General features: G+C 68.4%; 57 protein-coding genes (1 of these 57 only partly in view). 22 read left to right on the plus strand and 35 right to left on the minus strand.

Translation table 11 applies throughout. The annotated features are described in order from the left end of the window. Positions 1 to 100 precede the first annotated feature (100 nt). Positions 101 to 1576 carry an acetyl-CoA acetyltransferase gene (locus tag BST17_RS22440; protein ID WP_083061114.1) on the plus strand — a complete coding sequence of 492 codons (1476 nt, stop codon included), beginning with the start codon at positions 101 to 103 and terminating at the stop codon, positions 1574 to 1576. Position 1577: 1 nt separating this feature from the next. On the opposite strand, the gene BST17_RS22445 is transcribed toward BST17_RS22440, so the two are convergent. The 8 genes from BST17_RS22445 to BST17_RS22480 form a co-directional block, all read right to left on the minus strand. Then, positions 1578 to 2567, minus strand: coding sequence for a malate dehydrogenase (locus BST17_RS22445; RefSeq protein WP_083061115.1), 990 nt, complete (start codon positions 2565 to 2567; stop codon positions 1578 to 1580). Between the two features lie 19 nt (positions 2568 to 2586). Next, positions 2587 to 3819 carry an NAD(P)/FAD-dependent oxidoreductase gene (locus BST17_RS22450; protein ID WP_083061116.1) on the minus strand — a complete coding sequence of 411 codons (1233 nt, stop codon included), beginning with the start codon at positions 3817 to 3819 and terminating at the stop codon, positions 2587 to 2589. Next, positions 3816 to 4472, minus strand: a complete 657-nt coding sequence (locus BST17_RS22455; protein ID WP_083061117.1) for a DNA glycosylase family protein — start codon at positions 4470 to 4472, stop codon at positions 3816 to 3818. Before BST17_RS22455 ends, BST17_RS22450 begins: the two co-directional genes overlap by 4 nt. A 41-nt stretch (positions 4473 to 4513) precedes the next feature. Next, positions 4514 to 4837: a TfoX/Sxy family protein gene (locus tag BST17_RS22460; RefSeq protein ID WP_083061118.1), complete on the minus strand. Its 324-nt coding sequence runs from the start codon at positions 4835 to 4837 to the stop codon at positions 4514 to 4516. Between the two features lies 1 nt (position 4838). Continuing rightward, complete coding sequence (locus BST17_RS22465; RefSeq protein WP_083061119.1) at positions 4839 to 5075, minus strand: nitroreductase/quinone reductase family protein; 237 nt, start codon at positions 5073 to 5075, stop codon at positions 4839 to 4841. A 9-nt stretch (positions 5076 to 5084) separates the two neighbouring features. Beyond that, the gene (locus BST17_RS22470) at positions 5085 to 5552 is read right to left on the minus strand and encodes an OsmC family protein (RefSeq protein WP_083061175.1); all 468 of its coding nucleotides are present in this window, start codon (positions 5550 to 5552) and stop codon (positions 5085 to 5087) included. Positions 5553 to 5672: 120 nt separating this feature from the next. After that, entirely contained in the window at positions 5673 to 7994 is a 2322-nt protein-coding gene (gene lon, locus BST17_RS22475; protein ID WP_083061120.1) for an endopeptidase La, read from the minus strand. A 129-nt stretch (positions 7995 to 8123) separates the two neighbouring features. Beyond that, positions 8124 to 8564, minus strand: coding sequence for a MarR family winged helix-turn-helix transcriptional regulator (locus BST17_RS22480; protein ID WP_234807777.1), 441 nt, complete (start codon positions 8562 to 8564; stop codon positions 8124 to 8126). A gap of 148 nt (positions 8565 to 8712) precedes the next feature. Here BST17_RS22480 and BST17_RS22485 point away from each other — a divergent pair, with 148 nt between their 5' ends. From BST17_RS22485 to BST17_RS22500, 4 genes are all read left to right on the plus strand, one after another. Next, positions 8713 to 9738 carry a substrate-binding domain-containing protein gene (locus tag BST17_RS22485; protein WP_083061177.1) on the plus strand — a complete coding sequence of 342 codons (1026 nt, stop codon included), beginning with the start codon at positions 8713 to 8715 and terminating at the stop codon, positions 9736 to 9738. 98 nt (positions 9739 to 9836) lie between these two features. Next, positions 9837 to 10466, plus strand: a complete 630-nt coding sequence (locus tag BST17_RS22490) for an AmiS/UreI family transporter (RefSeq protein ID WP_083061121.1) — start codon at positions 9837 to 9839, stop codon at positions 10464 to 10466. 47 nt (positions 10467 to 10513) lie between these two features. Next, positions 10514 to 11551 carry an aliphatic amidase gene (locus tag BST17_RS22495; protein ID WP_083061122.1) on the plus strand — a complete coding sequence of 346 codons (1038 nt, stop codon included), beginning with the start codon at positions 10514 to 10516 and terminating at the stop codon, positions 11549 to 11551. Positions 11552 to 11560: 9 nt separating this feature from the next. Then, positions 11561 to 12634 carry an AAA family ATPase gene (locus tag BST17_RS22500; RefSeq protein ID WP_083061123.1) on the plus strand — a complete coding sequence of 358 codons (1074 nt, stop codon included), beginning with the start codon at positions 11561 to 11563 and terminating at the stop codon, positions 12632 to 12634. A gap of 207 nt (positions 12635 to 12841) precedes the next feature. On the opposite strand, the gene BST17_RS22505 is transcribed toward BST17_RS22500, so the two are convergent. Next, on the minus strand, positions 12842 to 13282 hold the full coding sequence (locus tag BST17_RS22505; protein ID WP_083061124.1) for a hypothetical protein: 441 nt from the start codon (positions 13280 to 13282) through the stop codon (positions 12842 to 12844). Positions 13283 to 13463: 181 nt separating this feature from the next. Further along, the gene (locus BST17_RS22510) at positions 13464 to 14459 is read right to left on the minus strand and encodes an esterase family protein (RefSeq protein WP_083061125.1); all 996 of its coding nucleotides are present in this window, start codon (positions 14457 to 14459) and stop codon (positions 13464 to 13466) included. 240 nt (positions 14460 to 14699) lie between these two features. Here BST17_RS22510 and BST17_RS22515 point away from each other — a divergent pair, with 240 nt between their 5' ends. Beyond that, positions 14700 to 16022, plus strand: a complete 1323-nt coding sequence (locus BST17_RS22515; protein ID WP_083061178.1) for an NAD(P)/FAD-dependent oxidoreductase — start codon at positions 14700 to 14702, stop codon at positions 16020 to 16022. Here the strand turns inward: BST17_RS22515 and BST17_RS22520 are convergent. The 10 genes from BST17_RS22520 to BST17_RS22565 all read right to left on the minus strand — a co-directional run bounded on the left by BST17_RS22520 (position 16013) and on the right by BST17_RS22565 (position 25986). Beyond that, entirely contained in the window at positions 16013 to 17293 is a 1281-nt protein-coding gene (locus BST17_RS22520; RefSeq protein ID WP_083061126.1) for an alpha-amylase family glycosyl hydrolase, read from the minus strand. The two genes, BST17_RS22515 and BST17_RS22520, sit on opposite strands and share 10 nt — an antisense overlap. Beyond that, entirely contained in the window at positions 17290 to 17769 is a 480-nt protein-coding gene (locus BST17_RS22525; RefSeq protein WP_083061127.1) for a nucleoside deaminase, read from the minus strand. Before BST17_RS22525 ends, BST17_RS22520 begins: the two co-directional genes overlap by 4 nt. 29 nt (positions 17770 to 17798) lie before the next feature. Continuing rightward, complete coding sequence (locus BST17_RS22530; protein WP_083061128.1) at positions 17799 to 18014, minus strand: hypothetical protein; 216 nt, start codon at positions 18012 to 18014, stop codon at positions 17799 to 17801. A 131-nt stretch (positions 18015 to 18145) separates the two neighbouring features. After that, complete coding sequence (locus BST17_RS22535) at positions 18146 to 19822, minus strand: tetratricopeptide repeat protein (RefSeq protein WP_083061129.1); 1677 nt, start codon at positions 19820 to 19822, stop codon at positions 18146 to 18148. Then, positions 19819 to 20862 carry a hypothetical protein gene (locus tag BST17_RS22540; protein ID WP_234807778.1) on the minus strand — a complete coding sequence of 348 codons (1044 nt, stop codon included), beginning with the start codon at positions 20860 to 20862 and terminating at the stop codon, positions 19819 to 19821. The genes BST17_RS22535 and BST17_RS22540 overlap by 4 nt, the downstream gene beginning before the upstream one ends. Next, positions 20862 to 21443, minus strand: a complete 582-nt coding sequence (locus BST17_RS22545) for a TetR/AcrR family transcriptional regulator (protein WP_083061130.1) — start codon at positions 21441 to 21443, stop codon at positions 20862 to 20864. The genes BST17_RS22540 and BST17_RS22545 overlap by 1 nt, the downstream gene beginning before the upstream one ends. Positions 21444 to 21556: 113 nt before the next feature. Continuing rightward, positions 21557 to 23152 (minus strand): SulP family inorganic anion transporter, encoded by a 1596-nt coding sequence (locus BST17_RS22550; RefSeq protein WP_083061131.1) that lies wholly within the window; start codon positions 23150 to 23152, stop codon positions 21557 to 21559. 12 nt (positions 23153 to 23164) lie between these two features. Then, a complete protein-coding gene (locus BST17_RS22555) occupies positions 23165 to 23857 on the minus strand; it encodes a cysteine hydrolase family protein (protein ID WP_083061132.1) in 693 nt (230 codons plus the stop codon). Then, positions 23854 to 25260: an allophanate hydrolase gene (locus BST17_RS22560; protein ID WP_083061133.1), complete on the minus strand. Its 1407-nt coding sequence runs from the start codon at positions 25258 to 25260 to the stop codon at positions 23854 to 23856. Before BST17_RS22560 ends, BST17_RS22555 begins: the two co-directional genes overlap by 4 nt. A gap of 57 nt (positions 25261 to 25317) precedes the next feature. Next, positions 25318 to 25986, minus strand: a complete 669-nt coding sequence (locus BST17_RS22565; protein ID WP_407937763.1) for a GntR family transcriptional regulator — start codon at positions 25984 to 25986, stop codon at positions 25318 to 25320. A gap of 130 nt (positions 25987 to 26116) precedes the next feature. Here BST17_RS22565 and BST17_RS22570 point away from each other — a divergent pair, with 130 nt between their 5' ends. Then, positions 26117 to 26740: a PaaI family thioesterase gene (locus BST17_RS22570; protein WP_083061135.1), complete on the plus strand. Its 624-nt coding sequence runs from the start codon at positions 26117 to 26119 to the stop codon at positions 26738 to 26740. Here BST17_RS22570 and BST17_RS22575 read toward each other — a convergent pair whose 3' ends face one another. Then, entirely contained in the window at positions 26741 to 28747 is a 2007-nt protein-coding gene (locus BST17_RS22575) for an FUSC family protein (RefSeq protein ID WP_083061136.1), read from the minus strand. It abuts the gene before it with no gap. Positions 28748 to 28849: 102 nt separating this feature from the next. On the opposite strand from BST17_RS22575, the gene BST17_RS22580 reads away from it, so the two are divergent. Together BST17_RS22580 and BST17_RS22585 are read left to right on the plus strand one after the other, a co-directional pair. Continuing rightward, entirely contained in the window at positions 28850 to 29560 is a 711-nt protein-coding gene (locus tag BST17_RS22580) for an EthD domain-containing protein (RefSeq protein WP_083061137.1), read from the plus strand. After that, positions 29557 to 30312 (plus strand): enoyl-CoA hydratase/isomerase family protein, encoded by a 756-nt coding sequence (locus BST17_RS22585; protein WP_083061138.1) that lies wholly within the window; start codon positions 29557 to 29559, stop codon positions 30310 to 30312. The genes BST17_RS22580 and BST17_RS22585 overlap by 4 nt, the downstream gene beginning before the upstream one ends. On the opposite strand, the gene BST17_RS22590 is transcribed toward BST17_RS22585, so the two are convergent. Both BST17_RS22590 and BST17_RS29040 read right to left on the minus strand, forming a co-directional pair. Further along, a complete protein-coding gene (locus BST17_RS22590) occupies positions 30313 to 30504 on the minus strand; it encodes a (2Fe-2S)-binding protein (RefSeq protein WP_083061139.1) in 192 nt (63 codons plus the stop codon). A gap of 4 nt (positions 30505 to 30508) precedes the next feature. Continuing rightward, positions 30509 to 30703, minus strand: a complete 195-nt coding sequence (locus tag BST17_RS29040) for a hypothetical protein (RefSeq protein ID WP_133053571.1) — start codon at positions 30701 to 30703, stop codon at positions 30509 to 30511. Positions 30704 to 30974: 271 nt separating this feature from the next. Between BST17_RS29040 and bfr the strand changes: the two genes are divergently transcribed. From bfr to BST17_RS22610, 4 genes are all read left to right on the plus strand, one after another. Further along, positions 30975 to 31466: a bacterioferritin gene (gene bfr / locus BST17_RS22595; RefSeq protein ID WP_083061140.1), complete on the plus strand. Its 492-nt coding sequence runs from the start codon at positions 30975 to 30977 to the stop codon at positions 31464 to 31466. Positions 31467 to 31551: 85 nt separating this feature from the next. Then, positions 31552 to 33612, plus strand: coding sequence for an MDR family MFS transporter (locus BST17_RS22600; RefSeq protein WP_083061141.1), 2061 nt, complete (start codon positions 31552 to 31554; stop codon positions 33610 to 33612). Positions 33613 to 33653: 41 nt separating this feature from the next. Continuing rightward, the gene (locus BST17_RS22605) at positions 33654 to 34136 is read left to right on the plus strand and encodes a carboxymuconolactone decarboxylase family protein (RefSeq protein ID WP_083061142.1); all 483 of its coding nucleotides are present in this window, start codon (positions 33654 to 33656) and stop codon (positions 34134 to 34136) included. A gap of 47 nt (positions 34137 to 34183) precedes the next feature. Continuing rightward, positions 34184 to 34567, plus strand: a complete 384-nt coding sequence (locus tag BST17_RS22610; protein ID WP_207573700.1) for a hypothetical protein — start codon at positions 34184 to 34186, stop codon at positions 34565 to 34567. Here the strand turns inward: BST17_RS22610 and BST17_RS22615 are convergent. From BST17_RS22615 to BST17_RS22625, 3 genes are read right to left on the minus strand one after another with little or no spacing between them, the layout of a single operon-like run. Beyond that, positions 34556 to 35887 (minus strand): cytochrome P450, encoded by a 1332-nt coding sequence (locus tag BST17_RS22615; protein WP_234807779.1) that lies wholly within the window; start codon positions 35885 to 35887, stop codon positions 34556 to 34558. The two genes, BST17_RS22610 and BST17_RS22615, sit on opposite strands and share 12 nt — an antisense overlap. Before the next feature lie 30 nt (positions 35888 to 35917). Further along, entirely contained in the window at positions 35918 to 36334 is a 417-nt protein-coding gene (locus BST17_RS22620) for a nuclear transport factor 2 family protein (RefSeq protein WP_083061180.1), read from the minus strand. Between the two features lie 46 nt (positions 36335 to 36380). Beyond that, positions 36381 to 38168, minus strand: coding sequence for an N-acyl-D-amino-acid deacylase family protein (locus BST17_RS22625; RefSeq protein ID WP_083061144.1), 1788 nt, complete (start codon positions 38166 to 38168; stop codon positions 36381 to 36383). A 92-nt stretch (positions 38169 to 38260) separates the two neighbouring features. Between BST17_RS22625 and BST17_RS22630 the strand changes: the two genes are divergently transcribed. Continuing rightward, positions 38261 to 39157 (plus strand): dienelactone hydrolase family protein, encoded by an 897-nt coding sequence (locus BST17_RS22630; RefSeq protein WP_083061145.1) that lies wholly within the window; start codon positions 38261 to 38263, stop codon positions 39155 to 39157. Between the two features lie 6 nt (positions 39158 to 39163). Here BST17_RS22630 and BST17_RS22635 read toward each other — a convergent pair whose 3' ends face one another. Then, positions 39164 to 40087, minus strand: coding sequence for an SDR family oxidoreductase (locus tag BST17_RS22635; RefSeq protein ID WP_083061146.1), 924 nt, complete (start codon positions 40085 to 40087; stop codon positions 39164 to 39166). 137 nt (positions 40088 to 40224) lie between these two features. Here BST17_RS22635 and BST17_RS22640 point away from each other — a divergent pair, with 137 nt between their 5' ends. Next, complete coding sequence (locus tag BST17_RS22640) at positions 40225 to 41331, plus strand: glycosyltransferase (protein WP_083061147.1); 1107 nt, start codon at positions 40225 to 40227, stop codon at positions 41329 to 41331. Between the two features lie 43 nt (positions 41332 to 41374). After that, positions 41375 to 41767 carry a hypothetical protein gene (locus BST17_RS22645; RefSeq protein ID WP_133053572.1) on the plus strand — a complete coding sequence of 131 codons (393 nt, stop codon included), beginning with the start codon at positions 41375 to 41377 and terminating at the stop codon, positions 41765 to 41767. Here the strand turns inward: BST17_RS22645 and BST17_RS22650 are convergent. After that, positions 41757 to 42317: a winged helix-turn-helix domain-containing protein gene (locus BST17_RS22650; protein WP_234807780.1), complete on the minus strand. Its 561-nt coding sequence runs from the start codon at positions 42315 to 42317 to the stop codon at positions 41757 to 41759. The genes BST17_RS22645 and BST17_RS22650 overlap by 11 nt on opposite strands. 40 nt (positions 42318 to 42357) lie before the next feature. Next, entirely contained in the window at positions 42358 to 43113 is a 756-nt protein-coding gene (locus BST17_RS22655; protein ID WP_083061149.1) for a MetQ/NlpA family ABC transporter substrate-binding protein, read from the minus strand. A gap of 168 nt (positions 43114 to 43281) precedes the next feature. On the opposite strand from BST17_RS22655, the gene BST17_RS22660 reads away from it, so the two are divergent. Further along, positions 43282 to 44724, plus strand: a complete 1443-nt coding sequence (locus BST17_RS22660; RefSeq protein WP_083061182.1) for an APC family permease — start codon at positions 43282 to 43284, stop codon at positions 44722 to 44724. Next, positions 44721 to 46058 (plus strand): glutamine synthetase family protein, encoded by a 1338-nt coding sequence (locus BST17_RS22665; RefSeq protein WP_234807781.1) that lies wholly within the window; start codon positions 44721 to 44723, stop codon positions 46056 to 46058. The genes BST17_RS22660 and BST17_RS22665 overlap by 4 nt, the downstream gene beginning before the upstream one ends. Here BST17_RS22665 and BST17_RS22670 read toward each other — a convergent pair. After that, positions 46018 to 46689, minus strand: coding sequence for a TetR/AcrR family transcriptional regulator (locus BST17_RS22670; protein WP_234807782.1), 672 nt, complete (start codon positions 46687 to 46689; stop codon positions 46018 to 46020). The two genes, BST17_RS22665 and BST17_RS22670, sit on opposite strands and share 41 nt — an antisense overlap. A 61-nt stretch (positions 46690 to 46750) precedes the next feature. On the opposite strand from BST17_RS22670, the gene BST17_RS22675 reads away from it, so the two are divergent. Continuing rightward, positions 46751 to 48046, plus strand: a complete 1296-nt coding sequence (locus tag BST17_RS22675) for an FAD-dependent oxidoreductase (protein WP_083061152.1) — start codon at positions 46751 to 46753, stop codon at positions 48044 to 48046. A gap of 1 nt (position 48047) precedes the next feature. Here BST17_RS22675 and BST17_RS22680 read toward each other — a convergent pair whose 3' ends face one another. Beyond that, complete coding sequence (locus BST17_RS22680) at positions 48048 to 49328, minus strand: cytochrome P450 (RefSeq protein ID WP_083061153.1); 1281 nt, start codon at positions 49326 to 49328, stop codon at positions 48048 to 48050. A 67-nt stretch (positions 49329 to 49395) separates the two neighbouring features. Beyond that, positions 49396 to 49833 (minus strand): acyl-CoA thioesterase, encoded by a 438-nt coding sequence (locus BST17_RS22685; protein ID WP_083061154.1) that lies wholly within the window; start codon positions 49831 to 49833, stop codon positions 49396 to 49398. A gap of 41 nt (positions 49834 to 49874) precedes the next feature. On the opposite strand from BST17_RS22685, the gene BST17_RS22690 reads away from it, so the two are divergent. After that, entirely contained in the window at positions 49875 to 50858 is a 984-nt protein-coding gene (locus BST17_RS22690) for a threonine ammonia-lyase (protein ID WP_083061155.1), read from the plus strand. On the opposite strand, the gene BST17_RS22695 is transcribed toward BST17_RS22690, so the two are convergent. Both BST17_RS22695 and BST17_RS22700 read right to left on the minus strand, forming a co-directional pair. Continuing rightward, a complete protein-coding gene (locus BST17_RS22695; RefSeq protein ID WP_083061156.1) occupies positions 50826 to 51047 on the minus strand; it encodes a hypothetical protein in 222 nt (73 codons plus the stop codon). The genes BST17_RS22690 and BST17_RS22695 overlap by 33 nt on opposite strands. Before the next feature lie 244 nt (positions 51048 to 51291). Then, positions 51292 to 52770, minus strand: coding sequence for a peptide MFS transporter (locus BST17_RS22700; RefSeq protein ID WP_083061157.1), 1479 nt, complete (start codon positions 52768 to 52770; stop codon positions 51292 to 51294). Between the two features lie 278 nt (positions 52771 to 53048). On the opposite strand from BST17_RS22700, the gene BST17_RS22705 reads away from it, so the two are divergent. Both BST17_RS22705 and BST17_RS22710 read left to right on the plus strand, forming a co-directional pair. Beyond that, positions 53049 to 54314 carry a DUF7159 family protein gene (locus BST17_RS22705; RefSeq protein ID WP_456238129.1) on the plus strand — a complete coding sequence of 422 codons (1266 nt, stop codon included), beginning with the start codon at positions 53049 to 53051 and terminating at the stop codon, positions 54312 to 54314. 137 nt (positions 54315 to 54451) lie between these two features. After that, complete coding sequence (locus BST17_RS22710; protein WP_083061159.1) at positions 54452 to 55177, plus strand: L,D-transpeptidase; 726 nt, start codon at positions 54452 to 54454, stop codon at positions 55175 to 55177. Between the two features lie 5 nt (positions 55178 to 55182). Here BST17_RS22710 and BST17_RS22715 read toward each other — a convergent pair whose 3' ends face one another. Beyond that, on the minus strand, positions 55183 to 55536 hold the 3' portion of the coding sequence (locus BST17_RS22715) for a sterol desaturase family protein (RefSeq protein ID WP_109750255.1). 294 nt of this gene lie beyond the right edge of the window; 354 of the gene's 648 nt are visible here — the last part of the coding sequence; the start codon falls outside the window, past its right edge; its stop codon occupies positions 55183 to 55185.

The following is a 55536-nucleotide window of genomic DNA, read 5'->3' on the forward strand; positions in this document are numbered from 1 at the left end:
CCGCCTGATACCACCCACCCCCAACGGCGAGCGTGCGTGTCTGCGCCCGACACGCCGCGCCCGCACCCAAGTTTCCGCACGCTCGTGGAGAGGAGCCACAGTGACCATCGACCCCAGGACCCCGGTGCTCGTCGGGTTCGGCCAGACCAATCAGCGCGAGGAGAGCGCCACGACCGAGCCCGTCGACCTGATGGAGGCGGCCGCCCGCGCCGCCGCCGACCCACGGGTGCTGGCAGCGGTCGACTCGGTGCGGATCGTGAACCTGCTGTCCTGGCGCTACCGCGACCCCGGCCTGCTGCTGGCGCAGCGCATCGGTGCCGACTCCGCGTCCACCCGCTACACCCCGATCGGCGGCAACGTGCCGCAGTCGCTGGTGAACCAGGCCTGCCTCGACATCCAGCAGGGTCGCAATGATGTGGTGCTGATCAGCGGCGGCGAAACCTGGCGCAGCAGAACGCGTCTGCGAGCCCGCGGGGAGAAGCTCGTCGGCACCAAGCAGGACGAGTCGGTGCCGCTGGCGCCGGGCTCGGATGACGAGTTCGCGCTCGCCGGCCCCGGTGAACTACGCATCCAGCTGGACCGGCCGGCGTTCGTGTACCCGATGTTCGAGCAGGCGTTGCGCATCTCCTCGGGTGCCACGCCGGCCGAGCATCAGCGGCGCATCGGTGAACTGTGGTCGCGATTCAGCGCGGTCGCCGCGGGGAATCCACACGCCTGGAATCAGGAGCCGGTGTCCGCCGACGAGATAGCGAACCCGGGGCCCAAGAACCGGATGATCAGCTCGCCCTACACCAAGCTGATGAATTCCAACAACATGGTCGATCAGGGTGCCGCACTGATCCTGATGTCCGCGGAGAAGGCAACCTACCTCCAGATCCCGACGGACCGTTGGATTTTCCCGTACGCCGGGTCCGACGCGCACGACACCTACGAGATCAGCCACCGCGCCGAGTTCCACGGCTCACCCGCCATCCGGATCGGCGGGCAACGCGCGCTGGAACTGTCCGGCACGGCGATCGAGGACATCGCGCTGGTCGACGTCTACTCCTGCTTCCCGTCGGCGGTGCAGGTCGCGGCCAACGAACTCGGCCTGGCTCTCGATGACCCGCAAAGGCCGCTGACGGTCACCGGTGGTCTGACATTCGCCGGCGGACCGTGGAACAACTACGTGACGCACTCGATCGCCACGATGGCCGAACGGTTGCTCGCCCAACCCGGCAGCCGCGGACTGATCACCGCCAACGGCGGATATCTCACCAAGCACAGCTTCGGGGTTTACGGAACCGAGCCGCCGGGCCACGAATTCCGCTGGGAGGACGTGCAGTCACGGGTCGATGCCGAACCCACCCGGGCCGCCGACGTCGAATGGGCCGGTGTGGGCACGGTGGAAACCTGGACGACGCCGTTCGATCGGGACGGTGCGCCGGAGAAGGCGTTCCTGGCGGTGCGCACCGCACAGGACACCCGCACCCTGGCCGTGCTCACCGACCGCTCCGAGGCACAGGCCAGCGTGGACGAGGACATCGCCGGCGCAAAGGTCACCGTGCGCGCCGACGGTACCGCCACGCTGGGCTGACCTACAGCAGCCCCAGTGCTGCCACGGCATCGCGTTCCTCGCGCAGTTCGGCCACCGAGGCGTCGATCCGGGCACGGGAGAAGGCGTTGATGTCCAGACCTTCGACGATCTCCCAGCGCCCGCCCACCGACCGGCACGGGAAGGAAGACACCAGGCCCTCGTCGACGCCGTAGGTGCCCGGTGAGGGGAGCGCCACCGAGGTCCAGTCGCCCTCCGGCGTGCCGTGCACCCAGTCGTCGATGTGATCGATGGCCCCGTTGGCCGCCGAGGCCGCCGAACTCGCGCCGCGGGCCTCGATGATCGCGGTGCCCCGGCGGGCCACCGTCGGTATGAAATCGTCGGCGAGCCAACGGGTGTCGGCGGCATAGTCGGCCCCGGAACGCCCGCCGACGACGGCGTGGAAGATATCGGGGTACTGGGTGGGGGAGTGATTGCCCCAGATCGTCATCCGGCTGATCTGGGTGACCGGCACCCGGGCGTGCCGGGCCAGCGCGGCGACAGCACGGTTGTGGTCGAGGCGCGTGAGCGCCGTGAACCGTTCGGACGGAATGTCGGGGGCGTGTGCCGATGCCACCAGTGCATTGGTGTTGGCCGGGTTTCCGACGACGAGCACGCGCACGTCGTGCGAGGCGCCGGCGTTGAGCGCCGCGCCCGCGGTGGCGAAGATCTGCGCGTTCGCGCCGAGCAGGTCGGCGCGCTCCATCCCCCTGGTCCGTGGCCGGGCGCCGATGAGCAGCGCGACGTTCGCTCCGTCGAAGGCCCGCACCGGGTCGTCGTGGATCTCGGTGCCGACCAACAACGGGAACGCACCGTCGTCGAGTTCCATCACCACGCCTTCGGCGGCGCGGACCGCATCGGGCAGTTCGAGCAGTCGCAGCACGACCGGGGTGTCGTGGCCGAGCATCGCGCCCGCGGCGATCCGGAACAGCGCCGCATAGCCGATCTGGCCGGCGGCGCCGGTGACGACGACGGTGGTCGGGGAGGGAGGCATGGGTACCACCCTATCCGCATCAGCTAAACAGTTCGGCGAGTGGCGTTTTCGGGTCGGCCAGTCGCTCCCGGTCGACCTTCTTTCCCGAGCGGATCACGGCCTTGATGTCGTCGAGGCCCTCCCAGATGTTCACGTTCATCCCCGCCAGCACGCGGTCCTTCTTGTCCAGCCAGAAGGAGGTGTATTCGCGCTTGCCGACATCGCCGCGGAAGACGACGGCGTCGTATTCGGGGGCGTGACCCACGTATTCCATGCCCAGGTCGTACTGATCGGTGTAGAAGTAGGGCAGCTCGTCGTAGACACCCGGGTTTCCCATCATGCCGGCCACGGCGACCGTGGGTTGTTTCTGGGCGTTGGCCCAGTGCTCGGTGCGGATCCTGGTGCCGAACAGCGGATGTTGGGCCGCGACGATGTCGCCGGCGGCGAAGATGTCGTCATCGCTGGTCTTCAGCGACGCATCCACCGCGAGCCCACCGTCGACGATGTCCAGACCGGCCCGTTCGGCCAGCCCCAGGTTCGGCTCCGCGCCCACCGCGATCAATACGGCGTCGGCGGGCACCGTGGAGCCGTCGCCGAGGCGCAGTCCGGTCGCCGGTCCACCGGCGGTGGTGGTGATGCCCTCGACGGTCGCGCCGAACTTGAACTCGACACCGTGCCCGGTGTGCAGACCGGTGAACACCTCGGCGTTCTCCCGGCCCAGCGCCTTCAGCAGCGGCAGGTCCGCGCTCTCGACCACGGTGACGGCGATATCGCGGGATCGCGCCGCGGCGGCGACCTCCAGGCCGATCCAGCCCGCGCCGACGATGGCCAACCGCTGCCCGTGCTCGAGTGCCGACAGCAAGGCATCCGCATCGGCGATCGTACGCAACAGGTGCACCCCGTCGGCGTCGGCTCCTGGAATGTCCAACCGGCGTGGCCGTGATCCGGTGGCCAGCAACAGCTTATCGTAGTGCTCGTGTCGGCCCTGGTCGAAGGCGACCGCATGCGCGGCGGTGTCGATGGTGCTCACCTCGGTGCCCAGCCGCAGCTCCACATCGTGTTCGCGATACCAGTCCGCGTCCTGGACGGTGAAATCCGATGGTGTGGCCTTGCCGAGCAGATAGTCCTTGGACAGAGGTGGCCGCTCGTAGGGCAGCGCGGACTCGGTGCCGAACAGGATGATGCTGCCGTCGAAGTCGTTGTCGCGCAGCGCTTCGGCGGCCTTGGCGCCGGCCAGTCCGCCGCCGATGATCACGAAGCTGGGCTTGGTCATGTCGTCTTCTCCATCTGCCGGGGTATGAGGGTGTCGCGCAGGTCGTCATCGAGTGATACCCGCACCAGCGCGGCGGCCAGCTTGGCCGATCTGCGTGGCGCCAAGCGATGCAGGCCCTCCGGGTCGGCGGGGAGACCCAGTTCGCGGGCAGCCTTGATCGCCCGGTCGTCGAAATAGGGCCGCACCCAGGGCCACACGTCCTGCACCTCGCGCAAGAAGATGTCCGCCCCCGTCGGGCCGATTCCCTTGAACTCCTGTAATGCGCGTTTGGCCGCTGCCACATCGTGTTCGGAGTTCTGGGCGAGGGCGCGCAGGTCGCCGGAGTACTGCTCGCGGACCCGGGTGGCCAGTTCGGTCAGTCGGGTCGCCGAGCTCTCGTCGTAACGGGTGTAGCGCGCACGCCCGAAGCAGGCGATCATCGTCTGTCGGCGGGATCGCACCACCGCATCCGGGGTACCCAGGCCGGCTTTGTGTAGTTCGCGCGCTGCGGCGGTGGCGATGTCGGCGCCGATGGGCTTACTGGCCAGCATGGCCAGCGTCAGTAGCTGGAACAGCGGGGCCGGAGTGTCCTTGAGCGTGATACCGGCATCCTCGGCATACGTCGTGCCGGCCTTCCGGAGCAGCCGTTCGGCCGTGTTCTGTGGACCAGACATCAGGTGGAGGTACCCCGGGCGCGGTCCGGCACAAACGTCGGCTACTTCGGCGGCAACGACCTCGCATGGCGGACGCCGCGATCGACCCAGGCGCGCAGTGCGCGCCCGGTGGACACCCCGGCCGCCGACACCCGGACCCAGCCACGAACCTCGCGGCCCGACATCACCATCGGCTCGACATGTTCGCGGCCGAGCAGGCCCGCGGTGTCCTCGGCCGGTACCCGCACCATCAGGCCACCCTGACCGGATACGCACACGGCCATGTTCCCGTTGATCAGGAAGGCCAGCCCGCCGAACATCCGGCGCTCGTCGGCCCCGCCGAGCAGCTCCCGTACGCGGTCGGCGAGATCCCGGTCGTAGGCCATCTCAGTCCAGGTCCACCCGGATGGTCAGCAGGTCGCTGCCCATCGCGCGTACGACTGCACTGTTGAGTGGGGGTAGTTGGGCCGGCCGGATGTGCACCACCCGTCCGCCGACCGCGGTGCGCCGCGGCTCCCCGGACTTTCGGCCGGTGGTCTCCAGCGTGGTCACCGGCAGCCGGCGCCCCACCGGGTTGACGACACCACGCTGGACGCGGCGTTTGAGCGCGTTCAGGTCGGTCATGCCGAGATTCTAAGCAGTGCCGGGCACGCAGCGGACGTCGAAATTGACCGAGTTCGCGATGAAGCACAGGTGATGCGCCCGCTCATGGAGCGCGGGCAATGCATCGATGTGTCGGGGGTCCTTGACGCGTACCGCGGGTCGCAACACGACCTCGGTGAAATGCCCGCCGCCATCCGGGGTTTCGGCCATCGTGCCCGACGGGTGGTCGGTATAGCCGGTGACGACGATGCCGTCCTGTGCGCACAACCCCAGAAACCACAGCATGTGGCACTGGGACAGGGAGGCCACCAGCAGTTCCTCCGGGTTCCACCGGTGCGGATCGCCGCGGAAGGACGGATCCGAGCTGCCGGGGATCATCGGTTTGCCGGCACCGCTGATCTCGTGGGCGCGTTCGTAGTCGCGGTAGCCGCTGGTGCCGGTTCCGGTGTTACCGGTCCAGGTGATGTCCAGTTCGTAGCGGTGCGTCTTACCGGTCATGATCACACGGTAGGTGCCCACCCGAGGGCCGGTCCGAGGTGGGCGCCTCTTTCCGCCGAGCGTGCGTGTCTGCTGGTCGACACACCGTGTCAGGACCTACAAACACGCACGCTCGTCGGGTTATGCCGCCGCAGTCGCACCCTGGGCGGCCGGCTCCAGTGCCAGCGCGACGATCTCGGCCACATCGGTCATCGGCCGGACCTCCAGCGCGTCGAGCACCTCGGCCGGAACCTCATCCAGGTCGGGCTCGTTGCGCTGCGGGATGAAGACCGTCTTCAGCCCGGCCCGTTGAGCGGCAAGCAGTTTCTGCTTGACGCCGCCGATGGGCAGCACCCGGCCGTTCAGCGTGACCTCACCGGTCATCCCGACATCGCCGCGGACCTGGCGACCGGTGGCCATCGACACCAGCGCCGTCACCATCGTGACGCCGGCCGACGGACCGTCCTTGGGCACCGCGCCGGCCGGCACGTGCACGTGGATCTGGCGATCCAGCGACGTCGGGTCGACGCCCAGCTGCTCGGCATGCGCCCGCACGTAGGACAGCGCGATCTGCGCCGACTCCTTCATCACGTCACCCAGCTGACCGGTGAGCTTCAGACCCGGTTCGGCGTCGACCGATCCGGCCTCGATGTAAAGCACGTCGCCGCCCAGGCCGGTGACGGCCAGACCGGTCGCCACGCCCGGCACCGCGGTGCGTTCGTCGGAGTCCGGGGTGAACCGCGGACGGCCCAGGTACTCGACGAGATCCGGCTCGTCGACCGTGATGGCCGCCGGCTCGACGGCCAGCTTGGTCGTCACCTTCCGCAACGCCTTGGCCAGCAGCCGCTCGAACTGGCGCACACCCGGCTCGCGGGTGTAGTCGGCGGCGATTTTGCGCAGCGCGGCGTCGGTGACCGTGATCTCCTCGGCCGTCAACGCCGCCCGCTCGGCCTGTCGCGGCAGCAGGTAATCCCGGGCGATGGCCACCTTGTCGTCCTCGGTGTACCCGTCGATCTGGATCAGCTCCATGCGGTCCAGCAGCGCCGACGGGATGTTCTCGATGACGTTGGCGGTCGCCAGGAACACCACATCGGACAGATCCAGGTCCAGCTCCAGGTAGTGGTCGCGGAACGTGTGGTTCTGTGCCGGGTCCAGCACCTCCAGCAGGGCCGAGGACGGGTCACCGCGGTAGTCGGAGCCGACCTTGTCGATCTCGTCGAGCAGCACGACCGGGTTCATCGAACCCGCCTCGCCGATGGCCCGCACGATGCGGCCGGGCAGCGCGCCGACATAGGTGCGCCGGTGCCCGCGGATCTCGGCCTCGTCGCGCACACCGCCGAGGGCGACGCGGACGAACTTGCGGCCCAGGGCGCGCGCCACCGACTCGCCCAGCGAGGTCTTACCGACACCGGGAGGGCCGGCCAGCACCATCACCGCACCGGAGCCGCGGCCGCCGACGACCGACATGTTGCGCTGAGCCCGGCGAGCCCGCACCGCCAGATACTCGACGATGCGATCCTTGACGTCGTCCAGCCCATGGTGATCGGCGTCCAAGATCTCGCGAGCCCCCTTGAGGTCCGCGGAATCCTCGGTGCGCTCGTTCCACGGCAGGTCCAGCACCGTGTCCAGCCAGGTCCGGATCCAGCCGCCCTCGGGGCTCTGATCGCTGGAGCGCTCCAGCTTGCCGACCTCGCGCAGCGCGGCCTCGCGGACCTTCTCGGGCAGATCGGCGGCCTCGACGCGGGCCCGGTAATCCTCAGATCCCTCGGGTTCACCCTCGCCGAGTTCCTTGCGGATGGCCGCCAGCTGTTGGCGCAGCAGGAATTCCTTCTGCTGCTTGTCCATTCCGGCCCGGACGTCCTCGGCGATCTTGTCGTTCACCTCGGTCTCGGCCAGGTGCTCGCCGGTCCAGTCGATCAAGAGCTGGAGCCGACGACCGACATCGGAGGTTTCCAGCAACTCACGCTTCTGCACGTCGGTCAGGTACGACGCGTAACCGGCCGTGTCGGCCAGTGCGGACGGATCGCTGATCTTGTTGACCACATCCACGATCTGCCACGCCTCGCGACGCTGCAGCATGGCCAGCAGCAGCTTCTTGTACTCGGCCGCCAGGGCTGTGGTCTCCGCGGAGACCTCGGCTTCGGCGACCGGTTCCACCTCGACCCACAGTGCCGCGCCTGGTCCGGTGGTGCCGGAGCCGATGTGCGCGCGGGTCTCACCCTTGACGACGGCAGCGGCGCCGCCCCCGGGAACACGGCCGACCTGCACGATCGAGGCCAGCACGCCGTAGGTGGGGTAGCGGTCGTCCAGGCGCGGGGCGATGAGCAGCTTGCCGGTCTCGCTGGCTTGCGCGGCGTCGACCGCGGCACGGGCAGCGTCGTCGAGCTCGATGGGCACCACCATGCCGGGCAGCACGATGGGTTCACTGACGAACAGGACCGGGACTGCGATGGCTTCAGACATCAAACCTCCAAAGTTGATTCTGATGCACTCAACTAAGTGTGGGTCCAGGTTGTTCCCGAGGTGGGGGGCGGTGCGCTGTGGGCGAACGCACACTGTGGCGTCAGGTCGGATGTTGCTCGACGAACCGGGTCAGCCGATAGAACGGGATCCGCGGCGGGTCAGCGACTTGCGCAGCGCGCTGCCCTCCGCAGCGAGCCACCGGTCCTCGACCTCGGCCAACGCCGGTGAAAGCCGGGCGCGTAGGTCGTCGCCGCGCGGGCTCAGGTAGACCCGGACCTTTCGCCGGTCCACCGCGTCGACCTCGCGGTATGCCAGCGACAGGCTGATGAGCTTGTCGACCACCCGGGTCAGCGTCGGTCCGGCCGTCGCGGTCTGCGCCTGCAACTCGGCCATGGTCAACCCGGCGGCGGCGGCGAGCGCCTCCACGGCCAGCCAGTGATCGATGCCGAGTTGTTCGCGCTGTAATTCGGCCTCCAGGCCGGCGGTCAACTTACGGGCTGCCCGCAGCACGGCCGGTACCGATGTGGTCGCTGTGAGGTCGGCAGCCCGCTCGTTCGGCATGAACGGCATCTCCTCCCGACCTTGCCCCGATCACCCGGTACGGGCAATACTTCCAAGTGGAAATGATAGCAGCCGATTCGTCAACGGTTCCGGTGAGGACGACGCAGTGAACAGGCACTCTGCGACCTCGGGTCGCGACGAGGCATGGCGGCTGGCCATGGTCGTGCCACTGCAGGGCCCCGGCGGGGTGTTCGGTCCGTCATGCGAAGCCGTCAGCCGGTTGGTGGTCGACGATCTGAACCGCGCCGGCGGGGTTCTGGGCCGCGAGGTGTGCGTCGAGATCATCGATGGGGGAGCGCCGCCCGCGGTCGTCGCCCGCGAGGTCGACGCGCTGATCACTGCGGGGCGCGCGCACGCGGTCAGCGGCTGGCACATCTCGTCGGTGCGCAACGCGCTGGCGCCGGTGGTCGCGGGCCGGGCCCCGTACGCTTATCCCGCGCTCTATGAAGGCGGGGAAACCCGACGCGACATCTATTGCTGCGGTGAGACTCCCGATGGGCAGATCGCGCCGGCGCTGCGCTGGTTGCGCGACAATGCGGGGGTGCGCCGCTGGTTCATCGTCGGCGACGATTATGTATGGCCGCGGTCCTCGCTGGCCGCGGTCCGCCGCTACGCCGATGATCTGGACCTGCAGATCGTCGGCGGTCGGTTCGTCGATCTCGGCAACGCGGAGATGGCCGGAGTGGTCGCCGACGCGGTGCGCTCCGGTTGTGACGCGGTGCTGATGCTGCTGGTGGGCCAGGATGCGGTGGAGTTCAACCGCGCGTGCGCGCAGCTGGGTGCCGATCGTGAGTTTCTGCGGTTCAGTCCGTTGATGGACGAGAGCATGCTGTTGGCCAGCGGCGAGGACGGCACCCGCGGGTTGTTCGCGGCCGCGTCCTACTTCCGGTCGATGGTGGGTGCCGGTTCGATGGACTTGATGCAGCGCTACCGGGACATGCACGGCCCGGCCGCACCGCCACTGACCGGGATATCCGAATCCTGTTACGAGGGGCCACAATTGCTGGCGCGACTGATCCATCGGGCCGGCCGCCTGCGCGACGTGTCGACCGATGATTGTGTTGCCTACGAAAGCCCAAGGGGCACAGTGGCCTTCCGTCCCGATGTGACCGAGCAGCCGGTGCATCTGGCGGTGGCCGACGGCTTCGATTTCGATGTGCTGACCACACTGGGTCGACGCTGACGCGATGTGACCTCCGCCGTGGGGTGTTGACACTGTGGTGCCTGTCACTTAGTTTCATTTGGAGATATTCCATCTGAATTCGAACCGCGGAGTGGGTCATGAACAATGTCGGCTTGCTGTACGTCGGGGCCGTTCTCTTCGTCAACGGGCTGATGCTGCTGGGCCGGATCCCTGCCCGGTCTGCCGCCGTGCTGAACCTGTTCGTCGGCGCCCTGCAGTGCATCGTGCCGACGGTGATGCTCATCCAGGGCGGCGGTGACACCGCCACCACATTGGCCGCCTCCGGGCTCTACCTGTTCGGGTTCACCTACCTCTACGTCGGCATCGTCAACCTGGCTGGTCTGGAACCCGAAGGCCTCGGCTGGTTTTCACTGTTCGTCGCGATGGCAGCGGTGGTGTATTCGGTGCTGTCCTTCACCGTCTCGGCCGATCCGGTGTTCGGCGTCATCTGGCTGTCCTGGGCGGTGTTGTGGCTGCTGTTCTTTCTCGTGCTGGGCCTGGGTCGCCAGGAGTTGACGGCCTTCACCGGCTGGGCGGTCACCCTGTTGAGCCTGCCCACCTGCGCCGTGCCGGCCTTCCTCGCAATGACCGGCAACCATCGCACATCGGCAGCCATCGCGGTGGCCTGGGCGGTGGGGCTCTCGCTGCTCCTGGTCGTGGCGAAGCTCATGAGTGCGACCCCGCGGCGCTCCCGGGCGCAGGTGCCCACCCGACCCATCTACAGCTGAATATTCGAAGCACGTCAATATGTTTCACCCAACAAGGAGGAGATCAAATGCGCCACGGTGACATCTCGTCGAGCCCGGACACCGTCGGGGTGGCGGTCGTCAACTACAAGATGCCGCGTCTGCACACCAAACAGGAGGTGCTCGACAACGCCCGCAAGATCGCCGACATGGTGGTCGGCATGAAGTCCGGCCTGCCCGGCATGGATCTGGTTGTCTTTCCCGAATACTCGACCCAGGGCATCATGTACGACCCCGACGAGATGTACGCCACCGCGGCGACCATTCCGGGCGACGAAACCGATATCTTCGCCGCCGCCTGCCGGAAAGCCAAGACGTGGGGCGTCTTCTCCATCACCGGCGAGCGACATGAGGACCACCCGAACAAGCCCCCGTACAACACCCTGGTGCTCATCGACGACACCGGCCAGATCGTGCAGAAGTACCGCAAGATCCTGCCGTGGTGCCCCATCGAAGGCTGGTACCCCGGGGATACGACATACGTCAGCCAGGGGCCCAAGGGCATGAAGATCTCGCTGATCATCTGCGATGACGGCAACTACCCGGAGATCTGGCGCGACTGTGCGATGAAGGGCGCCGAGCTGATTGTGCGCTGCCAGGGCTACATGTACCCGGCCAAGGACCAACAGGTGATGATGGCCAAGGCGATGGCCTGGGCCAACAACTGTTACGTCGCGGTGGCCAATGCGGCCGGATTCGACGGCGTCTACTCCTATTTCGGACATTCGGCGATCGTCGGGTTCGACGGCCGCACCCTCGGTGAGACCGGGGAGGAGGAGTACGGCATCCAGTTCGCCCAGCTGTCCCTGTCGGCCATCCGCGACGCGCGGCACCACGACCAGTCGCAGAACCACCTGTTCAAGCTGCTGCACCGCGGCTATTCCGGCGTGCACGCCGCCGGCGACGGGGACAAGGGCGTGGCGGACTGCCCCTTCGAGTTCTACAAGCTCTGGGTCACCGATGCGCAGAAGGCGCAGGAAGTCGTCGAGTCGATCACCCGGGACACCGTCGGTGTGGCCGACTGCCGGGTCGGTGCACTGCCCGTCGAGCAGAGTGCCGAGGCCTAGCGAACTCCGATGCCCTTCCTCACCGACATGTTCCATGATCAGAACGCCACGGTCGAAGCCACCGGCACTGACGTGAAGACGCCGAGCGCCAACACCTTCGACCCGTCGGAGTTCCGGCGACGTCTCGGCACCAGGATCCTGGGCCAGAGCGAGGCGTTGGCGGCCGTGACCCGGGCGTTGGCCATCGCACATGCCGGTGTCGCCGACCCCGGACGGCCCCTGTCGAGCGTGCTGCTCGTGGGGCCGACCGGGGTCGGCAAAACCGAACTCGTCCGTCAGGTCGCCGCCGAGTTACGCTCCGGCCCCGACGATCTGTGCCGCATCGACATGGCGGCACTGGCCCAGGAGCATTACGCCGCCTCGTTCTCCGGCGCGCCACCGGGTTATGCCGGCAGCAAGGAGTCGTTCACGCTGTTCGACCGGGACCGGATCGAAGGTGACCCGTTCACCCCGGGGATCGTGCTGCTCGACGAGATCGAGAAGGCCGACACCACCGTCATCCGCGCACTCCTGCACATCCTGGATTGCGGCGAGCTGCGCCTGGCCAACGGCCGGGAACGGATCAGCTTCCGTAACTGCCACGTCTTCATCACCTCCAACCTCGGCTCGCACGAGGTGGCCCGCAGCCAGCGTGCGGGTAGCCGGCGTCCGCGGCGGCCCCGGCGCTCCACGACGGACAGAGCGGGCAGTCATCGTGACATCGTGCGCGCGGCCGTCGAGTCGTTCTTCGACCCGGAGTTCTTCAACCGCCTCGACGAGGTCGTCGTGATGGATCCGTTCACCAGCGACACCGCCCGCGAGGTCACGACGCGCGAGGTCCAGATCCTGGTGCGGCGACTGGCTCGTGAATCGGTCCGACTCACCGTCACCGACGATGTCATCGGGTTCCTGCAGGGCAGCGGTTTCGATCCGGTATACGGCGCCCGGGGCCTGCGCCGGACGATTCGGGCCCACCTGAGCGCGCCGGTGGCCGAACATCTGCTCAGCGCGCGCGTCGACGGAGACGCACCCGAACAGATCGTCGCCGACGTCGTCGACGGCGCCGTGCGCGTCACCGCGGCCGCGGAACCGACAAGCGGTTGATCCGACCAGGGCGCGCGCCTACTGTCGCGTCACGGCTTGCGTTCGGGTCGGCGCGCCGATGTCCGACCGCGTCGGATCCGACCGGCGACCGGCCCCACATCGAGCCGATGGCATTGGCGCGCAGACTATCCCAGCCACCCTCGTGCTGTCGTTGCGCGTCCATGGGGACTACTCAACGCCCCTGTCGGCACCATGTGCAACTGAATTTCACCGCCCGCGGTCCAGCCAGCGGGCGATCCGCGGTTCGAACACTGCCAGCAAGGCGGCGGCAACCACCCACACCACCGACAGCGCCACGGTGGTGTGCCAGGCGTCCATCGAGAAGCCGTCGTCGTCCTCGGTGTGGAAGAACGGGGTGATGATGCCGTATTCGATCAGGGGAGCGACGGCGATGCTGAACGCCAGACCCGTTGTGGCACCGAAGGCCAGCCGGAGCAGGTAGGACCGCGGGCTGCCGTCCGTCGGCGCGGCGTGATGGTGGGCGAGCAGGATCAGCAGCAGCATCAGCCCGATCACGACGGCCAGGATGTCCCAGTCATCGCCGGCATAGATGAAGGCGACCGCGCCGCCGACGGTGGCGAGCGCCAGTGCACCCGGGTCGACGCGGTGCCGGATGTGCAGCGTGGGTCCGTCGTCTTCAGCGGTCATGTCAGCACCCTATGGCGATGGCCGAGGCCAGTGGTCGCAAACGGCCGGGTAGCCGCGAGAGTGACGTTTCTGCGCCATCCCGACCCCGGAAAGCGCAGAAACGTCACTCTGACGAACAGACAAAAGCAGGGAGCCTGCCGTTCGGGGGGTACGGCAGGCTCCCTGGGTTTTGAGGTGAGAGCTAGGCGACGGCCTGCGCTCCCAGCACGCGCTGGATGTCCGGCTTCATCATCTGCAACTGCTGGCCCCAGTAGCCCCAGCTGTGGGTGCCCTGGGCCGGGAAGTTGAAGACGCCGTTGGTGCCACCGGCCGCGACGTACTTGTCGCGGAAGCTGACGTTGGTCCGCAGCGTGAAGCCCTCCAGGAACTGCGCGGCCATCAGGTTGCCGACGTTGCCCTGGACATCCAGGTCCGACGGGGTGCCGGTGCCGCAGTAGATCCACACGCGGGTGTTGTTGGCGACCAGCTGGTTGATGTTGACCATCGGGTCGTTGCGCTTCCACGCCGGATCCGACGACGGACCCCACATGCTCTCGGCGTTGAACCCGCCGGCGTCGTTCATCGCCAGACCGATCAGCATCGGCCACCAGCCCTCGGAGGGGTTCAGGAACCCGGAAAGCGAAGCGGCGTAGATGAACTGCTGCGGATGGTGGATCGCGTAGTTCAGCGACGCGCTACCGGCCATCGACAGACCGACCACCGCATTACCGGTGCGCGACACGCCCTTGGTGGCTTCCAGGTAGGCGGGCAGTTCCTGGGTCAGGAACGTCTCCCACTTGTAGGTGTAGTTCTGCCCGTTGCCCTTCGACGGCTGGTACCAGTCGGCGTAGAAGCTGGACTGGCCACCGACCGGCATGATCGTGGACAGACCGGACTGGTAGTACCACTCGAAGGCGGGGGTGTTGATGTCCCAGCCGTTGTAATCGTCCTGCGCGCGCAGACCGTCGAGCAGGTAGACCGCGTGCGGTCCGCCGCCCTGGAACTGCACGCGGATGTTGCGGTTCATCGACTGGGAGAACACGTCGAGATATTCGACGGGCAGACCGGGCCGCGAGAATGCACCAGCGGTCGCCGAACCCCCGGCGAAACCGATCAGCCCGGGCAGCGCCAGCATCGACGCGGCAACCACCGCCAGTCTGCGGAGCCAACCGCCACGGATTTTCCTGATGGTCTTCATAACGGCAACCAACCCACCTTTCGTGTCCAAGCAATCGCCGTTGCTTTCTTCGGTGCAAAGTTCAACACGCGCCCCACCAGTCACACGCGTACCGGCGCGGCGTGGTGTATCGCGGTTGAGCAACGATTGCGACTCGACGTCGAGACCGGGTCGCCGCCGCAGACCGCACGGTCGGCCACGGCGCGACGCGCAGACGAGATCGACGGAGAGCCGACCGCCGGTGGGTCTACCCTCGAGACGATGAGCGAGCGACGGACGAAGGTGCTCATCATCGGCGGTGGCTTCGGCGGCCTGTTCTGCGCGCGCCGGCTGGGGCGGGCAGACGTGGACGTCACACTGCTCGACCGTGCGGCCGGGCACCTGTTCCAGCCGCTGCTCTACCAGTGCGCGACCGGCACACTGAGCATCGGACATATCAGTCGCTCACTGCGCGAAGAACTTTCGCGTCACCCGAACGTGCGGACCCTGCTCGGCGAGGCCGTCGGGCACGACGCGGATGCGCACACGGTGACGGTGATGCGCCCCGACGAGACGACCTTCGTGCTCGACTACGACGTGCTGGTCCTGGCCGCCGGCATGCAACAGTCCTACTTCGGCAAGGAGCATTTCGCCGAGTGGGCACCGGGAATGAAGACCCTCGACGACGCGCTGTGCATCCGGCAGCGGTTGTTCACCGCCTTCGAGATCGCCGAGACGCTGCCGCCGGGACCCGAGCGCGACGGCTGGCTCACCTTCGCCGTGGCCGGCGGCGGACCGACCGGTGTCGAGATCGCCGGCCAGATCCGCGAGGTGGCGACGCGTACATTGGCCAACGAATTCCACAGCATCGACCCCGAGGACGCCCGGGTCCTGCTGTTCGACGGGGGCGACCGCGTGCTCAAGAGTTTCGCGCCGGGACTCACCGAGAAGGCGACCCGCACGCTGGAGTCACTGGGTGTCGAATTGCGGATGGGCGTGCACGTGACCGATGTCGGTCGCGACGGCGTGACGGTGACCCCGAAGTCGGGCGGTCCGGCCGAGCAGTACGGCACCCGGACCGTGTTGTGGACCGCCGGTGTCGAGGCGGTCCCGTTCGCCCGGCACGTCGCGCAGACCCTGGACGCCGAGACCGACCGGGCCGGCCGGATCAGCGTGGCCCCCGACCTGTCGGTGCCCGGGCACCCACAGGTCTTCGTCATCGGAGATCTGGTCGGTGGTGACTTTCCCGGCGTCGCCGAGAACGCGATGCAGGGCGGTCTGCACGTGGCCTCGTGTATCCGTCGCGATCTGGACGGCAAGCCGCGCCGCAACTACCGCTACCGTGACCTCGGCTCGGCCGCGTACATCAGCCGGGGAAACGCCCTGCTGCAGGTCGGGCCGATCCGGCTGTCCGGGCGCATCGGCTGGCTGGGATGGGGTTTCATCCACATCGCCTTTCTCACCGGGGTGCGCAATCGGATCAGTACGGTGATGACCTGGATGGCCGCGATCGGCCGCGGCGACCGTTATCACCGGGCCTTCATGTTGGGCGACCGTGGGGTACCCGAGCAGCCCTATACCTGGTCCAAAGATGATCAGCCGTAGTCGACGATCACCCAGCCGTGCGGTGGCACCACCAGGTGCTCCACGCGCTCGCTCGGCGGCGCACCGGACCCGGCGACCACCCGGCCGGGCTCGGGCAGGGCGGCCCGGAGCGGTGCGTCGTCGACGTTGAGCGCCACCACCAGCGCATGTCCGTCGGCACCGGTCCGGTACACGTAACCGGTGTTGGTCAACGTCAGCGCCTCGGTGGACGCGGTATGCAGCCACGGGTTCCGGCGGCGCAGCCCGATCAGATACTGGTGCAGCCGTAACACGTCGTGTGGTTCGCCCGGGGGAGCGCCGAACTCCGGGCGCACCGCATCATCACCGCCGGCGCGATCCTCCTTGACTGCGCGCCAGGCCCACTCGTCGCCCGCGTAGATGTTCGGCGTGCCGCCGCAGGTGAGCAGTAGCACCAGGGCGTGTTCCAGGTGCCGGACGTCGTCGAGGCGGCTGGCGATCCGGGTGACGTCGTGGTTACCGACGAACGTCAGCGGGACGAAGGACCGCAGAAAGTCGGCGTGCCGCTGCAGTGCCCAGTCCAGCTCGTGAAAGTTCTTGTCGTTCAGCGCACTCCAGATGGCTTTCCACAGCTCGTACTGGGTCACCGAGTCGTAGCCGGCCGCCGCGACCTGCGCCGCGTAATCCCCGTGGATGACCTCGCCCAGGAACCAGGCGTCGGGATGGCGCCGTCGGACCTCGGGCAGTACCCGCTGCCAGAACTGCGGTGCGACCGCATAGGCGGCATCCAGGCGCCAGCCGTGCGCGCCGCGGCGCAGCCAGTGATCCATCACCTCGACGGTGTAGGCCACCACGTCGGGGTTGTCGTGGTTGAGTGCAATCAGCTCTCCGTGGCCTTCGAAGGTGCCAAAACCATTGCGCCCGAATCGGAACCAATCCTTGGGGCCACCGTCGAGGGCCGCGCGGTAGCGGGCGAAGTCGGTGCCGACGTGGTTGAAGACACCGTCGAGCAGAACCCGCAAGCCACGGCGTCGACATTCGTCCATCAGTCGGTCGAAATCGTCGTCGGTGCCCAGTCGCGGGTCGATGCGAAAGTGATCGGTGGTGTCATAACCGTGGGTGCGGGAGCTGAAGACCGGGCCCAGCGCCAGGCCCGACGCGCCGAGCTCGAGTGCGTGATCCAGCCAGTCCACGATCCGTAACAGCCGGTGTTCGTCGGCGCCCGGCGCCGGCTCGGCGGGGAAGGCACCCACGAAACCCAGCGGATAAACCTGCCACCAGATGACGTGGCGCACCCAGTCCGGATCGGTCACGGTCGGAACGCCTGCTCGTAGAGGCCGCGCATCTCGTCCTGCAGTTCGGGCGCGGGCCCGTCGACGGTCAGTGCCGGGGCCACGGCGGTGATGGGCAACGGCGCCACCGGTGTCGGGGGTGTGCCCCATGCGGCGCACCACTGAGTGAGCTGCTCTGCGGACACCACATAGACGATGCGGCCGAGGCCGACCCAGGCGTGCGCGGCCGAACACATCGGGCAGTGTTCCCCGGAGGTGTAGACCGTCGCCGCCGTGCGCTCGGCCGGCGTCAGATGTTCGGCCGCCCACCGCGCGATGGCGAACTCCGGGTGCTGGGTGGCGTCGCCGCCCTTGACGTGGTTGTGGTCGGTGAACACCGTGGCGCCGGAGCCGTCGACGAGAATCGATCCGAACGGCTCGTCACCGAGATCCAGCGCGGTGCGTGCCAGTTGCACACAGTGGCGCAGAAAGTCGAGGTCCGCATCGCTGATCGCCACGCCGCGAGTTTACCCAGCGGCGTGCCGGATCAACCGCAGCGCAGCGGCTGGGGCGCCGACTCGTCGGTGGCGGCTCCCCAGCACCACGCCGCATAGGCCGCCGCGACGGCGATCGCCTCGACGTCGGCCTTGTTGCCGCCGGCCGACCGGACCGGATCGGCCACCGCGTGCCGGATCATCCCGACGAGGGCGAACAGCGGATCGTCCTTGGGGCGGCGGGTCGCCAGGTGGTGTTCGTTGGACATCGTTGTCCTCTCCACGGAGGGGTGGATGCGCACCGGTTCTGCGCAGGCCCCCTCGATCTGTACCTGTGTCCCACCCTAAACGGTCGGCGCGCGGTTGGGTGCATGACACGTTGACTGCCAACTAAATTCACCTATTCGCAACACGGCCCAGTCCGCGGCGTGACATCGAGGCGGCACGCGCAGGACGCCAGCACGGGCACATCCGCGCGGGCGCGGGCCAACTCCAGCTGTCGACCGATGATTGCCGCTTCCCCGGCGCGGCCCAGTCGTTGCAGGCACTCGTGGTATCCGTGCAGGCTCCAGACGTTGCCGGGGTGTTGGCACGACCGCCGCAGGGTGGCGTCGAGGCCCAGATCGGCGGCGTACGCGCCGGCGGCCTGTTCGACCAGGCCCTGCTCGAGCAGCAGGGCCCCGTAGGCGTGTCGGGTCGGCTGCATCCACCCCCAGGGCTCGTCGTAGGGCAGTGCGTCGTCGAGCGCGATGGCGTCCCGCAGATGTGCGAATGCCTCGTCGAAACGTCCTTCCCGGTAGGCGATTTCACCGTCCAACATGGCCACGGCGATGGCCAGGATGTCCAGGCTGGTGTTGTTGAACAGGTAGCGGGTTTCGGGAATGCGCGCGTAAGCCGCGGCAAGAGCCGTGCGTTCGGCGTGGGCCTCAGATAGCTGACCGGTTGCGGCATAGGCGATGCCGCGACCGTAGTGCACCGTGGCGGTGGTGGTGCAGTACAGCTCGCGATCCTGCGGTGGCGAGAGCGCGATCAGATCTGCCCACCGCCCGAAGCGCACCAGGACGTGCACGTCCAGTGGTACGAAGGCCTCCAACCAGTCGGCCATCGGCGGAGAGGGAATCGACAGCAATTCGGGGGTCAGTTGGTCGGCCAACTCCCGCGCGGCGTCCCGCGCGGTCTGGAACCGACCCTCGAACATGGCCGAATAGACCACGAAGTGCAGATCGTGGGCACGATAGAGGGAGTAGAAATTCAGTGGTCCGGCGTCGGCGACGAACTTGCGGTCGGCCATGACCGCGGCTTGATTGGCCACCACCGAGGCGCGGTAGTCGCCGCAGAGTACGTCGATGTGGCTGGGCATGTGCTGCAGGTGGCCGGCGTCGGGGACCAGGCCGCGGAGATGATCGGCGGCGATCAGGGCCCGTTCCGGATGCGGTGACATCTCCATGGCATGGATATAGAGGTGCAGGATGCCCGGGTGCCTGGGCCCGGCCGGCCCGGCCATCGCGGCGTCGAGGATGGCCATCGCCTCCGCGACCCTGGACCCGGCGGCCGGTTCCCCGGTCGTGGTGTCCCACAACGCCCACGCCGTCACGTTCAGCAGTGCATCGGCCGCCAGGGCCTGCACGTCGACGTCATCGGGAAAGTGCTGCACCACTGCGGCCATCGCGTCGGCGTAGTCGCTGTGACCGCGCGCCAACGCCGCCGAATCGCCCGCGTCGTCGGTGGGGAACCGGGCGGTCAGCGCGTCGATGAGGGCGCGCTCGGTCGCCGAGGCCCGGCCGTGGGCGGCCAGGGTCAATTCGGCGCGGGCCCGGCCGAGAGCGTCGGCCAGCTCCACGGGATCGAAAGCGTCCCACGCCTTGTTGTAGTTCGGCCCGATGGCGTAGGCGATGCCCCATCGCGCGATCGCGAGATCGGCGTCATGTTCGAGGGCACGCTCGAAACAGCGCACGGCCTCTTCGTGGTTGAAGGCGTACGCCCAGATGAGACCCCGATCGAACCACAGCTGGGCGTGCGGCGCTGTGGTTTCGACCGGTCGGTGATACTCGCCCAGGTCGTAGTAGGCCTCGCTCATGGCCCAACGATAGTGGCCTTCCGGGTGCGTGCCGTGACACGTTGCCAGAATCGGTGTGCGGTGGGCGTCCGCAGCGCCGTGGCAAGCGCTGCCAGCACCACTCCGGCCAGCGCCCAGATCGTCAGTGTGACAAAGGGTGTCAGCGCACCGTTGCCGCCGAAGTACTCGATGCTGCGCAGCAGCGAGACCCCGGAGCCCTGCGGGACGATCTGATTGAACAGGGTGTAGAACCCGGTCAGCAGCGGGCGCCCCACCGGGCCTGCCGCCGCGGCGTTGCCGACGACCACCAGGAACGCGGTCACCGCCATCGCGGCCGCGGTGCCCAGGGCCGCCGCTACGCCCGTGACCGCGCCACCGACGGCCATGGCATAGAGCCACAACGCGCCGAAGACCTGCCACGGATGGCCGGTGAGCGCACCGAGCACCCCGTCGACGTAGACGGTCACGACCCCGGCCAGCAGTGCCGAGTAACCGGACAGCGTCGCGGTGCGCAGTGCCAGCGTGGCGGGCCGGTGCACGGCACCGACCAGTCGCCCGAAGGCGGCCGCGCCCACCGAGGCGCCGATGGAGACGAAGATGACGGCGTAGAACTCGACCGTGCCGGACGGGTCGCCGGCCGAGGTCGGCGCGATGTCGGTGACCGTCGGCCGTAGCCCGGCCTCGGAAGCCACAGTGCGCCCGACGGTTTCGGCGGCGGTGGCGACGCTGCGGCCGCCTCCGCCGGCGACGTAGACGTCCAGCACGCCGTCGGGCCGCGCGACCAGCGCCGCGTCGGCTTTCCGGTCCAGTACCTGTGTGCGCGCTTCCGCGTCATCGGCGACGGGGTCGATCGCCAATTCGGGGCGGGCGGCCATTGCGTCGATCAGTTGTTGCGGTGCGGCGACGGCGAGATCCAAGTGGCGCAGTGTCGGTTTGGCGAAGGCGCCGGCATAGCTGGCGATCATCGCCAGCACCAGCATGGTGAACACGGCCATCGCCAGCAACACGTGGCGGACCTGGGTTGCGGTGACGACCGGGAGAGTGTCGCGATGCTTGGCCATCAGTTCCGTCCCGGCAGGGTCAGGAGCGCGTTGACGGTGTCGAACGCTGCGGCGACGCGGTCACGCAGATCGCGGGCATCGCGATTGTCGGGTTCTTCCATCCAGGACCGCAGCACCTCCATGAAACCGCCGACGAGGAACCGGGTGACGGCCTCCACCGTCAGGCCCGACACCGGCGCGATGACGGACATGCCCTGAGCGGCGATGTCCGCGCAGGCGGGCGCCAGTTCGGCGCGGAAGGCGCTGACGACCCGCTGGGTGACCGCGCTGGGGATGACGTTGCGGTACATCTCGCGGTGTTCACCGGCGAAGTCGAACAGCCGCATGATGCGCACCCGGGGGTCGTCACCGATATCGGCGGTCGCCTGTTCGAAGGCGACGGCGAAGGCCGCGGCCACCGCGTCATCGCGGTCACGGAAATGTTGGTAGAAGACCTGCCGACTGACGCCGGCACGGCCGACGATGGTCGCCACGGTGAGTTCGTCGACCGGGTGTTCGTGGGCCAGCGCGAAAGCGGCCTCGTGGAGAAGGGTGCGGACCCGCTCGGCGCGGGGGTCGGCACTGTGTGTGCGTGCTGCCATGACGATGAGCTTAACCAGTTTCGTAGACAGGTGACTACGAAAACTTAGGTTATCTATACCACCGCGGCCTGCGGATGTGAGCGTCGCCGCATCTGGTGGAGCGGGACAGGTGCTCAGTGGCCGGCGACGATATCGCTCTCATCGATCACGACCGGATCCTTCGCCCCGGGTAGCAGCGTGTACAGCAAACACACCACCGCGAAGAACAGATACCCGAGTGCCACCGGCGGATTCGCCGCCCAGGACACCGCGGGGGCGTGGATCAGTCCGATGAAGGACAGCACCGCTCCGACCGTTGCGGCGATGGCCGCGTAATGGAACTTCTTCTCCAGGATGAACACGACCATGGTGCCCAGGATCAGTCCCACCAGGACAGCGCCCTCGCCGAGGGTTTTCAGGCCCGCATACACCACGCCCGACCCGTTGAGCGCATCGATCCCCACCTCGGACGCCGTTGTACCGGCGGCGTTGAGCGCATTGTCGATCTGCGTCTTGGCCCATTCGGCCAGGTTGGGCAGTAGTGCGACCACGACGGCGATCGCGTGCAGTCGCGGCACCGCCTGGAATGCCTGAGCGCCGATCAGCAGACCGATATAGAGCAGGATCGGCACGATCGCGGGCACCGGGAGCAGCGCATCCAGGATGCCGAAGAGTCCGACGAAGCACAGCACACCGATGAGCAGTCCGCTGGCCAGGGAGTAACTGGCCCGTCCACCGGCGTCCTTCCAGCCGGGGTGGCCGATGTAGACCGCGGGCGGGAACGGCGAACCGAAGGCCGAACCGACGACGGCCCCCGCACCGTCCGCGAGCAGCACACTGCGCAGGTTGTAGTTGTCACCGGCCGCCGCGGCGCTCTCCACGTTGCTCATGGCCTCGGTGAAGTTGTAGACACCGAGTGGGATGGCGGTGCCCAACAGCGGTGCCAGATTGGCCAGTCCGGAGAACAGCAGGTCCAGGCGGAGATCTGGAATACCGATCGCGATATCCGAGACGGCCTGACCGACATCGGGGGCCGACATGTACCCGCCGATCCAGCCGATGGCGGTGCCGACCAGCAGCGCGGCCAATCCGACCGGCATCCCGAACGGCAACTTCACGTCGGTGAAGAAGCCGATCAGGATGATGGCGAGCACCGGTAGGCCGATCCAGGCGGCCTCCCACATCTGGGCGGCGGGCCGCATGGAGATGAAGGTGATCGAGATGCCGGCCAAGGTGCCCAGCATCGCCGCACGGGGGGTCAACTTGCGGATGTACGGCCCGACGAACGCGCCGATCATGACGATGACACCGATCATGAACGCCCAAGCCAGCCCGGCCGACCACGCCTGCAGCGGATCTTGGGTGTTCAGGTAGACCGGCAGCATCACGACGAACACGACGATGAACATGTGCGGCACCGACGGTCCGTACGGCAGCGCGGTCACATCGGAACGGTTCTCCCGCTTGGCGAGTCGCCGGGCGAGGAAGGTGTAGTACAGGTTGCCGAGGATCAGCGCGACGCCCAGGGCGGGCAGCACGGTACCGAGCACGTCGCCGGCGGGTACCGCGACGACCCCGATCATGAGCCCGGTCAGCGTGAGGACGTTGACCAGGATGTTGAATCCGAGTCCGAAGAAGGCGTTGGTGTCACCGCGTGACCACCACGCCACCGCGGGCGCGGCCTCGGGCGCGGGTGGTTCGACCGGCGGATCGGTGATCTCGGTGCTCATGTCGGACTCTTTTCAGGCGGCGTCGATGGTGAGGGCGTGCAGGGCGGGAAGTACGGTGGCGCTGTCGGCGACCCAGCCGAAGATGCCGCCCTGGGCGGTGATCATCTCTAGGCCCATCCGGTGGAACTCGGGGAAATACGAACCGACGCAATCGGATACCACCAGGCACTCGTATCCGCGGTCATTGGCCTCGCGGGTGGTGGTGTGTACACACACCTCGGTGGTGACACCGGTGATCAGCAGCTGCGTGACCCCTGCGCCGGCCAGCACCTCGGCCAGCTCGGTGGCGTAGAAGGCGCCCTTGCCCGGCTTGTCGATCACCACCTCACCGTCGACCGGGCGCAGTTCGTCGACGATGTCGTGGCCGTACTCGCCGCGGATGAGGATGCGCCCGTACTTTCCCTCGTCGCCGATCCGCTTACTGGGAGCACCGCGGTTGAGCTTGGCCGCAGGACAGTCCGACAGGTCGGGTCGGTGTCCCTCGCGGGTGTGGATCACCAGGACGCCGGCCTTCCGCGCCGCGGCGAGCAGTGCGGTCAGCGGCGGAACCACCTTCAGCAGCTGTCCCACATCGTTGCCGAGGCTCTCGCCGAATCCACCGGGCAACAGGAAGTCACGCTGCATGTCGATGATGACGAGGGCGGTCTTTCCCCCGTGCAGCGAGAACGGTGTCGGGGTGGCGGGAACCGAAACTGTGCGGCTCATATGCGCTCCTGGGCGGCGGTGGGAAGGTGGGTGCCGATGCCCGCGGTGGGGCGCGGCTCGTCGAGGATCTGCGCGGCGACGTGCAGGGCCAGATCATCGCGCTGGGCGGCCGAGAGCACGGTCGCGCTGTGTGGCCGGCCGTCGCGGGTGTGGCCCACCGGAACCGCCACGCCCAACAGATCGAGCAGATTGCCGAAATGCGTGTAATGCCCCAGCTTCGTGTTGGTGGCGATCGGCTGTGCCAACACCTCGTCGACGGTGAAGGTGGTGCCGATGGTGGGAACTATCAGTGCGTCGATATCGCGCCAGAGTCTGCCCACCTCGGCGCGCAACTCCTGGAGGCGCTGTAACGCGGTGAAGGCATCCACGGCGGTGTATCCCGTGCCGCTGCGCAGGATGTCGCGCACCACGGGATGTATCGACTCCGGTTGCCGGGCAAGGAAATCGCCGAAGACGACCAGTCTCTCGGCCACCCACGGGCCCTGGTACAGCAGCTCACCCGCGGCGAGGAACGGTGCCAGCGACACCTCGACGGTCTTCACCCGCCCGGCAAGGCGCTGGCGGAACGCCAGGTGGGCCCGCGCCATCTCCCCGTCGCCGAAGAACTCGAGGTCGGCGACGGCGGGTAGCCCCAGCGTGATCGGCGCGCCGGAGTACCGCGGTCCACGGTCCCGCGACCAGGGGTCGTCGTCATCACGACCGGCCATCACGTCGAACACCCGGTCCACGTCGTCGATGCAGCCTGCCATCACGGTGATGCAGTCCAGCGACTTGCAGGCCGGCACCAGTCCAACGGTGCTGATCAGCCCGCGCGACGGTTTGAACCCGACAACGCCGTTCAGCGCTGCGGGCACCCTGCCGGACCCGGCGGTGTCGGTCGCGACGGCGAACGGTACCTGGCCCGACGCGACGGCCAGTGCCGACCCCGAACTCGAACCGCCGGAGATCATTTCGTTGCCGTACACGCTGCGCGGAATCGTGTGGGGCGTTCGGGTGCCGTTGAGCCCGGTGGCGAACTGGTCCAGATTGGTCTTGCCGACATACAACGCACCGGCCTCGAGCAGACGCGCCACGGCGGGAGCGGTCTCGGTCGCCACATAGCCGAAATCTGGGCAGGACAGGGTCGTCGGTATCCCGGCGACGTCGATGCTGTCCTTGACGCCGAACGGGACTCCGTAGAGCGGCAGCGTTCGCGCACCGGGCCGGCGCTCGATCTCGGCGGCGGCGGCCAGCAGCTCCTCGCGGCCTACCGTGGACAGCCAGGTGCCGTCGTCACCGCGGGCCGCGATGGCATCGGCCACCCGCGCCGCGGTCTTGGTGGGTGATCCGCTGCCGCTCTCGTGCGACGACAGGATCTCGGCCACCGACGGTCCGATGGACGGACCGAACGCATCTGAACCCATGTCTGTCGATTGTCGACAGAATCGTGGCGATCCGGGAACGGCCGTGTGTCGATCCTGTTAGCGATCCGGCAGCTCCAGGAACTGGAGATGACCATGGTCGGCCAGTGCGGTCAGCACCGTTGCCGCATCGTTGGTCTCCAGTGCGGCCAGGATCGCCCGATGCCGGTCGATCCCGTCGCGGGCGCGATGGTGGCGCGCCTCCTCGCGCAGGTTCATCGCCATCGGTAACTGGAGTTTGAGCAGGATCGGGGCCAGCGCGATGTCGAGCTGCCGATTGCCGGCCAGGGCCACCACGGCGGCATGGAACCGGCGGTGCGCGTCGTCGCGCTCGAGTTCATCAGTGGCGCGGTCCATCTCGTCGAGCATCCGGCGGACGCAGGCGAGGTCCGCGGTGGGGTCTGGCAACGGTAACGCCTGTTCGATGGCATGCCGTTCCAGGACGTTGCGGAGCGCAAACAGCTGCAGGATGTCGGCGGGGGACCAGGCGGTGACGCGTGATCCGCGCCGTGGGAGGTGCTCGACGAGACCCTGCTGGGTCAGCAGGCGCAACGCCTCCCGCAGTGGTGCCCGGCTGATGCCGAGGTCGGCACAGAGTTGCTCTTCGACAAGCTTCTGGCCCGGGCTCAGTGCGCCGCTGAGGATGGCCGCCCGCAGCCGGTCGGCAGCCACATCGACCAGCGTCGCGGGTAGTCCTCGACCGGGCCGGTCCATTCCGGGTGCCGCCATGGCTAGGGTCGTCACCTCATCACGTCTCGTCCGGCCATCATCGCAAACCTCTGCCGCGACCATAGCGTCACCGCGCAGCCGCGGCGCGCGGTGACTCGACAGCTCGTCTGCAACGTGTTCTAGTTCTTGGATGCTGGACTTCACTCTCGAAGACCTCACCGCCGAGGACGTCGAGCGACTGCGCACCATCTACCGGCCGCTGACCGAGTCGGTCCGCGAGCTGATCGACGCCACCATCCGTACCGCTGCCGACGCCGAGACGGTCGCCGCGGCCAAGGCCGGTATCGATGCCGCGACCGCGGCCCTGCGCAGCAACCAGCTCGACGGACCCTTCGGGGTGCGCTTCACCGCCCACGGTGACCGCATGCCGTGGGGCAATGCCGTGATCGGGTTACGCAATCCGATTGCCCCGCCGCTGCTGATCGAGCACGCCGACGACGGCTCGGTCTCGGCAGATTTCACCCTCGGCGCCGCCTACGAGGGCCCACCCGGACACGTCCACGGTGGGGTGGCGGCACTGATCCTCGACCACGTCCTCGGCGAGGCCGCCAGTCCGGCCACCAGCCCTCGGCTCACCGGGACCATCAGCATCCGCTATCTGCGCCCGACGCCGCTGGGGCCGCTGCACACCGAGGCCGCGATCGTGCGCACCGAAGGGGTCAAAACCTTTGCCGCGGGCACCATCTCGGATGCCGAGGGGCCGACGGTGCAGGCCGAAGGCGTCTTCATCCGACCCAGGTGGGCGCGCGACTGATCACTGCCGGCCGACCTGGATATCCCCGGCGGCCACCTCGGTGACCACCGCGGTGATGGTGGCGATCTCGCCGACCAGTACCCGTTCGGCGGCGTCGGCGTCACTGAGTAGCGCGGCGGCCTCGCGCACACCGGCGCCTGCGGCCAGCAGCGCATCGGTGTCGACACGCCACGGTGCAGCTGGGGTGGCCGGGTCACCGGAGAGCGCCTTGACGTACTCGTCGACGGCCGCCACGAATTCTCGGTTCAGTGTGGCCGGCGGATGCGCGGGCAGGTGGGCCTCCAGCGCGGCGCACGAGGTGGTGACCGCATTGAGCGCCGCCCGGTAGGACCGCATCCACCGCCGCAGTTGCTGCCAGTCGGTCCCGGTCGACCCGGCGGTGGCCTCGAACGCGGTGCGGGCACTCACCGCGCGCGCCCATGCCGATTCCAGGGATTCCTTCGGATGGTCCAGGTCATGTACGAAGGCCCGGATAACCGTTGCCGCATAGTCGATCTCGGTCTTCAACAGCTCTCCGGCGCGCTGGCGCAGGCGGACCAGCGCGTTATCCGGGAGCGCAACGTGCACCGTCACCGCCAGGGCGCCGCCGATCAGCACCGCCAGCAAACGGTCCCCGATGGCCTCGGCAGCTCCGGTGCCGCCGATGTCGAGCAACATCACCAGTGCAGCCGCGATGGCGGCGTTCACCGCGAGATAGCTGACCTCGGCGCTGGCATAGGCCGCGGCGAGCAGCATGACCGCAAGCACCGCCGACGTTGCGGCCGATGGCCCGAACACCGCGATCAGGATGGCGCCGACGGCCACGCCCGCGGCGGTCCCGGCAATTCGCCAGACGCATCGGGTGTAGGTGTGCGCAGTCTCGGGCCGCAGCACCATCAATACCGTCAGTGCGATCCACACGCCGTGCGGTACACCGGCGAACCGCCACACCGCGACACCGAGGACGGCGGCCGCGGTCAGCCGGACGGTGTGCCGGAGGATGGGGGAGTAGCGGTTGAGCTGCTCGCGCATCAACACCGCGGCCGCGGTGAGGGCATGCGGCACGCCGGGCCGACGCAGGTGCGCCAACTGCTCGGGTTCGAACTGTCCGAACCGCAATTCGACGGCCTCCCGCAACTGACCGACCAGTCGTAACGCCACATCGTGTGCGCCGCCGGGAACGGCCTCGGCGGCGCCCTCGAGTTGGCCGAGCGTGTAGCTGAGGTCGTGGCGGGACCGGCGCCGCGCGTGCGCGATCACCGCCAGCAGATCGGACGCACCGTGCAGCAGGCGAGCGACGGCCTCTTCGTCTCCGTGCGCACGCAGCGTCGTCAGCGACTCGGCGATGCGTTCCGGCAACCCGTACCAGCCCCGGTAGATCGGGGGTCGGCGCTTGGCCATCGCCTCGCTGACGGTGAACGCCTCGCGCAGCTGGATCAGCGGTTCGGTGGACACCTGGTGCGCCGCATCGGTGATGATCCGCTCGGCGTCGCCGGCCAGCGCGAGGTAGGCGCGGCTGAGCGCGCTGCGCTGGTCACGCCAGCGCCGCTGGGGCCATACCGCGATGAGCAACGCCTGGGTCAATCCGGCCACCAGGGTCAGACCCGCCGCGGCCACCGCGGCCGAGGCGGTGGCCGGCGGCTCGGCCGTCACCAGCAGGGCCGCACCCGCGGCGGCGACCAGACCCGCATTCGCGCTCAACGCCCAGTGCAGCCCGGCGATCACGCACCACAGGGCCAGGGCGATCAGCAGCGCCACAGCGTTGCCGCCGGTGAGCGACCCGATCAGGACGGCCAGCGCCATCTCCACCGAGACCACGACCACGATCGGGAACCGGCCGCGCGGACTGTCCTGCAGCGCACTGCCTCCGGCCACGGCGCCTGCCATCGCCGCACTGGCCGCCGCCGACATCTGGGCAGGGAAGCCGACGGCGATCGCCAGCAGCGCGACGCCGAGCACACCGACCAGACTGCGGATCACCGCGCCCGGGTCATACATCGTCAGGCGCAGCCGGCGGCTCGTCGTCATGACGCCATTGTCACCCGCATCGCATTGGCGACACCCGTGATCGCCGCTTCCCGTGCGCCGGTGTCGACATCGCAATCCGGCTGCGGTTGCTACGTTCTGAGGGTGGAAAAGGTGATGGTCACGTTGCGCTCGTCGGACGCCGACGAACAATGGTGCCGGCGGTTGCGGACCCGGGTCGCCTCGGCACTGTCCGAGCTGGACCTCGCCGGGCTGGCGGTCAATGTCCGCGACGACGCCGTCCGGGCCTCGATGATGACGCTGACGACGCTGGATCCGCCGGTCGTGGCGGTGGTGAGCATCTGGACACAGCAGTACTACGGGACCGCGCTGAACGCTGCGCTGGAGCAGTTGGCCGCCGAATGTGAGCTGCTGGCCGCGTATCTGGTCACCGAGTCGGTTCCGCTGCCGGGCCCCGATGTCGCGCCGAGTGCGCGGACGCCTGGTCTGGCGAACGTCGCGTTGCTGCGGCGTCCCGCCGACCTGGATGTCGCAACCTGGTTGGCGCACTGGCACATCGACCACACCCCGGTCGCGATCGAGACCCAGGCGACGTTCGGGTACACCCAGAACACGGTGGTCCGGGCTCTCACCGCGGACGCGCCGGTGATCGACGCCATCGTCGAGGAGCTGTTCCCCCTCGAGGCGGTGTCGGACCTGCACGCCTTCTTCGGTGCCGCCGATGACGCGGACCTGGCGGACCGGATGGGCCGGATGGCGGCCAGCGTCGCGCGCTTCGGTGCGGACCGCGATATCGACACGGTGCCGACCAGTCGGTACGTGCTGTGGACCCCTACACATACAGTGCAGACGTGACACTTCTGATCTCCGATGACAATCGGGTCCGCACCGTGACCCTGAACCGCCCCGAAGCGCTCAATGCTTTCAGTGAGGCGCTCTACGACGCGACGACGGAGGCTTTGCTGGCCGCGGCGGAAGATCCCGAGGTGTCGGTGGTGCTGCTGACCGGAGCGGGGCGGGCCTTTAGCGCCGGCAATGACCTGGTCGAAATGCAGCGGCTGGTCACCGATCCCGATTACCAGCCGGGCAAGTACGGCTTCCGGGGACTGATCGAGGCGTTGACCGCCTTCCCGAAACCGTTGATCTGCGCGGTCAACGGTGTCGGCCTGGGCATCGGTGCGACCATCCTGGGCTACGCCGATCTGGCGTTCATGTCGTCCACGGCGCGGCTCAAATGCCCGTTCACCAGCCTGGGGGTTCCCCCGGAGGCGGCGTCGTCGTATCTGATGCCGAGATTGATCGGTCGGCAGAACGCCGCCTGGTTGCTGTTGTCCTCGGAATGGGTGGACGCCGCAGAGGCGCTCCGAATGGGATTGGTGTTCAAGGTTTCTGAGCCGGACGACCTGCTGCCCGAGGCCCGCCGGCACGCCGAGATCCTGGCGTCGCGTCCGCTCAACAGCCTGATGGCGGTCAAGCAGACCATGATGGCGGCGATCCGACCGGCCATCGTGGCCGCGTCCGAGCGGGAGAACGCACTGTTCGCCGAGTTGCTGGGTCAAGCGGCCAACATCGATGCGCTGGCCTCGTTCAACGACGGGCGCGGCTGACTAACCGGCTGCGTGCACCGGGCACTCGGCGGTGCGGGCCGCGGCGAGGATGGCGCGCACCGTGAACCGGCAGCGCCCGCAGTCCGAACCCGCGCCGCACGCCTCGGCGACCTGCCGGGACGTCGTGGCCCCTGCGGCCACAGCGTCGTGCACAGCCTGGGTGGTGGCTCCGGTGCACAGGCAGACGAACATCGGGTCAGGCCGCCTTGCCCGACGCGCGGCCGTCGAATTCGACGGCCGGAACAATGGCCGTGATATCGGGAGAACTCGTCGGCGAAATTGCTGCCGGATGAGGCCGGGAAATATCGTGCGAGGCGAATTCCGAATTCCGAATTCCGGCGGCAATGTCAACAGCGCCGGCGGGCGATCCATTTCGAATTCCGATCACCATGCCCGCCTTTGCCTCCTATTCGTCGCGCCGCTCGCGGAGCCGGCTTCGGCGACCTCGGCGCCGAGTTAGGTCAGTGTAACCTAACTTAGGCTAGGCAGTCCATAACAAGGCCTCTGACTAGGGTTAGCCTTGCCTACGGCGCGCCGACGCCGCCGAAAAATTCTCTCCGAACCGCCCGCCGCACCCTCGCTGCACACCCTCGCCTGGACTAGGTTCAGACGTGCACGGCTTTAGCGAGACTTGAACAGCCCTCAAGGTGCTTAGGAGCGACATGCAAGGCGATCCGGACGTTCTGAAACTGCTCAACGAGCAGTTGACCAGTGAACTCACGGCGATCAACCAATACTTTTTGCATTCGAAGATGCAGGACAATTGGGGATTCACCGAATTGGCCCGCCACACGCGGGAAGAATCGTTCGAGGAAATGCGTCATGCGGAGACCATCACCGATCGCATTCTGCTTCTCGACGGGTTGCCCAACTACCAGCGACTGTTCTCGCTGCGGGTCGGCCAGACGCTGCGTGAGCAGTTCGAGGCCGACCTTGCCATCGAGTACGAGGTGGTCGAGCGTCTGCGACCCGGCGTGATCATGTGCCGCGCGAAGGGCGATGCCACCTCGGCGAGCATCCTGGAGCAGATCCTGGCCGACGAGGAAGGCCACATCGACTATCTGGAAACGCAGTTGGAGCTGATGAACAAGCTGGGCGAGGAGCTCTACTCGGCGCAGTGTGTGTCGCGCCCCCCGAGCGTGGGTACCGCCTAGGGGCACGCGGTCGACCGGCCCTGCCGCCCGCGTATATTAGATAGCAAAGCTAATATTCCGCTGGGTCGGGGAGGACCGGGGAATCGTGACCGCCACCGTCGCCGATACGGGTTCGGCGAGCTCGCTGATCAGCCCGCAGCGCCGCAACATCATCTTCGTTGCGGTGTTGCTGGGCATGCTGTTGGCCGCGCTCGACCAGACCATCGTGGCCACCGCCTTGCCGACGGTCGTCTCCGACCTCGGCGGCGCCGGCCACCAGTCCTGGGTGGTCACCAGTTATCTGCTGGCATCCACCATCGCCACCGCGATCGTCGGCAAGCTCGGCGACCTGTTCAGCCGCAAGTCGGTGTTCCAGGTCGCGGTCATGTTCTTCCTGCTGGGCTCCGTGCTGTGCGGGCTGGCCGGCTCGATGTCGATGCTGGTGGCGGCGCGGGCGCTACAGGGTATCGGGGGCGGCGCCCTGATGGTCACCGCGACGGCGGTCATCGGTGAGGTGATCCCGCTGCGCGATCGCGGCCGGTATCAGGGTGCGTTGGGCGCGGTGTTCGGGGTGACGACGGTGATCGGCCCGCTGCTCGGCGGATTCTTCACCGACCACCTGTCCTGGCGCTGGGCATTCTGGATCAATGTCCCGGTCGCCATCATCGTGTTCCTGGTCGCCGCGGTCGCCATCCCCGCGCTGGCCCGCAAGGACCGCCCGGTCATCGACTACGCCGGGATCGCACTCGTCGGACTCGGCGCGTCCGGGCTGACGCTGGCCACCAGTTGGGGCGGCGCCGAATATGCGTGGTCCTCGCCGGTGATCATCGGTCTTTTCGTCGGCTCGGTCATCGCGCTGGCGGCCTTCGTCAGGGTGGAACTGCGGGCGCCCGAACCGATCCTGCCGATCCGGCTGTTCGCCGGTCAGGTCTTCTCGGTCTGCTGTGTGCTCGGATTCATCGTCGGTTTCGCCATGCTCGGCGCGATGACGTTCCTGCCGACCTTCATGCAGTTCGTCGACGGGGTGTCGGCCACGATGTCGGGACTGCGCACGCTGCCCATGGTGGCCGGCATGCTCATCACCTCGATCGGCAGCGGCTCGATCGTCGGGCGCACCGGCCGCTACAAGATCTTCCCCGTCGCCGGCACGGCCATCATGACCGTCGGCTTCCTGTTGTTGTCGACAATGGACGCCCACACCGCCCTGTGGATGCAGTCGCTGTACCTGTTCGTCCTCGGTGCCGGGATCGGTCTGTGCATGCAGGTACTGGTGCTGGTGGTGCAGAACACCTCGAGTTTCGCCGACCTGGGTGTGGCGACCTCCGGGGTCACCTTCTTCCGGACCATCGGAAGTTCGTTCGGGGCGGCGATATTCGGCTCGTTGTTCGCCAACTTCCTGGCCGGCCGGATCGGGCCCGCCCTGGCGGCCGGCGGTGCTCCGCCGATCGCGGCCGAGTCACCCCAGGCGCTGCGGGCACTGCCACCGGAGATGGCCGCACCCGTCATCGACGCCTACGCCGAATCGTTAGGAATGGTGTTCCTGTGCGCCGCCCCGGTCGCCTTCATCGGCTTCGTCGTCGCGCTGTTCCTCAAGGAGATCCCGCTGCGGGAGATGGAGACCGTGTCGGCATCCGATATCGGCGAGGGCTTCGGCATGCCGACGCCGGAAACCTCCGATGAGATTTTGGAGATGGCCGTCGCCCGCACCTTCCGGGACTCCCCGGACATCCGGCTGCGCAAGCTCACCGACCACCCCGGTTGCGAACTCGACGTGGCCCGACTGTGGGCGGTGGTCCAGATCTACCGGCACAACCAGGTGTACGGTTCGGCGACGCTGAGCCAGATCGCCGAGCGCCGGCGGATACCGCCGGAGGTGCTCGAACCGTCCTTCGAGCGCTTGGTCGACACCGGGTACGCGTTGCGCACCGGCGACCAGTTGTGGCTCACCCAGGCCGGCGCCGACCAGGTGCAGGTGGCCATCGACGCCCTGGTCGGCAAGCTGGTCGAGCGGCTCTCCGGGTCGGGTGCGGCGACGGGGTTCGACGGCCGGCCCGACCGGTTACAGGTCGAGGCGGCGCTCGAGCGGATCGCCCACCGGATGGTGGTACAGCCACAGTGGGTCGAGGACCGGGTGGAACTCACCGCGGCCGGTGCGACAAAAAACTAGAACACGTTCCAATTGAGCCGTATCGGGCGTACGCTTCCCGCATGAGCCGCATCGGAGATTTCGCTGACGACGACGCCGCCGCGTGGATCACCAAGTCACCCGACATCGGTGTGGCGATGGCCGGCTTCACCCATGCCGTCTACAACAAGAACCGGCTGCCCATGCGGGTGCGCGAACTGGCCCGCATGGTCATCGCGCTCAGCAACGAATGCGTCGTCTGCCAGAACACCCGCGACTCGGCCGGGATCGAGGCGGGTGTGGACGAGGATCTCTACGACCATGCCGCGGTCTGGCAGACCTGGCCCGGGTACAGCGAGCAGGAGCGCATCGCCGCCGAGTTCGCCGAGCGGTTCGCCGGTGATCACACCGGCCTGCGTGACGACGAGGAGTTCTGGGCGCGCTGCCGCGAACACTTCAGCGACGAACTGCTGACCGATCTGGCACTGTCCTGCGCCATGTGGCTGGGTATGGGCCGCATGCTGCGCACCCTCGACATCGGGCAGTCCTGCAAGATCACCCTTTGACCGTCCCCGCCGCGGCGGCCGTCGCGCTGATCTTCGTCTGGCTCGGCATGGTGCTTGCCATTTCCTTCCTCGAAGCCCCGCTGAAGTTCCGCGCACCCGGGGTGACGCTGCAGATCGGGCTGGGCATCGGCCGGTTGGTCTTCCGCGCGCTCAACACCGTCGAGGTGGTGCTCGCCGTACTTGTCGCATCGGCGTTGGCGCTCGGTGCGCCGTCGGCGGCCGGATCGATCGGATTTGCCATGGCGGCAACCGCATTGGTGCTTCAGCTGGTGGCGGTGCGACCGCGGCTGGCGCGCCGGTCCGACGCCGTGCTGGCGGCCGCGCCGCACGGCGACGGACAGCCCCGATCGCGCGTGCACTACGCCTACGTGGGGCTGGAATTGATCAAGACGGTCGGGCTCGTGACCGCCGGGATCGCGTTACTGCGCTGAGGCGCCGGCGTGCGGGCAGCCGGGAACCGAGACCGTATGCCGGGCCCGCACCCGGATTCGGGCGCCCCGATGTGGGGTGAGGATGACCCCCTTGACGTGTGGACGTTCGCCGGGCGCGGTGGTGGTGTCCAGGTCGACGCGGCGCAGCACCTCGCGCAGCACGATGCCCATCTCGACGAGCGCGAAGTTCGCGCCGAGGCAACGACGATTGCCGCCGCCGAACGGCAGCCAGGTGGTCGGGCCCGGGTGGGCGCCCACCATCCGGTCCGGGTCGAACCGGTCGGGATCCGGGTACCGCTCGCCGTCGGCGTGTACCAACCCGATGGCGGGTGCCACCATCACTCCGGCAGGCAGCCGGTATCCGGCGATGTCGACCGGCTCCTTCAGGATCCGTCCGACATCGAACACCACCGGCCGGATCCGCAGCACCTCCTTGCACACCGCGTCCAGATATCCGCCGTCACCGGTGCGGGCGGCCTCGGTGGCCCGGGCCAGCAGCGCGGGATGGCGGGTCAACCGTTCCAGCGCCCAGGACAGCGCCGTGGCGGTGGTGTCATGGCCGGCCACCAACAACGTCATCAACTGGTCGCGCAGTTGCTCGTCGGACATCTCGTCGGTGCGGATCAGCATCGCCAATGCATCTGGGCGGGAATCCAGTTGGGGATCGGCACGGCGGTCGGCGATCTCGGCGTAGAGCAGCTCGTCGGCCTGGCGCAGGCGCTCGGCGAACGGACGCCACGGCAGGAGGCGCTGGAGGCCCGGGGTGTTGATGGCCAGCGATTCCCAGACGCCGACGCTGAGCAGTTTGGGCATCACGGCGCGCAGGGCGGCCAACCGGTCGGGCTCGCTCGCGCCGATGACCGTCCGCAGGATCACCTCGAGGGTGATCTCGGACATGCTGGGCGCCACCGCAAATCGCCGCTGCAGCGGCCACCGGTCGATGTGCTGCGCGGCGACATCGGCGATGACATCGGTCTGCCGGGCGACCGCCTCGCGTCCGAACGGTGCCAGCATGACTCGGCGGCGCCGCGCGTGGACATCGCCGTCGACCACCAGAACCGAACTGGCCCCGAGTAATCCGGCCAGCATCGCATTGGCCTCTCCGGCGTGATACACCGCCGGGTCGCCGCCGAAGACCGTCTTGATGTCGGTGGGATCGGCCAGATAGACCACCGTGCCCATCGACGCGATGCGCAAGGTGAACACGTCGCCGTAGTGGCGCCGACACCCGGCGAGCAGTCGCGGCCAGAACTTCATCAGCAACGCCGCCTGCACACCGGTGGGCAACGACGGTCCGGGCGGCAACCCCAATTCGGTCACGTGTATGAGTCTACGGGTGGGCGCAACCCCTCACAGCTGACCGGTCGCGTCGTACACCCAGGACAAATCGGCAGTGGCGAAGTCGGCGAGCCAATTCGGCGGCGCATGAGTGCTCAGGGCGCCCATGTCCCAGTAGTCCTTCCACAGGGTGATCCGGTCGTCGACGACGCGGTGCACGGTGACGAACGGCAGCACCGCCCGCTCGCCGGTCGGCCAGGTCCAGGTCTCGGAGTGCTCGTACATCACGTGCGGCCCGTCGGCGACCAGCAGTCCGTCGTGGTTCTCGTACGCCGCCAACGGTTCCAGCCCGATTTTGAGGCGCTTGACGATGTCCTGCGGACCGCGGGCGGCCGCCGCCGGGCCGACCGGCATGTCCGCGTAGATGCAGTCGGCGGCCAGGAACGTGGTGAGCGCCGTCCAGTCGCGGCGCGACAACGCCCGCCACATGCCCAGCACGATGTCGGATTCCGCGCACCGCGCGCGATCGGCGGTGTCAGACGACACTGGCCAGTGCGCTCTCGTCGGCACCGAGGGCGGGGGACCGGTGCGCCGCCCGCAGGAACCGGCCGGTGCGGTGCCGGCCGACCAGCTCGGTCGGCTGACCGTCGAGGAACACCGCACGACCCGAGACCAGGACCGCGGTGACGGTGTCGTCGTTGCGGTTGACCATGCGCTCCAGTCCGCCGTAGCAGTCCACGGGCTCCTCGGCGTAGGCGTCCAGGCCGGCGTCGAGCCGTTCGGGATCGATGATCACCACATCGGCGCGGTCCCCGATGCGCAGGTGGCCGGCATCCAGGCGGTACCAGTCGGCGAGCTCGCCGGTCAACCGGTGTACGGCGTGCTCGATGCTCATGAACTCCTGGCCGCTGTTCTGGGCGTCACGCACGTGGCGCAACAGCCGCAGTCCCATGTTGTAGAACGCCATGTTGCGTAGGTGTGCGCCGGCGTCGGAGAACCCGAGCTGGATTCCTGGATTGCGGGCGAGCTGCTTGAGCACCTCCGGCCGGTGATTGGAGATGGTTGTCCGCCAACGGAGTTCGCGACCGTGGGCGAGCACCAGATCCAGGAAGGCGTCGACCGGGTGCAGGCCGCGGTCCGCACCCACCTGCCCGAACGACTTGCCGATGACAGCGTGGTCCGGGCATCCGACGATCTCGGCGTCGAAGAAGTCGCGGTGCCAGACCCGCATCCCGTACCTGCTCTCGTAATCCTTGCGGAACCGCCGCCGGTAGGTCTCGTCGGCCAGCAGCTCGTTGCGCTCCACCTCGTCGCGCAGGTGCAGGGCCTGCGCGCCCGCGCCGAACTCTTCGAACACCACCAGATCGATGCCGTCGGCGTACACCTCGAACGGCACCGGCAGGTGCTGCCAGCGGAAGTTGCCGCCCAGGGCGTTGATCAGCCGCGAGGACGGACCCATGATCTTGATGGCGTACGGGTTGGCCTTGATGTCGGCCGCCGAGAGCAGGCTGGTCTTGAGCGGATTACGCAGAATGCCGAGCGACTGGGCCATCTGCGAGAGCAGATTCAGTGGATTCTGGATATCGGGTCCGGACTGCAGGGCCCGGCCGGCACGGCGCAGCAGCGACTTCAACCTGCGCAGTTCACGGGGTTTGGCGTAGGTGGACGGCAACGTGCGAGACCGGCAGGTATCACCGTCGATCTTGTCGAAAAGCAGCTGCTGCGAGGACATTCCGACGAACCCGGCATCGAGCGCGGCGGCGAGCATGCGTTCCATCTCGGCCTGCTCGGAGCGGGTGGGCCGCTGATCGGCACGGGTGGCGCGGTCCAGTCCCATCACCGCGGTGCGCATGTCCGAGTGCCCGATGAACGCGGCGAGGTTCGGGCCGAGTGGCAGCGACTCCAGTGCGGCGACGTACTGCTCGGCGCCGGTCCAGGTCTTGTGTTGCTCCACGGTGTCGATGACGAAGTTGCGTGGGATGGCCTCGACCCGCCCGAACAGATCGCCGGCGTCCACGCCGCCGACGTGCACGGTGGACAGTGAGCACGAACCCAGCATCACCGTGGTGACACCGTGGCGCAGCGATTCCGACAGTGACGGCCGGCCGAGCACCTCGACGTCATAGTGGGTGTGGATGTCGAGCATGCCCGGGATCACCCACTTACCCGTGGCGTCGAGCACCTGCGGGCATCCGGTGGCGTCGAGATCGTCGGCGCTCACGGCGACGACGTGGCCACCGCGGATGCCGATGTCACGGACGGCGGACGGTGCGCCGGTGCCGTCGAACCAGCGGCCGCCCCGGATGATTGTGTCGTAGGTCACCTCGACATGACACCAGTGGCGCCGACGGGTGTCAACGAAAATAGTGAACAGATTTTCAAATTTGTCTACTGGTCGGCGCGCATACTCGAATTGTGACGCCGCTGCAGCGCTATATCGCCGAAGAGATCGCCACCGACCACGTCGACGGCCTGCTGTCGCGCCGTGAGGCCCTGCGTCGGCTCGCCCTGCTCGGCGTCGGAACCGCCGCCGCGACCGCCCTGATCGCCGCCTGCGGGGATGCCAAGCAGGACGTCGTCGCCACCAGCACCGAGCCGGCCGAAGCCACCCCGCCGGGGATGGCTGAAGCCCGCCCGACCGCTCCGGTGACGTGGCGCGGACCCGCTGGTGACCTGCAGGGCGCCTGGGCCGAGGCCGCCGAACCCCGCGGCGGGATCCTGGTGATCCACGAGAACAAGGGGCTCAACGACTGGGTCCGCTCGGTGGCGGGCCGGCTGGCCGGGGCCGGCTACTCCAGCCTGGCCATCGATCTGTTGTCGGCCGACGGCGGCACAGCGACCTTCGACGATCCCGCTCAGGCCACCGCCGCGCTGGGCAACCGTCCGCCCGAGGAGATGGTGGCCGATCTGCGGTCCGGGATCGCCGAGGTACAGGCGCGCACCCCGGGTAAGCGGGTGGCGGCCATCGGCTTCTGCATGGGCGGTGGCCTGGTGTGGCGGTTGCTCGCCGCGGGCGTGCCCGAGTTGGCCGCCGCGTTCCCGTTCTACGGGCCGACGCCGGAGAACCCTGACTTTGCGGGCTCCGAAGATGTTGCCGTGCTGGGCTTCTACGGCGAGCTCGATCAGCGGGTGAACGCCACCGAACCGGTGGCCGCCGCGGCGCTGGACCGCGCCGGGCTGGTCCACGAGCTGGTCACCGAACCCGGTGCCAACCACGCCTTCTTCAACGACTCCGGTGACCGGTATGACCCGCGTGCCGCCGCAGATGCCTGGCAGCGCACGCTCGCCTGGCTGACCACGCACGTCGACTGAGTGAGCTCACGACGCGGACCAGCCATCGGGGCACGCACCGTCGATATCGGTGAACCCGTACACCCTGGCCGCCTCCGCCGAGGTGACCGACCGCTGGTTCCAGCGGGCCCGGTCGGCATCGGCCGCGATGGCCGCCACCGCGCGCCCGACGAAGCGCGGCGACTCCGAATCGGCGAAGCCCGGTGGCGCGGTGGGATGTCCGTCTGTTCGCCCTGGCCGTAGTGCATCTCGCCAGTTGCGCTCGGTGACCCCGTAGTTGTCCAGCATCATCTCCGAACGCAACCAGCCCGGGGTCACGGCGACGGCGGTGGCGCCGAACGCCGCGAGCTCGTGTCCGTGGCTGAAGGCCAGGCGGTTGACGGCGATCTTGGCCAGGTCGTAGAACACCGACAACCGCATCACCTCGCAGTTGTACTGCCATGTGCCGTCGGTGATCTCGACGAGCAGGCCGCCGGGTGCGGTGACCAGCAGCGGCAGCAACCGGTGCGAGGTGATCAGGTGGGTGGTGATCCCCAACTGCAGGATGCGCAGACCGTCGTCGAGATCGTGCTCCCACATCGGCCGTCCCCAACTCGACGGCGGACCCTTGAGCACCTCGGCGCCCCACAGGTCGTTGACCAGGATGTCGATGGCCCCGTACTCCGCGCGCACCCGGTGGGCCAGCGCACTCACCTGGTCGGCATCGAGGTGATCCACCTGGATCGCGATGCCGGTGCCACCCAGTGTGTCGACCAGCTCCGCGGTCTCCTCGATGGTCTCGGGCCGGTCGTAGTCCGATCCGCCGCGGCCGTGCACACTGCTGCGGCCGGTGCAGATGACGGTGGCCCCGGCCTCGCCGAGCGCGGCCGCGATCCCACGACCGGCGCCGCGGGTGGCTCCGGCGACGACGGCGACCCGGCCGCGCAGCGGACCGGACTCCAGCGGTGCCATGGACGCAAAGTATGCGCGCGCGGCCCTGGCGGCGGGGTCGATCGGCGGATCGCCGCCGGGAGCACATTCACCATCAGTTAACGCGGCGGTTCACCACCCGTGTACGTCCGCACACGGGTCGCGGCTACTCATTGCCCATGAAGGTTGTCCAGGTCGCCAATTTCTACGGCCCGCGTTCGGGTGGGCTGCGCACCGCGATCGACCGGTTGGGTGCCGAGTACAGCGCGGCCGGCCACGATGTCGTGCTGGTGGTGCCCGGGGCCGATGCCGACCGGCAGGTGCTGGCCTCGGGCGTCACCCGGTTGTCCCTGCCCGCTCGCCTGATCCCGTGCACCGGCGGCTACCGGGCGGTGCTGCCCGGCCCGGTGACCGCACTGCTGGAGCAGCTGCAGCCGGATGCGCTGGAGGTCTCCGACCGCCTGACGCTGCGCTCACTGGGGCGGTGGGGACGGCGCAACGGGGTGGCCACCGTGATGATCTCGCACGAGCGGTTGGACCGGCTGGTGGGACAGATCCTGCCGCGCCGGGCCGCCCGCTCGATCGCCGACATCGCCAACCGGCGCACCGCCCGCAACTATGACGCGGTGGTGTGCACCACGGGCTTCGCCCGCGAGGAGTTCGAACGGATCGGCGCGGACAATGTGGTGACCGTGCCGCTGGGGGTGGACCTCGACCAGTTCCATCCCCGCTACCGGTGCCCCCGGTTGCGCAGCCGGTGGGCCCACCCGCAGCAGACCCTGCTGGTGCACTGCGGCAGGCTCTCGGTGGAGAAACACGCCCACCGCAGCATCGACACCGTTGCCGCCCTGCGGGATTCGGGTGTCGACGCGCGGCTCGTCGTGGTCGGGGAGGGGCCGCTGCGGCCCCGGCTGGAGCGCCAGGCCGCCGGCCTGCCGGTCGACTTCACCGGCTACATCGGTGACCGCGACACCGTTGCCGGCATTCTGGCGTCGGCCGATGTGGCGCTCGCGCCGGGGCCGCACGAGACCTTCGGCCTGGCCGCGCTGGAGGCGCTGGCCTGCGGCACACCCGCGGTGGTGTCGCGCACCTCGGCGCTGGCCGAGATCCTCACCGCCGACAGCGGGGCCACCGCCGACAACGATCCGCGGGCCCTCGCGCATGCGGTGGCCTCGGTGATCAGCAGACCCGAACCGGTGCGCCGGCACAGCGCCCGGCGCCGGGCCGAACAGTTCACCTGGCCGCGTTCGGCCGCCGGCATGCTGGATGTGCTGAGCCGGCACTGACCAAACGCGCGGGCCCAGCGCGCCGGTGCCCTACGATCTGGGCATGAGACGGCTTGTGCTGGCGGTACCGGTGGTGGGCGTGGCGGCACTGCTGGGCACCGGACCCGCGGCCGCCGCCCCGGCGCAGGGGTGCGCGGTCAACCTGCAGGCGCCCGCGGTGGTCGAGTCGTCCGGCATGGCGGCGGTGGTGGCTTCGGTTCGACCCGGGGCGTGCAACCGCGCGGTGCCCCAACTGCAGGTGGCCTGCCTGCAGCAGGTGGGCAGCGCGGTCGCGCCGCTGTGCGTGCAATCCGAGGGCCCGGGCAGCGCGGAGGTCCGGCTCACGCCGTACACGCCGGGCGCCGGGTACACCGTCAGCGGCCGGGTGTGCGCGAATGCCGGAAGCCCGCCGGTGACCTACTGCAGCACCGTCGGTCCGACGACCGTCACCCTGTAGCGCCGTCGCGCAGATATCGGACGTCGGCGCCGGCGTCGAACCGGTAACCGCTGCCGCGGATCGTCGTGATGACGCCGGCGTAGTCACCCAGTTTGACGCGCAGTCTGCGCACATGCGTGTCGACGGTGCGGCCGGCACCGGGATGGTCGTCCCACACCTCGTGCATCAACTGGCCGCGCGACACCGGCCGGCGCGGATGCTCGGCGAGAAAACACAACAGTTCGAATTCGCGGTAGCTCAGATGGACCGGGGTGCCGTCGATGCTGACCGCGCGCCGGGCCCGGTCGATCTGTAGGCCACCGGCCCGGTCGTCGCGCCGACCCGGGACATCGGCATGGCCGGTGACGGTGATGACCGCCGGCCGGGCACGCACCCCAGGCACCGAGTGGGCGATGACGCGACCGTACTCATCGGCCAGTTGGGCAGTGCGCAAAGGTAATTCGGTGAAACCCGGTGGTACCTCCAGCACCAGGACGACCTGCACCGGGGATGGTGCCGGCCGTGCGGTTCCCGCGCCGGATTGGTACATCGCCTCAGCGTGCATCAGCATCCGAGGTGCCCGGCAGGGTTTGCCGCGTCGTGAGTACAACTCAGAATGCCGGGATCACCTGACCGGAGTACATCGACTCGATGAACAACCTGGTTCGCGGGCCGGTCAGCGCCGCGGCCAGCGCGGCGATATCGGGGCTGGTGCGTTCTGTCGGACTGGTCACCAGATACTCCGCGTAGACCGGGTTGCCCCGGTCGCAGTGCAGGGCGGTGTCGGTGTGCACATTGCGTTCCATCGCCTGGTTGCCGAACAGGAACACCGCATCGAAATCGTCGAGCGCAGAGGCCATCGTCCAACTGGTCAGCTCCTTGAACACCAGTCGGCGCGGGTTGGCTCGGATATCGGTCGTGGTGGCCAGGCGGTCCACGTCGGGCGAGCAGTCGAGCAGGCCGAGGCGGTCCAGCATCATCAGCGACCGGTCGGCGTTCACCGCGTCGGCCGGCAACGCCACCTCGGCGTACTCGGGCAGCGTGGCCAGGCTGGTCACCCGGCTGGAATACAACCCGAAGGGTTCGATGTGGACCGGGACCACCGGCGTCAGCGCATTGCCGGTGCTCCGGTTGAATTCCGTCAAGAACGGCAGGTACTGAAAATAGTTGGCGTGCAGTCGTCCTGACGCGAGCCAGTCGTTGGGTTCGTCGAAGCTGTCGAACACGGTCACCTGCAGGTCGATCCGGTATTCGGCCAGTACCGCGCGGACGTTCTCCAGTATCTCGGCGTGCGGCACCGGCGTCGCGCCGACCCGCAGCGGCCGAAGGCCTTTCGTGTGGACAGATCGCACCGAACTGGTCGACATGCCCCGAGAGTACTGCCGACCACACAGACCGCAAGGCGCTCGGGCCGACCCAATGTGTCGTCATGTTACGGACTTCGGCGCACGCTGACCGCAGTGGTGTTCGCACGCCCCGGCGCGGCCTACGGTCTGGCCAACTGTCATCCGACACCCGAGAAAGACGGTCCGACCATGTCTGAGATCACCGCTGTCGCTGGGCAACTCAGCGACCCACCGCACCATCCCGACCGCAGGCTCCGCGGCAATCTCGGGGTGGCTTCCATCGTCTTCATGGTCGTCGCGGCCGCCGCCCCGCTCGGTGTGGTCGGCGGTGTCTTCCCGCTCGGCATCGCCAACGGCAACGGTGCCGGTTTCCCGGCGACCTTCATCGTCTCGACGGTCATCCTGCTGCTGTTCGCCGTCGGCTTCACGGCATTGACGCCGTTCGTCGAGGACGCAGGTGCCTTCTTCTCCTATATCCGCCATTCCCTGGGCTTCTCGGTCGGTATCGGATTCGGTTTCGTCGCACTGGTCAGTTATGTGGCGCTCGAAGCCGGTGTCTACGGACTGCTCGGACCGGCCGGCGTCGGCGTGATCACGCTGTTCGGCGGGGCCGAGATCCCCTGGTGGATCCTGGCCGCGGTGGCCTTCGTGGTGACGACGTTCCTGGGTTACCGCAACATCCAGCTCTCCAGCCGCGTGCTGGGTGTGCTGCTGACCGCCGAGATCGCGATCATCCTCATCCTGGACCTGGTCATCGTGGCGCGCGGCGGCGGTGACGACGGGCTGTCCACCGGCGTGGTGAACCCCGCCACCGTGTTCTCCGGATCCCTCGGTATCGGTCTGCTGTTTGCGATGCTCAGCTACATCGGTTTCGAGGCGACCGCGGTCTTCCGCGACGAAGCCAAGGACCCCGAGCGCACCATTCCCCGCGCCACCTACGCCGCGCTGATCCTCATCGGTGCGTTCTATGCCGTCACCAGCTGGGCGCTGATCTCGGCATGGGGTGACGAGCAGGCCGTCACGCAGGCGACCGATGCCGGCGGCACGTTCCTGGCCGACGTCGCCCAGACCTATATCCGCACCGCGGGCAACGACATCATCACGGTGCTGTACTTCACCAGCCTGTTCGCCTGCATCCTGGCGTTCCACAACGTGGCGTCGCGTTACGTCTTCGCGCTGTCCCAGCATCGGGTGCTGCCGGACTCCCTGGGTGTGGCGCACGCCGCCCACGGTTCCCCACACAAGGCGTCGCTGTGGATCTCGGGCGTCGTGGCGATCAGCATCGCTGCCGCCGTGCTGTTCGACCTCGATCCGGTGACGCAGTTCTACACCTGGTTCGCCGCCGCCACCACAGTGGGCTTCGTGGTGTTGCTGATCGCCACCAGCGTGGCGGTACTGGTGTTCTTCGCGAAGGACCGTCGCGGGCATTCGCAGTGGCGGGTCCGCATCGCGCCCGCACTGGGCCTGCTCGGGCTCAGCCTCACGCTGGCGCTGATCCTCACCAATCTGGAGGGATTGGCCACCTCGAATGCGTTGGGATGGGGCATCGTCGGGCTGCTGATCGTGTCCTTCATCGTCGGCGCGGTGGTCGGTCGGCGGGCGGGCGCCACCGCGCCGGCGGCGCGGTCGTGACCCGCACCGTCGACGCGGCGATCTCCGAGCGCGAGCGCGACCTACTGGACCGGCTGGCCGGGGGCACGCTGCGCGAGATCGAGGTGGCCTGGAGTGATCCGCTGGGGCATGCGCAGGGCAAGCGCATCCCGGCCGCGCAGTTCCTGCATCGTGCGCGGGGCAGCGGGTTCGCGTTCTGCGAGGCATCGCTGGGCTGGAACGCCGATGGCACCGTCATCGACGGGCTGCGGCTGACCAATTGGGACGGCGGCTACCCGGATGTGTTCGCGGTGCCGGATCTCGGCACGTTCCGCGAGCTGCCGTGGCGCCCGGGCGTCGGGCACGTCGTCTCCGACGTCGTCACCCACGATCGTGCACCGTCGCTGTTGGATCCGCGGGCCGTGCTGCGGCGGGTGCTCGATCGCCTCGCCGGACTCGGCTACACCGCCAAGATCGGGGTGGAGCTGGAGTTCTACCTGCTGAACCCGGACGGCACGCCGTTCCAGGAGGACATCCACGCCTATTCGCTGGAGAACGCCAACGCGCTCGACCCGGTGTTGTCCGACCTCTACGACACCCTCGGCGCGTTCACCCGGTTGGAGGGCATCCAGAGTGAGTACGGACCGGGCCAGGTGGAGACGAACCTGGTGTACACCGATGCGCTGGAGGCCGCCGACGACAGTGCCCGGTTGAAGTACGCCGCGAAAGAAGTTGCCCGCCGACACGGCAAGCTCGCCAGCTTCATGGCCAAACCCTTCGCCGAGCACTCCGGAAGCTCGGCGCACCTGCACATCTCGCTGTGGCGCGACGATGAACCGGCGTTCGCGGAGGTCGACGGCGGCGAGAACGACCTCGCGCAGTTCGCCATCGCGGGTCTGCTCGAACACCTTCCGTCGATCACGCTGTTCGGAGCGCACTCGGTGAACGCCTACCGGCGCTTCGTGCCGGACTCGTTCGCCCCGGCCACGGTGACGTGGAGTCGCGACAACCGCAGTGCCGCTGTGCGTTCACTGCTGGAATCGGATCCGCGGGCCACCCGGATCGAACTGCGCACCGGTGGTTCGGATGCCAATCCCTACTGGCTGGTCGCGTCCGCGCTGGCCGCGGTGGTGGCCGGTATCGAGGCGCGCCGCCGACCGGCGCCCGCCGCGGGCGGCAATCTGTACGGGTCGGGCACCCCGCTGCCGGAGTCGCTCGCGGTGGCGGTGGCGTTGGCCACCCGCGACGACACCATCACCGAGATCCTCGGAGCCGATTCGGTCGCCGACTTCGCGGCGATCGCGCACAGCGAATGGCTCGCGTTTGCGGGTCAGGTCACCGACTGGGAGCGTCATCGCTACCTGACGACGTCCTGAGCAACTGGGTGCACAGCAGGTCGGTCAGCCATCCGCGAAATCGCCGCGTGGACCACCCGCGAACCACGACGAATCGGTCGTAGAGCACGGGATCGGCTGCCAGCCAAGCGATGTCGATTGCGTCGGTGCGTTTGACCGCCGCGCGCAACGCGTTCAGGGCGGTCAGGCGATCGACGACCGCGCGGGCACCGGCCAGCCGCCGGCGTTGGTACTGCGTCAGCAGTTCGAGCGCGGAGTCGTCGGATTCGGCGGCCACCTCCAGGGCGCGAAACAACGGGCCGACCCGTTCATCGATGCCGACCAGGCGGCGCGCCCAGCCGGCGAGCAGTTCGGCGGGATCGTCGTGGTTGAGCGCCGCGCGCACATCATCGCGGTCGGCCAACGGGATGGATTCGTCGTCACCGGCGACGGCCCGGTCCACCGCCAGTGCGAGTAGATCGATCTTTCCGCCCGCGGCGCTGAACACCGTCTTGCGGCTTACCCCGGCCCGCGTCGCGACCGCATCGATGGTGGTCCCGGCGAAGCCGCGTTCGACGAACATCTCCGCCGCTGCGGTGACGACGGTGCGGCGGGTCCGAGCTGCCTGATCGGCGCGCAGGGTCGATCGGTATTCGCGCTTGACGGATTCCATAATTCACCTCACTGTGTATGAATTGATTACACCATAGGTGAACTGAAATGAGGAGATCGCGATGCGCATCACCATCGTCGGCGCCGGGCCCACCGGGTTGTTCTGCGCCATCGCGCTCGGGCGTCGGGGCCACCGGATCCAGGTGATCGACCGCGACGCCGGGCCGCCCGGCAGCGGGCTCTGGCGCCGGCGTGGCGTGATGCAACTGCATCATGCGCACACCTTCCGGGTGCCGGTGGTCGACGCGCTGGAGGCCGAGATGCCGGAGGTGCTCGACGATCTCGTTTCCCGTGCTGCGACCGTCGCACGCGCCGACGACGGTCGGCCCGTCGCGCTGCTGTGTCGTCGTGCGATGTTCGATGCCGTCCTGCGCAGGCACGCCGAGGCGACGCCCGGTGTGCTGCTTCGATCGGCGGCTGTCGGTATGCTCACCGGTCCCGCCGGTCGGGTCCTGGCCGACGACGTGCCCGTCGACGCCGATCTAATCCTGGACGCCACCGGCCGCAGCGGACGGATCACCGGCGGCCACCGCGGCGTGACGCACGACTGTGGGGCCGTCTACGTCACCCGCCAGTACCGCCTGCGCACGGCCTTCCGGCCACCGACGAACAGCCCGATCGGACTGTCGCTGCAGCTCGGCGGATACATCGCTATCGCGTTCCTGCACGACGGCGGGACCTTCTCGGTGACGATCATCCACGACGGGTCCGACCGCAGGCTCCGCGAACTGCGGCACGCCGATGTCTTCGAACGTGCCGTCCGGGCGATCCCGCAGCTGGGCGCGTGGACGACCACCTCGACGGCCGTGCCCATCACCCCGGTCCTGGCCGGTGGCCGGCTCTACAACGCCTATCGTGGGCAGCCGGTGCTGCCGCGGGTGATCGCGGTGGGCGACGCGGTGTGTACGACCACCCCGCTGGCTGGCCGCGGCGTGGCCCTGGCATTGCGGCAGGCCCGCGAACTGGTCGACCTGATCGGATCCGGCCCGCGCACCGACACCGACATCGGGCTGGTGCGGTCACGATTCGAGGCGTGGTGCGAAACCGCGATAAAACCCTGGTTCGACGATCAGGTGTACGCCGATGCCCACCGACTGCGCCGGTGGGCGGGCGCCGGCATCGACTTCGCCGCCAGGTTGCCGTCGGATCTGATCACCGCCGCCGCAGCGCGGGAGCCCGCACTGGCGCCGCTGATCGGCGCCTACGAGCGGATGGATGCGCTGCCCGACACGTTGGCCGCAGCAGAGCCGTCGGCCCGCGCCGTGTACGCCGGCGGGTGGCGCGCCCCGGTCGCACCCGGCCCCACCCGCGCCGAACTGGGTGCGATGTGTGCCGGGGCGGCCGCCAGGATCGCCTGACTCACGCCGGTGTCCAGCGCACCGGCAGCCGCTTGATGCCGTGGATGAACGGCGAGAGCAGCCGGTCCGGTTCGGCGTCGGCCGCCAGATCGGGGACCTGGCGGTGCAGTTCCTCGAAGGCGACGGTGATCTCCCGCCGCGCCAGGTTGGCTCCCAGACAGAAATGCGCACCACCCCCGCCGTAGCCGAAGTGCGGGTTGGGCGAGCGCAGGACGTCGAATCGCCACGGGTCGGGGAAGCGGGTCTCGTCGCGGTTGGCCGACCCGTACCACATGGTGACCTTGTCGCCGGCGGTCATCGCGACCCCGCCCAGCACCGTGTCGCGGGTCAGGGTGCGGCGCATGTAGGCCACCGGCGAGGCCCACCGGACCACCTCCTCGACCGCGGTAGGGGCGATCCGGTCGAAATCCGACCACCAGAGCTCGCGCTGGTCGGGATGCCGGCTCAGGGCGAGCACGCCGTGACTGATGGCGTTGCGGGTGGTCTCGTTGCCGGCCACCACGAGCAGGATGAAGAAGGAGGCGACCTCGGCCGAGGTCAGGCCCTCGCCGTCCAGTTCGGCCGCGATGAGGGCGGTGGTCAGATCCTCGCGCGGGTTCGCACGCCGGTCGTCGGCCAATGCCGTTGCATAGGAACCGATATCGATCGCAACCCTGGCGAACTCATCGAAATCGGTGGTCAGGTCGGGATCGCCGAAACCGAGGATCACGTTGGTCCAGTGGAAGATCGTGTCGTGATCGGACTCGGCGATGCCCATCATGTCGCAGATCACCTGCAGCGGTAGCGGACCCGCCAGCGCGGTCACCAGATCGGCACACCCGTCGGGATGCTCGGCCACCATCGACGACACCAAAGTGCGGGCGCGTTCGCGCACCGACTCCTCGACCCGGGCCAGCACCCGCGGTGTGAAGGCACTGCGCACGATGTTGCGCAGCCTGCCGTGGCGCGGATCATCCATCGCGATCATCGACCCGAAGTACTCGGCCAACTCCGGGGTCTGATCACCGATGGTGATATTGGGGCTCGAACTGAACACCTCGGGGTGGCGACTCACGTGGTGCACATCGTCGTACCGGGTCAACGCCCAGTGGCCGGCACCGGCATCCACCCCCTCCGCGGTCACCGGCCGGTGGAAGGAGATGGGCTCCTCCCGGCGCAGGGTGGCGAATGCGCCATCGCGGTAATCGTCGTCCCCGCGCCAGAACCGCCAGGACCCCAGGTCCACCTCGGCGCGGTCGACGACGGGTGGGGGTGTTCCGTTGACGCGAACCGCGATCGGCATGGTTTCAGCCTAAGGTCGCCGGGATCGACACACACCGGAATCGGCGGCCGGGCAGCCGCGCTCGTCGTCAGCCCGGACGCGGGGCGCCGAAAACCCGGCGCAGTTGATCGGGCACCGGCCGCTTGGTCCAGTCGTCGGTGGACACCACCACGTACACGTTGCGCCCGGTCACCGCGATCTGTTCGACACCGTCCGCGCCGGCGCGCAGCACGGTGAAGGCGACGGTGAAGCTCGTGGTGCCGATCGCCTCGCACGACACCGTGACGCGCACGCTGTCCCGCCAGCGCACCGAGGCGCGGTAGTCGATCTCGCTGCGCACCACCTGGAAATCGACACCGGCGGCGATCAATTCCGGATAGCTCAGCGATCGATGGTCCAGATAGCCGGTCCACGCCTCGTCGAACCACGTCAGATAGTGGCCGTGGAACACCACGGACTGCTGGTCGACCTCGGCGTAGCGGGGGACCACCGGGAACGCGAACGGCGCATCGTCGGCAGGGCTCACGGGGACACCTTGCCCGACGCCGCGGTCGATACCATCGTCGGGTGGCTCCCACCCTCGTCACCCTCGCCGACATCCGCTCGGCCGCGCAGCGACTGCACGGCTCGGTGCTGCGGACGCCGCTGCTACCGGCCCCATGGGGTGACCCGGACCGGCCGTTGTGGCTGAAGCCGGAAAGCCTGCAGGAGATCGGCGCCTTCAAGGTGCGCGGTGCGCTCAACGCGATCGGGCGACTGGGAGCCGACGACCGGCGGCGCGGGGTGGTCGCCTACTCCAGCGGCAATCATGCCCAGGCGGTGGCCTATGCCGCGGCCCGATTCGGTATGACCGCCCACATCGTCATGCCGGAGGAGACGCCGCGGATCAAGATCGAGCGCACCCGCGCGCACGGTGCGCAGGTGGTGCTCTGCGGCATCGGCCGCCGCGAGGCGGTCGCGGCCGAACTCGTCGAACAGACCGGGGCATCGCTGATCCCGCCGTTCGACCACCCCGACATCATCGCCGGCCAGGGGACCGCCGGGCTGGAGATCGCCGAAGACCTGCCCGAGGTCGGCACGGTACTCATCCCGGTCAGCGGGGGCGGGCTGGCATCAGGTGTCGGCACCGCGATCCGGGCGCTGTGCCCGAATGCGCGCATCTTCGGGGTGGAGCCGGAACTGGCCGCGGACACCGCCGAAGGCCTGCGCCGGGGCCGCCGGATCGAGATGTCCATCGAAGATCGCAACCGTACCATCGCCGATGGGTTGCGCTCGCAGCCCTCAGAGTTGACGTTCGCGCACCTGCAGCATGTCCTCGACGATGTCCTGACCGTATCGGAGGAGCAAATCCGTTCCGCGGTGGCCGAACTCGCGACCAAGGCCAGGCTCGTCGTCGAGCCGAGCGGTGCGGTCGGGTTGGCGGCCTACCGGCACCACCACACCCCCGCGGCGCCGACGGTGATCGTCGTCTCCGGCGGCAACATCGAACCGACGCTGCTCACCGAGATCCTGGCCGAATCAGCCGCGGTCGGGGAAGACCAGCGGGACTGACACCCCGCACCCCTGACGGGCGCAGTGGGTCCAGGCATCCTGCTCGGCGGCCGCCTTCAGGCGGCGCCGCTTGCCGGTCCACCCGCATGAGCAGCCGGCCGTGGAGTCGCCCAAGCCGCGGTTGTACACGTAGGCCACCCCTTGCCCAGTCGACTCGGCAAGAAGCTCCTCCAGTTGTAGGACGTTCATCTGGTGCGTCTCCTTCGTCGACCTGACCTCGGTGTCATGCAGACGTACGGTGCCGGCGTCGCAGTGAGAATTCTGCGCTCCTGCGACACGGATTGGCGGGATCAGTGGGTCACGAGTCGGCGCTGATCCTGACAAGCCGCTGTAACGGACACGGCCTTCTTACCCGGGGCATTCCGTTGCTAAACACCCCATCTCCGCACGTCGGTGCACTGAGATTTGTTGCTGTCGCGTCAATTTCGGGCGACTAGTGCACACCCTCCATCAGCCGGCTGATCCGGCCGGCCAAGCCCAGCACGATCACCCCGGCGGCGATGGCCACCAGCCCGAGGATCCCGAAGTAGGCGAATTCCCGGGTCGGGTCGTAGTAGCCGGACAACACACCCGACATCGCGGTGCCCAGGCCGACCGAGAAGAAGTACAGCGCCATCATCTGCGCCCGGAACGCCTCGGGGGCCAGCTGGGTGGTGACGGACAGCCCGATCGGCGACAGCAACAGCTCGGAGATGGCGAACACCGCCATGATGCCCACCACCAGCAGCGCCGGCACCACCTTGCCGGTGCTGCCCGCGGTCGGCAGGAACAGCAGGAAGGCCGCGCCCATCCCGATCACGCCGTAGGCGAACTTCTGCGGGGTTGTCGGCGCGCGGTTGCCCAGCCGGGTCCACATGATGGCGAACAGCGGTGAGAGCAGGATGATCCAGACCGGCTCGATCGAGCCGATCCAGCTCGACGGCGCCGTCCAGCCGAAGATCGACCAGTTCATCCGTTCGTCGGAATAGACGGCGAGCACCGTGAAGATCTGCTGGAACAGCGACCAGAACACCGCGTTGGCGATGAACAGCGGGATGAAGGCGCGTACCCGGGTGCGTTCCAGTCCGCTGACCTTCGGGCTGCGTAGCAGCACCGCGAAGTACCCGGCGGACGCCACGATGATGACCCCGGTGGTGACCTGGGACAGGTTGGCCAACGTCACCAGACCCGTGACGAACGCGACCACGATGACCACCACCACGGCCACGCAGATCCCGATCGCGGGCAGAATCCCGTTGCGCGGCAACGGGTTGGGCACCTCACGGCCGTGGCTGCCCAGGTTGCGGCGGAAGACCACGTACTGGGCCAGTCCGATGGCCATGCCGATGGCGGCGGCGCCGAAGCCGTAGTGGAAGCCGATCCGGGTCTGCAGCAGGCCGGTCAGCAGCGGCCCGATGAACGCGCCCAGGTTGATGCCGAGATAGAACAGCGTGAACCCACCGTCGGCGCGCGCATCACCCTTGTCGTACAGCGTGCCGAGCAGCGAGGACGCGTTGGCCTTGAGGGCGCCGGAGCCGAGCGCCACCAGCACCAGGCCGACCGCCACGCCGCCGATACCGGGCAGCAGGGCCAGCGCGATGTGCCCGGCCATCACCACGACACCGCCGTAGAACACGGTGCGTTCCATGCCGAGCACCCGGTCGGCCAGCCACCCGCCGAGCACGGTGGACAGGTAGACCAGGCCGCCGTACGCCCCGACGATGCCGGTGGCGGTGCTCTTCGACATCTCCAGGCCACCGTCGGTCGCCGAGTAGTACAGGTAGTACCCGAGGATGGTCAGCATCCCGTAGAACGAGAACCGTTCCCACAGTTCGACGCCGAACAGGTTGGTCAGTCCGATCGGATGGCCGAACAACGTGCGCGATGCCCGCGCATCGTCCGGTCCGGCCTGTGTGTGTTCCGCCCCAGTCATGGGGGACACCCTGCCACGTGGGCGGGGTGGCCCGGCGCAATGCCGGGAAGTCGTCGTCCGGTCCGGCGGACAGCGCCCTTCTGGCGAATACTGCAGGCCGCGACGACGTCGGCGTTCGGGGTGTGCGGCAAAGTATGTCGGCCATACTGTCGAGCTGTGAGTGGGTCGATCGGGCACTGCCCGGGTAAGGTCAGCCCGATAACGGGGCGGTGACCGAATCGTCTCGACCCGGTTGCGTGCCCGCAGCCCGGTGGTCCGAAGGGGTTCATGTGGACGCGGTGCTCGGTTTGTCGATGACGCCAACGTCGCTCGGCGTGGTCGTCGTCGACGGTGACGGGACACCCGAGGGCACTGCCGGCCGAGAGTCTTTCGAGGTCCGCGTCGACGGCTCGGATGCCCGCTCGGCCACCGAGCAGGCCACCGCCGCGGTGGGGGCCATCGCCGCCGCCCGCGGTCAGCGACTGAAGTCGATCGGTGTCACCTGGAGCGATGACGCCGACGCCGAGGCCTCGGCGCTGATGGACTCGCTGAACCGCTCCGGATTCGACAACATCGTCCCGATCCGGCTGCCCGAGGCCACCGAGGCGCTCGCCCGCGGGATGGCCGACGTGATCGGCTACCAGACCAGTGCGGTCTGCGTCATCGAACCGGACACCGCGATCGCTCTGATCGTCAACACCGGCGACGGTGCCGTGCAGACCGCGTTCAACCACGGTATCGACAGTGACGAGAGCCTGATCGGCTGGCTCAGCGCCGTGTTCACCCGGGCCGACTGGCAGCCCGAGGCCCTGGTGGTCGTCGGCTCGGCCGGCGGCTTCGACGCCGTCCTGCCGCGGCTGGAGGAGGCGCTGTCGGTTCCGGTGTTCGCCCCCGCCGAGGCGCCGCTGGCGCTGGCCCGTGGCGCCGCGCTGGCCTCGACGCAGACCTTGGGTCTGCCGTTCAACCTCGAGCTTCCCGCCGACAGTGGTGTCGGCCGGCACGCCGCCAAGGAGTCCGGGTTCACCCCGGCGCGGGTGCTGACCGGGCTGCTCGCCGCAGGCGTGGTCACCTTCGTGGTGTCCGCATCGGTGGCGGTGGCTGTGCAGACCTCGCCGCAGCGGGAGGTCGCCGCGCCCGAGCCGGCCGCCGTCGTCGTCGATGCCCCGGCCACCCGGGTCCCGGCCCGCACGCCGGCCGCACCGCAACCCGCCGCCGAGGTCCGCTCGCCGCTGGCCGAGGCGCTCGCACCGCCGGTGGAGTTCGCCCCGCCGCCGCAGGCACCGGTCGAGCCGGCGGTGCCGCAGGCCCCGGCGCCCGAGGTCGCCCCCGTCTACGACACCGCGCCCATCGAGGCGTCGGTGCCCGAGCCCGCATTGGCCCCGCCGCCGGTCGTGGCGCCCCCGCCGGCCGTGGTGCCGCCGCCGGTTCCGCCGGTCGCGACGCCGCCTCAGGTCTTCGAGCCGCCCAAGAAACCCCTGCTGCAGCGCATCAGGGACCGGCTCCGCATCGGGGGCCCCGAGCAGGGCCCACCGGGGCAGATCATCGTCGACCCGCCGCAGGGCTGAGTTTCCCGGCGCGTCGATGGCCCGCGCTGGCTAACATTTGTCGCACTCGGCACGAATAAGCAGGTAATCGATCACGTCGGGTCCGGATGTCCGGAATTCAGGGGAGGTTCGGCACTGTGCGCAGAGCTGTTCGGTATGTGCTGGTCATCGTCGGCGTCGCGGCTGTCGCGCTGGGTGCGTCGACCACCGCAGGGGTTGCCGCCGTAAGCAGGCCGGTACCCGCGGTCGCCGTGTCGCCGGCGCCGGGCGAGGCTGTCGGCGTCGCCTACCCGGTGACGGTCTCCTTCGCCGAGCCGGTCGCCGACCGTGGTCTGGCCGAGCGGGGCATCACTTTTTCCGCGCCGACGGTGCCCGACGGTGAATTCGCATGGCTCGATGACGCGACGGTGCGCTTCACCCCGGCCGAGTACTGGCCCGCGCACTCCACCATCACGGTGGACGCGGTCGGTCTGAAGTCGAGCTTCCAGACCGGTGCTGTCGTGCTCGGCGTGGCCGACATCGATGCCCACACGTTCACGGTGAGCATTGACGGGGAAGTCGCCCGCGAGATGCCGGCCTCGATGGGCAAGTCCGGCTTCGCCACGCCCATCGGGGATTTCACCGCGCTGGAGAAGCAGAGCGTGGTGGTCATGGACTCCCGCACGATCGGCATTCCGCTCGACGACCCGGAGGGCTACAAGCTCACCGTGTATGACGCGGTGCGGGTCACCTGGGGTGGGGTGTATGTGCACGGCGCTCCGTGGTCCACGGGTTCGCAGGGGTACGCCAACGTCAGCCACGGCTGCATCAACCTCAGCCCCGACAATGCCGACTGGTATTACAACAACGTCAGCATCGGTGACCCGATCGTGGTGCAGGCCTGAGGTTTTCAGGCGTCGGCATGCAGGTTGCGCGCGGTCGGTGAGGTCTCGACCGTCGTCGGGTCCGGGTAGGTGCCCAACACCCGGTCGGCGGTGCCGCTGCTGGTCACGGTGAACCAGTAGTGCTCGTTCTTGAAGTGGTGTTGCCGATGGTTGCGCCAGATCGCCCGGTACAGCCCGTGTTTGGGCTTGTAGTCGGTGTGGATCAGGTAGTGGCACCATTCGTAACCGAGGCCCAGCAGGGCCAGGAACGTCAGGAACGTCAGGCCACGTCCGGGGCTCGGGAAGGCCAGCACGGCGATCGCCACGGCAAGCGGCAGCACCCACAGCAGCGACTGCCACGGGATGAACACCAACGGCAG

It is taken from the genome of Mycolicibacterium bacteremicum, from assembly GCF_002086115.1.
In the GTDB taxonomy this organism is placed as follows: domain Bacteria; phylum Actinomycetota; class Actinomycetes; order Mycobacteriales; family Mycobacteriaceae; genus Mycobacterium; species Mycobacterium bacteremicum.

Excerpts from the sequence above, each read along its gene's own strand:
- BST17_RS22445 (WP_083061115.1), bottom strand. The coding sequence starts at position 2,567 with ATGCCTCCCTCCCCGACCACCGTCGTCGTCACCGGCGCCGCCGGCCAG.
- BST17_RS22450 (WP_083061116.1), bottom strand. The coding sequence starts at position 3,819 with ATGACCAAGCCCAGCTTCGTGATCATCGGCGGCGGACTGGCCGGCGCC.
- BST17_RS22455 (WP_083061117.1), bottom strand. The coding sequence starts at position 4,472 with ATGTCTGGTCCACAGAACACGGCCGAACGGCTGCTCCGGAAGGCCGGC.
- BST17_RS22460 (WP_083061118.1), bottom strand. The coding sequence starts at position 4,837 with ATGGCCTACGACCGGGATCTCGCCGACCGCGTACGGGAGCTGCTCGGC.
- BST17_RS22465 (WP_083061119.1), bottom strand. The coding sequence starts at position 5,075 with ATGACCGACCTGAACGCGCTCAAACGCCGCGTCCAGCGTGGTGTCGTC.
- BST17_RS22470 (WP_083061175.1), bottom strand. The coding sequence starts at position 5,552 with ATGACCGGTAAGACGCACCGCTACGAACTGGACATCACCTGGACCGGT.
- lon (WP_083061120.1), bottom strand. The coding sequence starts at position 7,994 with ATGTCTGAAGCCATCGCAGTCCCGGTCCTGTTCGTCAGTGAACCCATC.
- BST17_RS22480 (WP_234807777.1), bottom strand. The coding sequence starts at position 8,564 with ATGCCGTTCATGCCGAACGAGCGGGCTGCCGACCTCACAGCGACCACA.
- BST17_RS22485 (WP_083061177.1), top strand. The coding sequence starts at position 8,713 with ATGGTCGTGCCACTGCAGGGCCCCGGCGGGGTGTTCGGTCCGTCATGC.
- BST17_RS22490 (WP_083061121.1), top strand. The coding sequence starts at position 9,837 with ATGAACAATGTCGGCTTGCTGTACGTCGGGGCCGTTCTCTTCGTCAAC.
- BST17_RS22495 (WP_083061122.1), top strand. The coding sequence starts at position 10,514 with ATGCGCCACGGTGACATCTCGTCGAGCCCGGACACCGTCGGGGTGGCG.
- BST17_RS22500 (WP_083061123.1), top strand. The coding sequence starts at position 11,561 with ATGCCCTTCCTCACCGACATGTTCCATGATCAGAACGCCACGGTCGAA.
- BST17_RS22505 (WP_083061124.1), bottom strand. The coding sequence starts at position 13,282 with ATGACCGCTGAAGACGACGGACCCACGCTGCACATCCGGCACCGCGTC.
- BST17_RS22510 (WP_083061125.1), bottom strand. The coding sequence starts at position 14,459 with ATGAAGACCATCAGGAAAATCCGTGGCGGTTGGCTCCGCAGACTGGCG.
- BST17_RS22515 (WP_083061178.1), top strand. The coding sequence starts at position 14,700 with ATGAGCGAGCGACGGACGAAGGTGCTCATCATCGGCGGTGGCTTCGGC.
- BST17_RS22530 (WP_083061128.1), bottom strand. The coding sequence starts at position 18,014 with ATGTCCAACGAACACCACCTGGCGACCCGCCGCCCCAAGGACGATCCG.
- BST17_RS22535 (WP_083061129.1), bottom strand. The coding sequence starts at position 19,822 with ATGAGCGAGGCCTACTACGACCTGGGCGAGTATCACCGACCGGTCGAA.
- BST17_RS22540 (WP_234807778.1), bottom strand. The coding sequence starts at position 20,862 with ATGGCCAAGCATCGCGACACTCTCCCGGTCGTCACCGCAACCCAGGTC.
- BST17_RS22545 (WP_083061130.1), bottom strand. The coding sequence starts at position 21,443 with ATGGCAGCACGCACACACAGTGCCGACCCCCGCGCCGAGCGGGTCCGC.
- BST17_RS22550 (WP_083061131.1), bottom strand. The coding sequence starts at position 23,152 with ATGAGCACCGAGATCACCGATCCGCCGGTCGAACCACCCGCGCCCGAG.
- BST17_RS22555 (WP_083061132.1), bottom strand. The coding sequence starts at position 23,857 with ATGAGCCGCACAGTTTCGGTTCCCGCCACCCCGACACCGTTCTCGCTG.
- BST17_RS22560 (WP_083061133.1), bottom strand. The coding sequence starts at position 25,260 with ATGGGTTCAGATGCGTTCGGTCCGTCCATCGGACCGTCGGTGGCCGAG.
- BST17_RS22565 (WP_407937763.1), bottom strand. The coding sequence starts at position 25,986 with ATGGCGGCACCCGGAATGGACCGGCCCGGTCGAGGACTACCCGCGACG.
- BST17_RS22570 (WP_083061135.1), top strand. The coding sequence starts at position 26,117 with ATGCTGGACTTCACTCTCGAAGACCTCACCGCCGAGGACGTCGAGCGA.
- BST17_RS22575 (WP_083061136.1), bottom strand. The coding sequence starts at position 28,747 with ATGACGACGAGCCGCCGGCTGCGCCTGACGATGTATGACCCGGGCGCG.
- BST17_RS22590 (WP_083061139.1), bottom strand. The coding sequence starts at position 30,504 with ATGTTCGTCTGCCTGTGCACCGGAGCCACCACCCAGGCTGTGCACGAC.
- BST17_RS29040 (WP_133053571.1), bottom strand. The coding sequence starts at position 30,703 with ATGGTGATCGGAATTCGAAATGGATCGCCCGCCGGCGCTGTTGACATT.
- bfr (WP_083061140.1), top strand. The coding sequence starts at position 30,975 with ATGCAAGGCGATCCGGACGTTCTGAAACTGCTCAACGAGCAGTTGACC.
- BST17_RS22605 (WP_083061142.1), top strand. The coding sequence starts at position 33,654 with ATGAGCCGCATCGGAGATTTCGCTGACGACGACGCCGCCGCGTGGATC.
- BST17_RS22610 (WP_207573700.1), top strand. The coding sequence starts at position 34,184 with ATGGTGCTTGCCATTTCCTTCCTCGAAGCCCCGCTGAAGTTCCGCGCA.
- BST17_RS22620 (WP_083061180.1), bottom strand. The coding sequence starts at position 36,334 with ATGTGGCGGGCGTTGTCGCGCCGCGACTGGACGGCGCTCACCACGTTC.
- BST17_RS22635 (WP_083061146.1), bottom strand. The coding sequence starts at position 40,087 with ATGGCACCGCTGGAGTCCGGTCCGCTGCGCGGCCGGGTCGCCGTCGTC.
- BST17_RS22640 (WP_083061147.1), top strand. The coding sequence starts at position 40,225 with ATGAAGGTTGTCCAGGTCGCCAATTTCTACGGCCCGCGTTCGGGTGGG.
- BST17_RS22645 (WP_133053572.1), top strand. The coding sequence starts at position 41,375 with ATGAGACGGCTTGTGCTGGCGGTACCGGTGGTGGGCGTGGCGGCACTG.
- BST17_RS22650 (WP_234807780.1), bottom strand. The coding sequence starts at position 42,317 with ATGCTGATGCACGCTGAGGCGATGTACCAATCCGGCGCGGGAACCGCA.
- BST17_RS22655 (WP_083061149.1), bottom strand. The coding sequence starts at position 43,113 with ATGTCGACCAGTTCGGTGCGATCTGTCCACACGAAAGGCCTTCGGCCG.
- BST17_RS22660 (WP_083061182.1), top strand. The coding sequence starts at position 43,282 with ATGTCTGAGATCACCGCTGTCGCTGGGCAACTCAGCGACCCACCGCAC.
- BST17_RS22670 (WP_234807782.1), bottom strand. The coding sequence starts at position 46,689 with ATGGAATCCGTCAAGCGCGAATACCGATCGACCCTGCGCGCCGATCAG.
- BST17_RS22675 (WP_083061152.1), top strand. The coding sequence starts at position 46,751 with ATGCGCATCACCATCGTCGGCGCCGGGCCCACCGGGTTGTTCTGCGCC.
- BST17_RS22680 (WP_083061153.1), bottom strand. The coding sequence starts at position 49,328 with ATGCCGATCGCGGTTCGCGTCAACGGAACACCCCCACCCGTCGTCGAC.
- BST17_RS22695 (WP_083061156.1), bottom strand. The coding sequence starts at position 51,047 with ATGAACGTCCTACAACTGGAGGAGCTTCTTGCCGAGTCGACTGGGCAA.
- BST17_RS22700 (WP_083061157.1), bottom strand. The coding sequence starts at position 52,770 with ATGACTGGGGCGGAACACACACAGGCCGGACCGGACGATGCGCGGGCA.